The 57671-nt window shown below is 29.5% G+C and carries 56 protein-coding genes, 1 tRNA gene and 2 riboswitches (1 of these 59 cut by a window edge); of the genes, 10 read left to right on the top strand and 47 right to left on the bottom strand.

The genetic code is table 11. The features are described 5' to 3' along the window. The 3 genes in view from MTX53_RS11270 to MTX53_RS11280 are tightly spaced (at most 15 nt apart) and all read right to left on the bottom strand, a layout consistent with a single transcriptional unit that may run on beyond the window. Window positions 1-901 carry the 5' portion of a TolC family protein gene (locus MTX53_RS11270; protein ID WP_244833879.1) on the bottom strand. 335 nt of this gene lie to the left of the window's left edge, so the window shows 901 of its 1236 coding nt (coding positions 1-901); its start codon is at window positions 899-901; the stop codon falls past the left edge of the window. A 15-nt stretch (window positions 902-916) separates the two neighbouring features. Then, window positions 917-4102 (bottom strand): efflux RND transporter permease subunit, encoded by a 3186-nt coding sequence (locus MTX53_RS11275; RefSeq protein WP_244833880.1) that lies wholly within the window; start codon window positions 4100-4102, stop codon window positions 917-919. Window positions 4103-4105: 3 nt separating this feature from the next. Further along, the gene (locus MTX53_RS11280) at window positions 4106-5338 is read right to left on the bottom strand and encodes an efflux RND transporter periplasmic adaptor subunit (protein WP_244833881.1); all 1233 of its coding nucleotides are present in this window, start codon (window positions 5336-5338) and stop codon (window positions 4106-4108) included. A gap of 154 nt (window positions 5339-5492) precedes the next feature. Here MTX53_RS11280 and MTX53_RS11285 point away from each other — a divergent pair, with 154 nt between their 5' ends. Then, entirely contained in the window at window positions 5493-5960 is a 468-nt protein-coding gene (locus MTX53_RS11285) for a MarR family transcriptional regulator (RefSeq protein ID WP_244833882.1), read from the top strand. A gap of 59 nt (window positions 5961-6019) precedes the next feature. On the opposite strand, the gene MTX53_RS11290 is transcribed toward MTX53_RS11285, so the two are convergent. The 7 genes from MTX53_RS11290 to argF form a co-directional block, all read right to left on the bottom strand. Beyond that, window positions 6020-6286: a GIY-YIG nuclease family protein gene (locus MTX53_RS11290; RefSeq protein ID WP_244833883.1), complete on the bottom strand. Its 267-nt coding sequence runs from the start codon at window positions 6284-6286 to the stop codon at window positions 6020-6022. A 54-nt stretch (window positions 6287-6340) separates the two neighbouring features. Continuing rightward, complete coding sequence (locus tag MTX53_RS11295) at window positions 6341-7345, bottom strand: LacI family DNA-binding transcriptional regulator (protein WP_244833884.1); 1005 nt, start codon at window positions 7343-7345, stop codon at window positions 6341-6343. Between the two features lie 75 nt (window positions 7346-7420). Continuing rightward, window positions 7421-8941: a 4-alpha-glucanotransferase gene (gene malQ, locus MTX53_RS11300; protein ID WP_244833885.1), complete on the bottom strand. Its 1521-nt coding sequence runs from the start codon at window positions 8939-8941 to the stop codon at window positions 7421-7423. A 166-nt stretch (window positions 8942-9107) separates the two neighbouring features. Next, on the bottom strand, window positions 9108-9968 hold the full coding sequence (locus tag MTX53_RS11305) for a carbohydrate ABC transporter permease (protein WP_244833886.1): 861 nt from the start codon (window positions 9966-9968) through the stop codon (window positions 9108-9110). After that, window positions 9968-10834 carry a sugar ABC transporter permease gene (locus MTX53_RS11310; RefSeq protein WP_244833887.1) on the bottom strand — a complete coding sequence of 289 codons (867 nt, stop codon included), beginning with the start codon at window positions 10832-10834 and terminating at the stop codon, window positions 9968-9970. The genes MTX53_RS11305 and MTX53_RS11310 overlap by 1 nt, the downstream gene beginning before the upstream one ends. Before the next feature lie 170 nt (window positions 10835-11004). Beyond that, complete coding sequence (locus MTX53_RS11315; RefSeq protein ID WP_244835493.1) at window positions 11005-12318, bottom strand: ABC transporter substrate-binding protein; 1314 nt, start codon at window positions 12316-12318, stop codon at window positions 11005-11007. Between the two features lie 315 nt (window positions 12319-12633). Beyond that, window positions 12634-13629 (bottom strand): ornithine carbamoyltransferase, encoded by a 996-nt coding sequence (gene argF / locus MTX53_RS11320; protein WP_244833888.1) that lies wholly within the window; start codon window positions 13627-13629, stop codon window positions 12634-12636. 153 nt (window positions 13630-13782) lie between these two features. On the opposite strand from argF, the gene MTX53_RS11325 reads away from it, so the two are divergent. Beyond that, entirely contained in the window at window positions 13783-14760 is a 978-nt protein-coding gene (locus MTX53_RS11325) for a dipeptidase (RefSeq protein ID WP_244833889.1), read from the top strand. 80 nt (window positions 14761-14840) lie between these two features. Here MTX53_RS11325 and MTX53_RS11330 read toward each other — a convergent pair whose 3' ends face one another. From MTX53_RS11330 to MTX53_RS11375, 10 genes are all read right to left on the bottom strand, one after another. Next, window positions 14841-15443, bottom strand: a complete 603-nt coding sequence (locus MTX53_RS11330; RefSeq protein ID WP_244833890.1) for an AAC(3) family N-acetyltransferase — start codon at window positions 15441-15443, stop codon at window positions 14841-14843. A gap of 221 nt (window positions 15444-15664) precedes the next feature. Continuing rightward, on the bottom strand, window positions 15665-17491 hold the full coding sequence (locus MTX53_RS11335; protein ID WP_244833891.1) for an LTA synthase family protein: 1827 nt from the start codon (window positions 17489-17491) through the stop codon (window positions 15665-15667). A 102-nt stretch (window positions 17492-17593) separates the two neighbouring features. After that, a complete protein-coding gene (locus MTX53_RS11340; protein ID WP_244833892.1) occupies window positions 17594-18823 on the bottom strand; it encodes an Nramp family divalent metal transporter in 1230 nt (409 codons plus the stop codon). Window positions 18824-18848: 25 nt separating this feature from the next. Next, window positions 18849-19616, bottom strand: a complete 768-nt coding sequence (locus MTX53_RS11345) for a 5-oxoprolinase subunit PxpA (protein ID WP_244833893.1) — start codon at window positions 19614-19616, stop codon at window positions 18849-18851. A gap of 14 nt (window positions 19617-19630) precedes the next feature. Continuing rightward, window positions 19631-20413 (bottom strand): putative hydro-lyase, encoded by a 783-nt coding sequence (locus tag MTX53_RS11350; RefSeq protein WP_244833894.1) that lies wholly within the window; start codon window positions 20411-20413, stop codon window positions 19631-19633. A 22-nt stretch (window positions 20414-20435) separates the two neighbouring features. Beyond that, window positions 20436-21785 carry an acetyl-CoA carboxylase biotin carboxylase subunit gene (gene accC, locus MTX53_RS11355; RefSeq protein ID WP_244833895.1) on the bottom strand — a complete coding sequence of 450 codons (1350 nt, stop codon included), beginning with the start codon at window positions 21783-21785 and terminating at the stop codon, window positions 20436-20438. 11 nt (window positions 21786-21796) lie between these two features. Then, the gene (gene accB, locus MTX53_RS11360) at window positions 21797-22216 is read right to left on the bottom strand and encodes an acetyl-CoA carboxylase biotin carboxyl carrier protein (protein WP_244833896.1); all 420 of its coding nucleotides are present in this window, start codon (window positions 22214-22216) and stop codon (window positions 21797-21799) included. A 20-nt stretch (window positions 22217-22236) separates the two neighbouring features. Next, window positions 22237-23241 (bottom strand): biotin-dependent carboxyltransferase family protein, encoded by a 1005-nt coding sequence (locus tag MTX53_RS11365; protein WP_244833897.1) that lies wholly within the window; start codon window positions 23239-23241, stop codon window positions 22237-22239. A 3-nt stretch (window positions 23242-23244) separates the two neighbouring features. Next, window positions 23245-23973 (bottom strand): 5-oxoprolinase subunit PxpB, encoded by a 729-nt coding sequence (gene pxpB / locus MTX53_RS11370; protein WP_244833898.1) that lies wholly within the window; start codon window positions 23971-23973, stop codon window positions 23245-23247. Window positions 23974-24119: 146 nt separating this feature from the next. Further along, window positions 24120-25025, bottom strand: coding sequence for a cation diffusion facilitator family transporter (locus tag MTX53_RS11375; RefSeq protein WP_244833899.1), 906 nt, complete (start codon window positions 25023-25025; stop codon window positions 24120-24122). A 105-nt stretch (window positions 25026-25130) separates the two neighbouring features. Then, a riboswitch (NiCo riboswitch) is annotated at window positions 25131-25232 on the bottom strand. Window positions 25233-25370: 138 nt separating this feature from the next. Here MTX53_RS11375 and MTX53_RS11380 point away from each other — a divergent pair. Continuing rightward, window positions 25371-25447: transfer RNA gene (locus tag MTX53_RS11380), tRNA-Leu, on the top strand. Between the two features lie 72 nt (window positions 25448-25519). Here MTX53_RS11380 and MTX53_RS11385 read toward each other — a convergent pair. The 14 genes from MTX53_RS11385 to MTX53_RS11450 all read right to left on the bottom strand — a co-directional run bounded on the left by MTX53_RS11385 (window position 25520) and on the right by MTX53_RS11450 (window position 41505). Further along, complete coding sequence (locus MTX53_RS11385) at window positions 25520-26875, bottom strand: MATE family efflux transporter (RefSeq protein ID WP_244833900.1); 1356 nt, start codon at window positions 26873-26875, stop codon at window positions 25520-25522. A 16-nt stretch (window positions 26876-26891) separates the two neighbouring features. Then, entirely contained in the window at window positions 26892-28409 is a 1518-nt protein-coding gene (locus tag MTX53_RS11390; RefSeq protein ID WP_244833901.1) for an ABC transporter ATP-binding protein, read from the bottom strand. A 23-nt stretch (window positions 28410-28432) separates the two neighbouring features. Beyond that, complete coding sequence (locus MTX53_RS11395; RefSeq protein WP_244833902.1) at window positions 28433-29347, bottom strand: energy-coupling factor transporter transmembrane component T; 915 nt, start codon at window positions 29345-29347, stop codon at window positions 28433-28435. Continuing rightward, on the bottom strand, window positions 29347-31434 hold the full coding sequence (locus MTX53_RS11400; RefSeq protein WP_244833903.1) for an MptD family putative ECF transporter S component: 2088 nt from the start codon (window positions 31432-31434) through the stop codon (window positions 29347-29349). The genes MTX53_RS11395 and MTX53_RS11400 overlap by 1 nt, the downstream gene beginning before the upstream one ends. 16 nt (window positions 31435-31450) lie before the next feature. Continuing rightward, entirely contained in the window at window positions 31451-32968 is a 1518-nt protein-coding gene (locus MTX53_RS11405) for a PQQ-binding-like beta-propeller repeat protein (RefSeq protein ID WP_244833904.1), read from the bottom strand. 203 nt (window positions 32969-33171) lie between these two features. Continuing rightward, a riboswitch (cobalamin riboswitch) is annotated at window positions 33172-33350 on the bottom strand. Between the two features lie 222 nt (window positions 33351-33572). After that, entirely contained in the window at window positions 33573-34397 is an 825-nt protein-coding gene (locus MTX53_RS11410; RefSeq protein WP_244833905.1) for a DUF6544 family protein, read from the bottom strand. A 74-nt stretch (window positions 34398-34471) separates the two neighbouring features. Continuing rightward, a complete protein-coding gene (katG, locus tag MTX53_RS11415) occupies window positions 34472-36685 on the bottom strand; it encodes a catalase/peroxidase HPI (RefSeq protein WP_280527246.1) in 2214 nt (737 codons plus the stop codon). 175 nt (window positions 36686-36860) lie between these two features. After that, the gene (locus MTX53_RS11420; RefSeq protein ID WP_244833906.1) at window positions 36861-37124 is read right to left on the bottom strand and encodes an NUDIX hydrolase; all 264 of its coding nucleotides are present in this window, start codon (window positions 37122-37124) and stop codon (window positions 36861-36863) included. Between the two features lie 250 nt (window positions 37125-37374). Beyond that, window positions 37375-37734 (bottom strand): NifB/NifX family molybdenum-iron cluster-binding protein, encoded by a 360-nt coding sequence (locus MTX53_RS11425; protein WP_244833907.1) that lies wholly within the window; start codon window positions 37732-37734, stop codon window positions 37375-37377. 27 nt (window positions 37735-37761) lie between these two features. After that, entirely contained in the window at window positions 37762-38595 is an 834-nt protein-coding gene (locus tag MTX53_RS11430; RefSeq protein WP_244833908.1) for an Mrp/NBP35 family ATP-binding protein, read from the bottom strand. A gap of 38 nt (window positions 38596-38633) precedes the next feature. Next, the gene (locus tag MTX53_RS11435) at window positions 38634-39458 is read right to left on the bottom strand and encodes an MBL fold metallo-hydrolase (protein WP_244833909.1); all 825 of its coding nucleotides are present in this window, start codon (window positions 39456-39458) and stop codon (window positions 38634-38636) included. Between the two features lie 17 nt (window positions 39459-39475). After that, window positions 39476-40342 (bottom strand): ATP-binding protein, encoded by an 867-nt coding sequence (locus MTX53_RS11440; RefSeq protein ID WP_244833910.1) that lies wholly within the window; start codon window positions 40340-40342, stop codon window positions 39476-39478. After that, window positions 40320-41180 (bottom strand): ATP-binding protein, encoded by an 861-nt coding sequence (locus MTX53_RS11445; RefSeq protein WP_244833911.1) that lies wholly within the window; start codon window positions 41178-41180, stop codon window positions 40320-40322. The genes MTX53_RS11440 and MTX53_RS11445 overlap by 23 nt, the downstream gene beginning before the upstream one ends. A 1-nt stretch (window position 41181) precedes the next feature. Continuing rightward, window positions 41182-41505 (bottom strand): NifB/NifX family molybdenum-iron cluster-binding protein, encoded by a 324-nt coding sequence (locus MTX53_RS11450; protein ID WP_244833912.1) that lies wholly within the window; start codon window positions 41503-41505, stop codon window positions 41182-41184. A 105-nt stretch (window positions 41506-41610) separates the two neighbouring features. On the opposite strand from MTX53_RS11450, the gene MTX53_RS11455 reads away from it, so the two are divergent. Next, window positions 41611-42782, top strand: a protein-coding gene (locus tag MTX53_RS11455; RefSeq protein WP_244833913.1) for an IS3 family transposase whose coding sequence is annotated in 2 segments (ribosomal slippage) — window positions 41611-41851 and window positions 41851-42782 — 1173 coding nt in all. Because the reading frame shifts where the segments join, the coding sequence is not laid out codon by codon here. 121 nt (window positions 42783-42903) lie between these two features. Here the strand turns inward: MTX53_RS11455 and MTX53_RS11460 are convergent. The 10 genes from MTX53_RS11460 to MTX53_RS11505 all read right to left on the bottom strand — a co-directional run bounded on the left by MTX53_RS11460 (window position 42904) and on the right by MTX53_RS11505 (window position 50769). Next, window positions 42904-43278, bottom strand: coding sequence for a DUF134 domain-containing protein (locus MTX53_RS11460; protein WP_244833914.1), 375 nt, complete (start codon window positions 43276-43278; stop codon window positions 42904-42906). 30 nt (window positions 43279-43308) lie between these two features. Continuing rightward, window positions 43309-43470, bottom strand: coding sequence for a DUF5320 domain-containing protein (locus MTX53_RS11465; protein ID WP_244833915.1), 162 nt, complete (start codon window positions 43468-43470; stop codon window positions 43309-43311). Window positions 43471-43625: 155 nt separating this feature from the next. After that, window positions 43626-44699: a plasmid pRiA4b ORF-3 family protein gene (locus tag MTX53_RS11470; protein WP_244833916.1), complete on the bottom strand. Its 1074-nt coding sequence runs from the start codon at window positions 44697-44699 to the stop codon at window positions 43626-43628. A 365-nt stretch (window positions 44700-45064) separates the two neighbouring features. Continuing rightward, window positions 45065-45853: an SDR family NAD(P)-dependent oxidoreductase gene (locus MTX53_RS11475; RefSeq protein WP_244833917.1), complete on the bottom strand. Its 789-nt coding sequence runs from the start codon at window positions 45851-45853 to the stop codon at window positions 45065-45067. A gap of 278 nt (window positions 45854-46131) precedes the next feature. Continuing rightward, a complete protein-coding gene (locus tag MTX53_RS11480; protein ID WP_244833918.1) occupies window positions 46132-46668 on the bottom strand; it encodes a nitroreductase family protein in 537 nt (178 codons plus the stop codon). Window positions 46669-46746: 78 nt separating this feature from the next. Continuing rightward, window positions 46747-47337 carry a methyl-accepting chemotaxis protein gene (locus MTX53_RS11485; RefSeq protein ID WP_348521814.1) on the bottom strand — a complete coding sequence of 197 codons (591 nt, stop codon included), beginning with the start codon at window positions 47335-47337 and terminating at the stop codon, window positions 46747-46749. An 89-nt stretch (window positions 47338-47426) separates the two neighbouring features. Beyond that, the gene (locus MTX53_RS11490; RefSeq protein WP_348521815.1) at window positions 47427-48356 is read right to left on the bottom strand and encodes an IS3 family transposase; all 930 of its coding nucleotides are present in this window, start codon (window positions 48354-48356) and stop codon (window positions 47427-47429) included. Continuing rightward, a complete protein-coding gene (locus MTX53_RS11495) occupies window positions 48353-48652 on the bottom strand; it encodes a transposase (protein ID WP_244833332.1) in 300 nt (99 codons plus the stop codon). Before MTX53_RS11495 ends, MTX53_RS11490 begins: the two co-directional genes overlap by 4 nt. A 42-nt stretch (window positions 48653-48694) precedes the next feature. Next, window positions 48695-50167 carry a methyl-accepting chemotaxis protein gene (locus MTX53_RS11500; protein ID WP_244833919.1) on the bottom strand — a complete coding sequence of 491 codons (1473 nt, stop codon included), beginning with the start codon at window positions 50165-50167 and terminating at the stop codon, window positions 48695-48697. Between the two features lie 167 nt (window positions 50168-50334). After that, window positions 50335-50769 (bottom strand): HXXEE domain-containing protein, encoded by a 435-nt coding sequence (locus MTX53_RS11505; RefSeq protein ID WP_244833920.1) that lies wholly within the window; start codon window positions 50767-50769, stop codon window positions 50335-50337. 223 nt (window positions 50770-50992) lie between these two features. On the opposite strand from MTX53_RS11505, the gene MTX53_RS11510 reads away from it, so the two are divergent. Continuing rightward, on the top strand, window positions 50993-51247 hold the full coding sequence (locus tag MTX53_RS11510) for a hypothetical protein (RefSeq protein WP_244833921.1): 255 nt from the start codon (window positions 50993-50995) through the stop codon (window positions 51245-51247). Further along, entirely contained in the window at window positions 51244-51555 is a 312-nt protein-coding gene (locus MTX53_RS11515) for a hypothetical protein (protein ID WP_244833922.1), read from the top strand. The genes MTX53_RS11510 and MTX53_RS11515 overlap by 4 nt, the downstream gene beginning before the upstream one ends. Here MTX53_RS11515 and MTX53_RS11520 read toward each other — a convergent pair. The 3 genes from MTX53_RS11520 to MTX53_RS11530 all read right to left on the bottom strand — a co-directional run bounded on the left by MTX53_RS11520 (window position 51513) and on the right by MTX53_RS11530 (window position 54567). Continuing rightward, window positions 51513-52790: an MFS transporter gene (locus MTX53_RS11520; protein ID WP_244833923.1), complete on the bottom strand. Its 1278-nt coding sequence runs from the start codon at window positions 52788-52790 to the stop codon at window positions 51513-51515. The two genes, MTX53_RS11515 and MTX53_RS11520, sit on opposite strands and share 43 nt — an antisense overlap. Window positions 52791-52797: 7 nt before the next feature. Continuing rightward, window positions 52798-53001 carry a hypothetical protein gene (locus tag MTX53_RS11525; protein ID WP_244833924.1) on the bottom strand — a complete coding sequence of 68 codons (204 nt, stop codon included), beginning with the start codon at window positions 52999-53001 and terminating at the stop codon, window positions 52798-52800. A gap of 261 nt (window positions 53002-53262) precedes the next feature. Next, the gene (locus MTX53_RS11530; RefSeq protein ID WP_244833925.1) at window positions 53263-54567 is read right to left on the bottom strand and encodes a helix-turn-helix domain-containing protein; all 1305 of its coding nucleotides are present in this window, start codon (window positions 54565-54567) and stop codon (window positions 53263-53265) included. A 78-nt stretch (window positions 54568-54645) separates the two neighbouring features. Between MTX53_RS11530 and MTX53_RS13110 the strand changes: the two genes are divergently transcribed. The 4 genes from MTX53_RS13110 to MTX53_RS11545 all read left to right on the top strand — a co-directional run bounded on the left by MTX53_RS13110 (window position 54646) and on the right by MTX53_RS11545 (window position 57592). After that, window positions 54646-54726, top strand: a complete 81-nt coding sequence (locus MTX53_RS13110; protein WP_348521816.1) for a putative holin-like toxin — start codon at window positions 54646-54648, stop codon at window positions 54724-54726. A 203-nt stretch (window positions 54727-54929) separates the two neighbouring features. Beyond that, a complete protein-coding gene (locus tag MTX53_RS11535) occupies window positions 54930-55463 on the top strand; it encodes a DUF6431 domain-containing protein (RefSeq protein WP_244833335.1) in 534 nt (177 codons plus the stop codon). Window positions 55464-55544: 81 nt separating this feature from the next. Then, window positions 55545-56789 (top strand): DDE-type integrase/transposase/recombinase, encoded by a 1245-nt coding sequence (locus tag MTX53_RS11540; RefSeq protein WP_244833926.1) that lies wholly within the window; start codon window positions 55545-55547, stop codon window positions 56787-56789. Further along, complete coding sequence (locus MTX53_RS11545) at window positions 56789-57592, top strand: AAA family ATPase (protein ID WP_244833927.1); 804 nt, start codon at window positions 56789-56791, stop codon at window positions 57590-57592. Before MTX53_RS11540 ends, MTX53_RS11545 begins: the two co-directional genes overlap by 1 nt. The last annotated feature ends 79 nt before the right edge of the window (window positions 57593-57671 follow it).

Raw genomic sequence — 57671 nt, forward strand, 5'->3', positions numbered from 1 at the left:
CATAACCTGCAAGTGCATTGCCATATGCTTTATAATCAGTATCACTCTTTGCTTTTCCATCTTTATCAGTTTCAAATGTACCATCTTCTTTAAGTTTATACGTAGTATAATCTGCTTCAGATGGCTTATCAGGTTCTTCATTATTATCATCTGCATGATCATCGTTATATTCAACAAGTTTTTTCTTATAAAACATCATATAATCTATCTTTTCATCTAAATAATCATCTAAAGAACCTGTAATTACTAAAGGATTATATCTTATTGTATCTTCAGTAGAATACTCATTAAAATCTTTTCCTGTAATTATTGTAAGAATCTCTTTTTTTGCATTAATAAGTTCTTCTTTAGCTTTTTTTTGATTTTGAAGGTCTATAAGATTAACATTCGCACTGTCTACATCTGTTTGAATAATAAGACCAAGCTGTTTTCTTAATTTTGCATTTTCAAGATCTGTAGTTGTAACTTTAATATCTTGATTTATTTCATCTAGCTCTTTTTCTGCTAAAACAAGATCATTATACCTTGAAGTTACGTCTTTTCTTATTTTATCTTTCAAGAAATCAAGCTTCTGCTCAGACTCACCATACTCAATTCTAGCAAAATCGTCTACTGTATCTATAAAATCATCCAGGCTTTTGAAATCTTCATCATCTTCTAAATCTTTATAAAAATCCCTTTTATCTTTTAGCATATCAATTTCCTTTTGATTTGTTGATACTTCATAGCTGTTTTCTATAGCTGCATCAGCAGCTTCATCAACTGAAATTACAGGCTTATTTTGAACTTCATTTGCTGAAATTGAACTGCTTTTTTCAGCAGCATATACAGGATATGAATATCCACTTAAAGTTCCAAATGCTATATAAACTGCTATTAATCTCTTAATATTTCTATTCATAAAACAACCCTCTCTTTATTTATTAATATTTTTCTTATTTTTTCTATCTATAGATTTTGACTTTATGCTTCCAATCTTAGATTTTATTTTATCATTTGTAAATCTATTAAATTTGCTTTTTATCTTATTTATACATCTTCCAAATTTCTGATTGAATTTATTCTCAAGTTTATCAAATATCATATAAATACTTGGTATTAAAATTAATGTTACAAGTGTTGAAACTGAAAGTCCTCCAATTATTACAATTGCAAGTGGCTGCATTGTTTCTCCACCTTCACCAAATGCTAAAGCTGTAGGTATCATACCAAGTACAGTAGTTGCTGTTGTCATAAGTACCGGTCTTAATCGTTGAGATGCTCCATATGAAACAACTTCTTTAAGATCTTTATTTATATTTGTTTTTCTAAGCTGCTCTATATAATCTATCAAAACTATACCATTATTAACAACTATACCAACAAGAAGTATTGAGCCGAGCATACCTACTATACTTAATGTTACTCTTGTAAGTAAAAGTGCAGCTACAACTCCAACAAAACCAAATGGTATAGAGAACATTATTATAAATGGCTTACTGAATGATTCAAACTGCGCTACCATTACCATATAAACAAGTATTATTGCTATTATCATTGATAATACAAGTCCACTCATAGATTCATTCATCATCTGAGTAACTCCACCATCTGAAATCTTATAATTTCTTGGAAGCTCTACTTCTGCTGCCTTAGCTTTTGCAAGTTTTGATGCTTTGCTTGTATCTATTCCATCAACATCTGCTGTAATATCTACAACATAGTCTCCATCAAACTTCTGAATTGTCTTTAATCCATTTTCCATAGATATATCTGCAAATGCACTTATTGGAACTTCCTGACCAGTATTAGATAATACCTTCATATTTTTTATATCATCTATACTATCAATAGATTTATCTTGAACTTTAAGATTAACATCTATATCATAATCATTTATCTTAGCCTGCGTAACATTGCTTCCATTTATAGAAGTTCTAAGAAGCGTTGCAATAGTTGCTGTATTTATTCCATAATCACTCGCTTTTTTCTTATCAATTATAAATCGTGCTTCCTTATCTGTATCTGATACTGATGTTTCAACATTTTTTAAACCATCAACAGTTTCAAGTTTCTCTTTTATATCCTCAGATAACGATGTTAATACATCCATATCCTGTCCCTGGAACTGAAGTGTAATTCCAGATGATGTTGAACCAGGACTAGATTGCATAATACTGCTTGCCATACTTGTTGTAATTTTACAGTCTGGCACTTTATTCATTCTATCTTCAATTTCTTTTTGTATATCTTTTGTTGAGCGCTTTCTTTCTGCTTTAGGTACTAATTGAATATTTATTGAGGCATTTGAACCTGTCTTTATTCCTGATGTTTCATAAGTTGTAACTACTGTTTTTATTTCATCTATATCTGAAAGTTTTTCTTCAGCCATCATTATATATTCATCACTTGGCTTTAAAGCAAGTCCTTTAGGAAGTTTTATAGAAACACTTATCTGGCCTTCATCTGAGTTTGCCATAAAATCCATTCCTATAAATGTTGATCCAAATATAGAAGCTGCAAATAATGCTATACTTATAATTACTACAAGTTTTTTATGATTAAGTGAAACATCAAGTAGCTTTTTATATTTTTGTTTTACCTTATCAAATATAGGCGATGGTTTTTCCACAAGTTTGTTTTGGCTACCTTTTCCACTTAATTTATTGAATATACTTGGCACTAATGTTAATGAAACTATAAGCGAGATTGTGAGTGCAAATATAAGTGTTTTAGCTAACGAGCCAAACATAATTTCTGCTAAGCCTTCTGTAAATAATATAGGTAAAAATATAGCAACAGTTGTAAGAGTTGATGCTATTACTGCATTTGTAACTGTCCTTGTCCCTTCAATTGCACAATCTTCTATAAGCATATCTCCTTTAGATCTATACTTAAATATATTTTCAATTACAACAGTTGCATTATCAACAACCATTCCAATTGCAATAACCAGAGAACCCGTAGTTACCATATTAAGTGATTCATTAGAAAAATATAAAAGTGCAACTGCTCCAACTATTGATGTTGGAATTGCTACCGAAACAACAAGCGATGCTCTAACACTCTTTAAAAATGCAAAAATAACAATAAACGATATGATGGCACTTTCAATGAGGTTTTTAAATATACTTTTCATTGACTGATTTATAAAATCACTCGTATCATTTATTATCTTTATTGTATAATCAGGATTACTTTTATTTATTTCTTCAACCTTTTTCTTTACTTCTCTCATTACTTTAACTGTATTAGCATCACGCTGCTTACTTACATCCATAATAAGACTCTGCTGACCATTATATCTATATATACCTGTCTGATCTGCTTTTGTAAGTTCTACATTACATAACGAATCAAGGCTTACAGTTTTTCCCGATGCTGTAGGAATTTGAATATTCTTAACATCTTCTAAAGAATTTAACTCTTCCGTAGCTCTTAAAACTATCTTATTTTCCCCTTCTGTTATAGATCCATAAGGGTATGTCTTATTTGTTCCTGATAAAACTCCTGATATTTCTGATATGCTTACCCCATAACTATTAATTACTGAAGGATCTGCTGTTATATCTATCTGAGATTTATCACCACCGTTGCTTTCAGCTGATGTTACACCATCTATTGATTCCATCTGCTTTTGAACATTATCATCTGCAAAATTTGCTATTGCATCTCCAGTTTTATTATCTCCTGAAATTACTAGCTGCCCAACTGGCATATCATTCATATCAGCTTTCATTATAGATGATTTTTCAACATCATCAGGAAGCTGAGCTTGTACCATGTCAACTTTTGAACGTACATCGTTCATTACTTCATCAATATCTACTCCATATTCAAACTCAAGTCCTACCATTGAAAATCCTTCATATGAATATGACATTGTATCTTTTATCTTAGATATACCAGATAGCTGTTTTTCAAGCTTTTTACTTATCTGCTCATCTACATCTTCAGGTCCTGCACCATTCCACTGAGTTGTAACCATCAAAAATGGGAGATCCATATCTGGCATTAGATCAACAGCCATTTTACTATATCCAATGCCTCCAAAAAGTAGTAAAACTAAAAAGACCATTATTATTGTAAGAGGACGTTTAACAGATGTTCTTGTTAAATTCATATTTTAGTCCTCCTTTTCTACTGGATATAGATTACTTCCATCATTAATTAAGTTTAATCCTCCAATAACGACTGTATCATCGCCATCTACTCCGCTTGTTATCTCTATATCATTAGAAGTTTCAATTCCAGTATCAACTTCAGTCTTTACAGCTTTTTTATCATCATCAACAATATAAACGTATTTTTTATCACCATCTTCAATAATTGCTTTTTTAGGAATCTTTATTGTGTTCTCTGATTTTTCAACACTTACATCTACTGATACTGACATTCCTGCCTTAAATTTATGCTCCTTATTATCAATACTTATCTTTACTTCATAAAGTGCTGTTTTATCTCCTGTTACTATAGGAACATATTTTACATTTCCTGTAACCTTTTCTCCACCAATAGTTACTTCTACTTCTTTTACATCAGCTAATTTTTTAAGATCTTCTTCTGTTACATTAAGATCTATTTCAAGTTCATCAGGATTTGAAATCACAAATGCTGGCTGGCTCTGATTTGCCATTTCATGTTCATTAAATGTTTTCTTTGTAATTATTCCATCTACTGGAGATATAAGTGTAAGCTTGTCTAGATTGCTCTTTGCAGTTTCAAGTGCTGTTTCAGCTTGATTAAGCTGTTTTTGTGCAAGTTCTCTTGCCTCTGGAAGTGCTTTTTCTGAAACTGTATCATAAGATTTTTGAGCACTATTTAAATTTTGCTCTGCGCTATCTAGTCCAAGCTGACTTTTCTTATATGAATCTTCACTTATTACTCCTGCCTGATAAAGCTGTGTATTAATGTCCATCTGTCTTTTTGCTTCATCATAATTCATCTTAGCAATTTTTATTGCATTATCCACTTGATTTTCCTGTGAATCAAGAGCCGCTCCTGTCTGACTGTCATAACTTGCCTTTGAAAGTTCATATGCTGCCTGTGCCTGAGCTACACTATTTTCAATATCTTTTGATTTTATCTGCAATAATGTATCGCCTTTATGTACCTCTTGTCCAAGTTTTACAAATACTTTATCAATTGTACCTGGAATTTCTACAGTTACTGAAGTTTCAGACCCTTCTTTTGTTTTCCCTGTAAATGTATTTGTATTCTCTATATTATCATTAATAGCTTTTTGTACAGAAACTGCTATAGGTTTATCAGCTTCTGATGTTGTTTCTTTCGCGCATCCTATAAACGATTGTGAAACTAAAGTAACACAAACTAAAGTTAAAATTATAGTTTTTTTCATTACTTAAACTCCTTTTAAATTTATAAATAATTATTATTGTTTGACAATTTTATAAAACAAATTATAATTAATTATATATTCATAACTATTTTAAAGTCAATAATGAAATTGATAATAATTTTTAAATAAATTTTTTTAGAAAGGATACTATTTTATGAATAATAAAAAAATTGATGAAATATCGGAGCTTATTTTAAGCTATATTTATAATACTCACTCTAAAATCGCTAATACTGATACAGAAGTAACAAAATACTTTTCTTCCGTTGTAGAAAAATTTCAATTTCCTCATTCTCACGCAAGAGTATTAATTTTTCTTACAGAAAATGAGTCAGCTCCAATTTCTACAATTGCAAAGAATTTAAATATTTCAAAACCAAATATGACACCAATAATAAACAATCTTATTAAATATGATCTTGTTAAAAAAATACAAGATAAAAACGATAAAAGAATCACACGAATTGAACTTACTTCTTATGCTCATGAAATAATTAATGAATTTCGTAGTCACTATAAAGCTACAATAATTGAGATGCTAAAAAGACTATCTGATTCTGATATTATTTCTTTTTGTGATTCCATTAATAATATTAACAGAATAATATCAAAATTATATTAACTTTACCTTAATATTTCCTTAAACTTAAAAAACTGATATAACTTACATATTTTAATAAGTTATATCAGTTTAATTTTATTTGGGTTAATACTTTTAATTATTTTTTCTTTTTGCTCACGTTTAAGTCTTTTTATACTACATTCTCTTTTAAGAGCATCGCTCTTTTCTTCAAATTTCTCATAATAAACAAGCTCTACTGGTCTTCGTCCTCTTGTATACTTAGCACCTTTTCCACTTGAATGAGTATTTATTCTTTTCTTTAAATTATTAGTCCAGCCTGTATAATAAGTATTATCTGCACACTTAAGTATATATACATAATTCATATTTAACCTCCAGAAAAAAAAGGCCTCGCATATTAATGCTAAAGCCCTTTCTAATTACTTTTTAAACGAATCCCTATATACTATTTTAGATTTTACAATATAATGATTAATTTTCATATTTTTATTTTCCAAACGATCTATAAGAAGTTTTGTTGCATAATATCCAAGCTCAACACCATTAATATCTACTGACGAAACCTTCGGATTCCTATATTGCATAATAGGGCTATTATTAAATCCAATAATATTTATATTTCTATTATTTTCTTTAAACACATCAATAACTCCCATTGCAATTAAATCATCCTGAGCTACAATTGCTTCTGGTATATTACCACTTTTAAATATTTTTTCTGCAGCAGTTTTTCCATTCTCAATAGAAAAGTCTCTTTCTATAATAATGTCACTATCTTTTACTTTAATTCCATTTACTCTGCATGCTTCTAAAAAACCATTTATTCTATCTTTAGAAACATTCCATCTTTTCTGTGCTCCTATAAATTGTATTTTTTTATACCCTTTATTTATTAAATTTTGAGTTATTTTATAGGTAACTTCAAAATTATCATTATCAACCCAAAGCATCTTGTCTGACTCATCAGGTCTACCAATTATAACAAATGGAAAGCCCGTCTCATTTAGATAATCAATTATTTTATCATTACTTCTTGCTCTTAATATACATATTCCCGCTACAAGATTACTACTTATAAAATCTGCTATTGAATTAAGTTCACTTTCTTCATTATCAGAAAAAGCATATGTTACATAATATCTTTTCTTTTTCGCATAATTGCTCATTCCTTGCATAGCTTCTATAAAGAAAGAATTTGTTATAAGGTCCTCTGATTCATTTGGAAGAACTACTCCCAGAATCTTTGTCTTATTGCTTGCAAGACTTCGTGCTATTGCATTAGGTCTATAATTAAGCTTTCCTATTACTTCATTAACTCTTTCTTTTGTTTTTTCACTTATTCTTGAGCTATTCGATAAAACTCTAGATACAGTTGATGTGGAAACGTTTGCCTCTTTCGCTACATCTTTTATAGTAACACTCATTACTTTTACCTCTAAAATCTATATTATAATATAGCATACTACAAGACTAATGTCCTGTAGTATGCTAATCACTTTTTACTTATCTTCTTTTTTAGTAGCTTTAGTATTTTCATTAAGTCTTCCATACATTTCTGTCATTTTATATATTTTTTCAGCAAGCTTATCTGTAAATACTCCTTTTTCAGCTCTCCATCTCCAGTTACATCCAATTGTTGATGGAATATTTATTCTAGCTTCATCTCCAAGGTTTAAGAAGTCTTGAGCTAATGCAATTGATACATTTGCAATACTTGACCAAATACCTCTTAAGAATCCCCAATTATAGCCTTCTTCTTCTGTAAGGTTAAGATATTTTTTTGCATTTTCAACTTCTTTTTTAGAACCAGAATGCTCAATCCATCCTCTTACAGTATCATTATCATGAGTTCCTGTATAAGCTATAAAGTTTTTATCATAATTATGTGGAAGGAATACATTATCTGGACTTCCATCAAATGCGAACTCTAAAATCTTCATTCCTGGGAATCCTGTATCATTTCTAAGTTTTATAGTTGCTTCTGTTAAAGTTCCTAAATCTTCAGCAATAATGTTTACATCTCCAAGTTCTTTGTTTATTGCATTAAATATCTTTATTCCAGGTCCTTTAACCCATTCTCCTTTTTCTGCTGTAGGATCTCCGTATGGAATTGACCAGTATGATTCAAATCCCTTAAAGTGATCTATTCTTAATACATCATAAATCTTAAGGCTCTGTCTTATACGTTCAACCCACCATTCAAAGTTTGTTTTCTCCATATACTTCCAATCATATATAGGATTTCCCCATAATTGTCCTGTAGCAGAGAAAATATCAGGAGGACATCCTGCAACCTTTATTGGCTTTAATGTTTTCTTATTTATAAGGAATGCCTGTGGATTAGCCCATACATCAGCACTATCTTCTGATACATATATAGGCATATCTCCAATAATTTCAATTTCTAACCCATTAACATATTCTTTTAATTTATTCCATTGTTTGAAGAATTCAAACTGAAGAAATTTCCAGTACTTTATATCATCAGAAAGTTCATTATGATATCTTTTAACTGCTTCTTCTTTTCTAAGTTTTATATCTTCATCCCAGTTCTGCCAGCTTTGAAGATTAAACTTATTTTTTATAGCCATATAAAAAGCATAATTTTCAAGCCACTCTCCCTGATCTTTTTCAAATTTTTCAACTTCTCCATTATCATGCTTTTTAAAATTTTCATATGCTTTTCTTAAAACAGCAAGTTTATTTGTAAATATCTTGCTATAATCAATATCTTCAGCATTGTTTCCAAAATCTACTGAATCATAATCACTTTTTTCTAATAATCCATCTTTGTTTAATATATCAAAATCAATAAAATATGGATTACCAGCAAATGCTGAAAATGATTGATAAGGTGAATCTCCATAACTTGTTGGTCCTAAAGGTAGTATTTGCCAATATTTCTGTCCTGCTTTTTTTAGAAAGTCTGCAAATTTATATGCTTCCTCTCCAAATGTTCCAATTCCATACTTTCCAGGTAATGATGCTATATGCATTATCATTCCACTGCTTCTTTTCATTTATTTTCCCTCCTGATATGTTATGTATTTTTTTCTTTGGTAACGATACCTATTTTATCACATATTAAATATATCACTTTATGCATACTATATACAAGAAAAATTAAAGAGTCTGAATTAATTCTTTATTATTCAAAAATTTAACCAGCCTCTTTAATCTAAATCTCTACTTAATTGATCCTTGAACTATTCCAGCAATTATCTGCTTTTGAACAAAGAAGTAGAATATTATAATTGGAATTATTGCCATAACTAAAGCTGCCATTGCTAACTCCCATTGCTTTGAAAATGCTCCAAAGAAATTATTCATAGCAAGTGGTATTGTTGTTACCTTCCCATTTACTGTTAAGAAAGGTAATAAGAAATCATTCCATATCCATATACTATTTAAAACTGCAACTGTTACTGTTGTAGATTTTAAAAGTGGTAATACAACCTTAATAAATACCTGCCATTTTGAACATCCATCAATAATAGCTGCCTCTTCAACCTCTTCAGGGACACCTGTTATAAACCCATGATAAAGGAATACACTCATTGCGCATCCAAATCCAATATACATAAATATTAGACCATATCTTGTCCCAAGCATCTGAAATGGACCAAACTGAATTTTGCTCATCCACTGAACTAGAGGAATCATTACTGCCTGGAATGGTACTACCATTGCAGAAACAAACAAATAGAAAATTATTTTGCTCTTTCTATCCTTAGTTCTTGCAAGAACCCATGCAGCCATTGCAGAAAATAGTATTATAAGACTTACACTAAATACTGTAATTATTATTGAATTTACAAATGACGGAATAAAATCCATCTTAAGAGCTGCATCTTTGTAGTTGCTAAATTTCCACATAGAAGGAAGTCCTATAGTATCAGAGAATATTTCTCTTCTTGTTTTAAATGAATTTACAAGCATTAAATAGAATGGCACCATATATATAATTAAAAGTATCCAAGTTAATACTTCTACTAATTTTAACTTGCCACCATAACTATCAAGTGTTGTAAGCTTTTTTTTAGTCATTATAGATCTACCTCCTTCTTCTTGTTAAAGTAAACCTGAGTCATCGAAATTCCACATACTAATATAAAGAATATAATTGCTTTTGCTTGTCCAACTCCCATATTATTAAGTACAAAAGCTTCCTTATATATATTAAGAGCTAACATTTCTGTACTCTTAAGTGGTGTAAGTGAAAAGTTTAAATCAAACATCTTAAATGAATTTGATAAAGTTAAGAATAAACAAACTGTAATTCCTGGTCTTACCATTGGAATTGTTATATTTTTAAATGTCTGCCATCCATTTGCTCCATCTATATGAGCTGCTTCGATTAAATCATGTGGCACATTTTCAAGTGCTGAAACATATATAACCATTATATATCCAGCATACTGCCATGATGAAACAATAAGCATTGCAAACATTGCACGAGCTGATCCTTGAAGTAATGATATTGAAAGTACTGCATTTCCTATATTTTTTCCGAAAGATACAAATACTGAATTAAATAAGAACTGCCAGATAAATCCTAAAATTAATCCTCCAATTAAGTTTGGCATAAAAAATCCTGTTCTTAAGAAGTTTTTAGTTTTTAAATTTCTTGTAACTATATATGCAAGACCAAATCCAATAAAATTAATTGTTAAAACGCTTGCAAAAGTATATAAAATTGTAATAATTAAAGAATATAAAAATTGCTTATCCTTAAAAACTGCTGCATAATTGCTAAGTCCAACAATATTATAGTTATTACTTGCACCATTCCAATCTGTAAATGTGTAATAAATACCTATAAAAAACGGAATAAATACAACCATTATTAATGCAAAAACAGCTGGACCTGCAAACATCCAAAAGTCCTTATTATCTCTTGCTTTTTTTGTCATCTTTTTCTCCTTTCTAGATACCCTATATATTTATATTAGTGAAGTATTTGTCTATCACTTTAACTAACTAATATAGATATCAGAAACATTGAATATTTTTTAAATTGTAGTTGCCTTATTTAAAATAAGGCAACCATTTTTCTTTTTAATTAAATATTCTAGATTGTATTTTACTGTGCTTGTTTTGGTGATGCATCTTGTATTGATTGAAGTAATGTCTGTTTATCTGCTTCTCCCATATCACTTGCTGCAAATTTTGAGAATAAAGGTCCTAATTTATCCATACTGAATCCATCAGGTAAATTAGTAAATGCCCATTTTAAAGTTTTACCATCTTTATTATATTCAGTGATTGATTTATTAAGAGGATTCTTGCTTTCAACATCAAAGTTTTTAAATGCTGGTATCATATTCATCTCGTTAACTAATGATTCTTGACCAGTCTTACTTGTTACCATCCAGTCTAAGAATGCTTTTGCTTCTTTATTTACACTTGAATCTTTATTTACAACCCAATACATTGGAACACCAACTGGAATTGATGCACTTACTTTTCCATCATTACCAACTGCTAATGGAGCAAATCCCATATCAAATTTAGCATCTAATTTATCAAGATCTGAAGCAATCCAGTTACCTTGTTGAATAAATGCTGTCTTTCCAAGTGCAAAATTTGCAACCTGAGTACTATAATCTATAGTATCAAGAGCTTTTCCTCCACCATATTTACAAAGAAGTTCAACTAAGTTTGCCCAATCTTTGAATCCCTGATTATTAACTATATCAGCAGTTCCTGCTATATAATCTTTAGTAAACTTATCAGGATCACTTTGAGATGCTAAACCTAAATTAAATGTATGATTTCCAGTTACCCATGTCTCTTTTGTAGTATAAGAAACAACATTATCAAGTCCAAGATCAGCCTTCTTAGAATCTAATGTTTCAAAAGCTGATTTTAATTTATCAAATGTAGTAAGAGTACTTGGATCTATGCCTGCTTTTTCTAAAATTTCTTTATTGTATACTAAACCATATCCTTCTGTAGCTGCTGGCATACCATAAATTTTATTATCTATAGTTATTGTATCAAGAGTACCTTTAACTGCATTTTTAACCCATTCTTGATCAGTTAATTCATCAATTTTATCTTTCCATACATTATAATCTCCTGCACCTTGAATCATAAATAAATCAGGTTCAGTTCCCTTTTGGAATTCAGCTTTTAGTGCAGCACCATAATCTGCTCCACCTCCAACTGTTGTAATATCAATCTTTACACCAGTTTCTTTCTCATATTCTTTAGCTAATTTCTGCAAAGCATCGTTAATTTCAACTTTTAACTGAAATACTTTTACAGTCTTACCTGAATCACTATCAGCTGATGAATCTTTTCCTGCTGAATTAGTTTGAGATCCACATCCTGCTAATGTACCCATAGCTAGTGATGCTGCCATTAATAATGAAAATATTTTTTTCTTCTTTATCATCCTTATTCCCCCTAAAAATTATCAGCTTCAAAAACGTTTTCAGATAACGTTCTTATAACTGTTTCTCTTTTATACATAATAAACAGAATAAAACGTTTTCTGTTTATGTTTTTATTATAAACATCATAATAAAGTATTACAAGTTCTAAATTTTCAGATTATTCAAAACTATCTCTCATATGCTTTATTTTTCTTTTAATATCGCTATTTTTTATTTAATGCAAACGTTTGAATTATTTTTTTAAAATTAAGGCATTTAACAAATGTTCCTATTTTTAGGATTCACTTGTCATATGCCCTTTTAGTAAACTTTTATATACCAAGAGTTGATAAAATTATAGCTTTTATAGAATGCATACGATTTTCTGCTTCATCAAATACAACAGACTGTTTGCCTTCAAATACCTCATCTGTTACTTCAATTCCATTCATATTATATTTTTCACAAATTTCTTTTCCAATTTTAGTATCAAGATCATGATATGATGGAAGACAGTGCATAAATATTGCTTCTTTTGATGCATTATCCATAACTTCTTTAGTAACTCTATATGGTTTTAAAAGTTTTATTCTTTGATCCCATACTTCAGCTGGTTCTCCCATTGATACCCATATATCTGTATATATAACATCTGCATTTTTTGTTGCTTCTTTTACATCCTCACATAATGTTATACTTGAGCCATTTTCTTCTGCAATTTTTTTGCATTCTTTAACTAAATCATCAGAAGGGAAAAGTTCTTTTGGTGCACATGCTGTGAAATTCATTCCCATTTTAGCTGATGCAACCATAAGTGAATTACCCATATTGTATCTTGCATCACCCATATAAACAAAATTTACACCTTTAATTTTTCCAAGTTTTTCTTCTATTGTAAGAAGATCAGCTATCATCTGTGTTGGATGGAATTCATCAGTAAGTCCGTTCCATACTGGAACTTTTGCATATTTTGCAAGCTCTTCAACTGTACTTTGCTTAAATCCTCTATATTCTATACCATCAAACATTCTACCAAGTACTCTTGCTGTATCTTTTATGCTTTCTTTTTTGCCCATCTGTGAACCATTTGAATCAAGGTATGTAACTCCAAGACCTAGATCTCTTCCTGCAACTTCAAAAGAACATCTTGTTCTTGTCGATGTTTTTTCAAATAAAAGCACTATATTTTTCCCCTTTAACTTATCATGTGCTATACCTGCTCTTTTTAAATCTTTAAGATTTTTTGATAAATCAATAAGATATCTTATTTCATCAGGAGTAAAATCTAATAACTTTAAAAAATTTTTTCCTCTTAAATTTATTGCCATATTGCTCTCCTCCAATTTTAATATTATACATATATTATACATAATTTATGCATAATTATCTATTAAAAATCGTTTATTAATGATATTTTTTAATAATTGTATATAAAAATAAATATAAATATTACTATAATATTTTAAAAGGATGGTTATGTTATGAAAATTGCTGATATGCACTGTGACACTATTTCTAAAATTTATGAATCAAAACTAAATAACACTCCCTGCTCATTAAGAAAAAATAATTTTCATATAGATATTGAAAAATTAAAAAAATCAAATTATATTCTTCAAAATTTTGCAATGTTTGTAGACTTATCTAAAGTAGAAAATCCATTTGAATACTGCATTAATATGATTGACTGTCTTTATCAAGAAGTAAGCGAAAATATTAGCCTAATAAGCATAGTAAAATCCTATAGTAATATAGAAAAGAATTTAAAACTTAACAAAATTTCAGCACTTATTTCTTTAGAAGAAGGTGAAATCTGTAAAGGAAATATATCATTTTTAAGAATTTTATATAAACTTGGAGTAAGAATGATGACTCTTACATGGAATTATAAAAATGAACTTGCATATCCAAATTCTAAAATTATAAATAATAAACAAACTCCATTTATAGATACTGTTAACGGATTAACTAAGAAAGGTATTGAATTTCTATATGAAATTAACAAACTTGGCATTATACTTGACGTTTCACATCTAAGTGATGCTGGATTTTTTGATGTGGCAAAATATTCTTCAAAACCATTTGTAGCAAGTCATTCAAATTCTAGAAAAATATGTGCTCATCCAAGAAACCTTACTGATAAAATGATAAAAACCATATCAAGATGCGGAGGTGTTATCGGCATTAACTACTACCCACAATTCTTAAATAGTGAAAATGGTAATAACAGCTACGCATCATATATAGTAAACCATGCTCATCATATCGCAGATACAGGGGGAATAAATTCTGTATCTCTCGGATCTGACTTTGATGGGATATCAGGCAATCCTGAAATAAAAGACGCTTCTTATATGTACATTCTATTTGATCTTTTAAAAAAATCTGGTTTTAAGGAATCAGAAATAGATAAAATATTTTATAAAAATGTACTTCGTGTTTATAAAGAAGTCCTTTAATGTCTTTTAATAAGTGGAAGGGATAAATCTGAATTATCCTCTCCACTATTATTTTTATACTCTTGTTTTTTCTATATATTTTACTGCAAAATCAACTTATGCTGTGTACTTTCAAATTTATTTTTATAATTTGCTCTAGTTTCAGCTAAATGAAATGATGTATTTTTGTTGTAATAAACTCCTAAAAGAAGAACATATCCATCTAAATCATATAATTTTGAAAGTGGTGAACCTTCTCCAAAAATATTCCTTAAATCATGATTTTCTGTAAGATGCTGCGCATTTTTTCCTACAGCTGCAAAAGATCTTGCAGGATGATCAGAACGTTTTCTTCCTGGCCATTTTGCAAATAGTTCTGATACAACTCCCATTCCTATTGCAGGTGTAACATCCTTATCATATGCAGGCCAGTTTTCTCTTATAGCATCATAATACTTTTCTGGTACTTCCCAGTGAACACCTATTTCTGGATCTAAATTTTTCCATGTTTGTGATGGCATCATTACTGTTCCCTCTTCTCCAACAGTATCCAAAAGAGAACGTATAATAGTTTCAGCTCCTCCTATTACAAATCCAAAGCTTTTTAAAGACGTATGAACTAAAACATTCTGCCCTTTTTTTAAACCACATTTTTTTAATCCTTCAATTATATCTTCTTTTTTTAAAACATTAATATTTTCCATAAACTATCTCTCTTTCTTTCTCTAACTTTATCTTGATTTTAACTCATAATCTTAAAACTTTCTTCATTTAAAATTTTAAAACTAATACTATACTGCTATTTTGACAAAAAAATTAAAAAAGTATTATTATATTAAAATTTACTTTATTTAAAATATAAGATCTAATAAAAAAGGTGTAACACTTTATTTTGTGCTACACCTTTTTATTCATATATTATTTTTTAATATCCTTTAACCTTAAAATAATTATTTCTAAATATCTTTTCACTTATACTATAAGCATCATTTAAATGCTGTCTTTCTTCATCTGTCTTTGGATCTCCAGCTATCTTTCCTGTAAATACAATTGTAGAATCTCTATCTGTATTAACGAGTATTCTTCCCATACATGTCTTTTCTATATCCTGCCTATCATTTCCTAAAAGATATAATACTGTAGGCATTACATCAACGAGTCCTCCATTTTTCTCAATTACCTGACCTTCTGTCTTTGGATTATATACAATAAGAGGTATTTTCTCCTCATCAGCTTTCCATGGTCCATCTATACTCATTTCTTCAATTTGATTCTTATAACATCTATGAAGTATTGTATGATCTCCATAAATAACTATTGTAGTATTATCAAGGCTTCCATTTTCTTTTAAAGACTCAATAAATTTCCCAATCTGCTCATCTGTATATCGTATTGCCTGGCAGTATGATCCTGCTATAGTTGAATCAAAATCTTCTGGTAAATCTAAATATCTATACTGTTTTGGTATATCAAAATCACCATGACTACTTATTGTAACAAGAAAAGCATAGTATGGATTATTAAGCTTTTCAAGCTTTTCACTAACCTGTTTTAAATATGAACCATCTGATATTCCAAGTCCTATTTTTTCATCAATATTAAAATCATCAACTGTCCAAATGTTATTAACACCTAGTGCACCTCTATGAGATTCTGCCCAGTTCCATCCTCCTGCAGTTTCAGGATGAGTTGATATTGCCTCATATCCTTCTTTTGAGAGGACTTTAGCCATAGAATTTAATGTTACAGTAGGATAATCATAAAACGGTCTTCCATTAGAAGTAAGAATTGATGCATTCGCCATAAGATCTGCATCAGCACTAAATGAAGTCTTGTTTTGATGATATATATTATCAAAGTATAAACTATTATTTAATAATTTATTTAAATTTGGAGTTATCTCCTGACCATATACTTTCTCATTAATAACCCAGTTTTCAAGAGATTCAACCTGAATATATATAACATTATTATCTTTATATATTCCTTTAAATTCATTATCTTTAAGATCTTCTTTATTTTCTTCAAACCACTTATCTATATCCTCTATATCACTTTGTGATGCTTTTTCAGTATTAAGAACGGTTTTTTCATTTGTTGTTAAAGTTTCAAAAACATCATATACATGATAACCTATAGGGCTCATATTTGACATTTGCTGAAATGGAGCCCATGACTCCTTAAATAATATGTAATTGCTACTATCATTTTTATCAACAGTATTATGAGTAAAAGCTATTATAATTGTTGATAATATTAATATAACTGTTAATATTATTGGATGTATTTTGCAGCAACCATGTATACCAAATGATGAATTATTTTTTCTTCCCAAAATATATAATATTATAAATATAATAAAATCTATTATAAATACAATATCTATTAATCTAAAATTAATTATAGATTTTTCTACAGGATTAAAAATACGAAGTCCAAGTAAATGTTTAATCGATAAAAAACCTGCATTTGTTCTAAAATACCATATATCAAGCAATAAAATTATTGTAATAAGTATATCAATAATTATAAAACAGGTAATCTGTTTTTTATTTCTAAATAAAAAACATATAGATGCGAGCATTATAGCCATTAAAATATGTGCCCAATACGCAGGCATTGTAAAATATATGTTGTGTAAATCAAAATGACTTGCTCCATCAGTTCTCAGCATTGATAAAAATAGCCAGCTTTTTATCATTATTATAAGACTTAATAAAAATGGTATTAATATTTTTAATCTTTGTTTCATAAAATAGCACTCTCCTAATCTTTTTTCCATTCTTAATAATATACCAAATATAACAAATTAGGAAAGACTATTTATAAAATCTTTATTAAATTTTAATTATATCTAACCTAATAATTTCTGTACTGAAGAAATAAAACTTGTCATATTTCTAAAACATATTACTACTGTAACTAGAATTATAATGATTCCTAATATATTATTAATTAGCCCATTTTTATATTGACCAAGATTTTTGCTGTTTACACAATAAATAAGGAAAAGTGCCATTATTGGAAGTATTATCGCATTGGCTGCCTGAGCAACTAATATTAGCTGAGTTGGACTTGACTGACCAAGCACTGATAAAACAGTACCAAATACTAAAACTATTATCCACACAATTTTAAATTTGAAATTCTTCATATCTCTCTTCATTCCAAGTATTCCTTGAGTAGCAAATGCTGCTGATAAAGGTGCTGTAATTGCTGATGAAAATCCTGCTGATAAAAGTCCTATTCCTATACACCATTTAGCTCCTACACCAACTAATGGCTCTAATGCTACAGCCATATCTGCACCATTATTTATATTCATACCCTGACAGTTTGCAGCTGCTGCAATTATTATACACATAGAAACAATTCCACCAAGTCCTATAGAAATAACAGTATCAATTCGTGCATTTTTTATTTCACTTTTATCTTTCCATCTTTCTGCTGCACTTGAAGCATGAAGAAATAAATTATAAGGTACAACAGTTGTTCCTATTAATCCTACTACTGTCATCCAGTCGTTTGCACCAGCTTTTGGAGTAAATAATCCTTTTATAATTGCCATAAAATCAGGTTTTGAAGCAATAGCAGTTCCTATAAATGCAAAGCTCATAATAAGAACTAACGCTGTAAGCATCTTTTCAATTTTTTTATAGTTTCCAGACCATAATAAAAGAAATGCTAAAATTCCTAAAATAAAAGCTACTATATGTGCTGATAAATTTGGTATTACTGTTGTTATACCCATTATTCCACCAGTAAGGTTACCTGTTTCATATGCAATATTACCTACAAATATGGCAGCAATTACTATAACTGCTGCTATCACTCTAAGTATAGGATTTACTATCTTCTCTCTTATATTTTCCCCAAGTCCTTTTTGAGTAGCTATTCCAAGTCTTGCAGCCATTTCCTGAAATATAATTGTCGCAATTGTTGAAAAAAGTATTGCCCATAAAAGTGTATACCCACTGCTTGCCCCTGACTTTGAACACGTCGTCACCGTTCCTGGTCCTATAAATGCTGCTGCAACAAGTGCCCCCGGTCCAATATTTTTTAATTTTTCTATAAATTTGTTCATTACTGTTTCCCCCTTTTATTTATCTTTAAAACATATCAGATAAACTGCATATCTTTATGCCTTCATCTGTAAGTTCTTTTCTTATTCTCTTAACAAAATTAAGAGCATTTTGTCCATCTCCATGAACACAAATTGAATCTGCTTTTATTGAAATATCTTTTCCTGTGATTGATTTAACTTTTCCTTCTTTAATCATTCTTATAACTCTTTTTATAGCTTCATCCTCATCTGTGATCATTGCACCCGATTTTTTTCTTGATACAAGCGCTCCATTTTCTTCATAAGCTCTATCTGCAAATACTTCACTTGCAGCTTTAAGACCTGTATCCTCTGCTGCCTTTATAAGCATACTGTTAGATCTTCCAAGAAGTATTATATTTTTATCAAATTTATATATTGCTTCGCATATAGCTTTAGATAAATCATAATCTTCTGCTGCCATATTATAAAAAGCTCCATGAGGCTTTACATGAGATAAACGTACTTTTTCACTTTTACAAAATGAATAAAGAGCGCCTATCTGATACATAGTATAAGAAAATGCTTCTTCAGAAGTAATATCCATTTTTCTTCTTCCAAATCCCATTAAATCAGGGAAACCTGGATGAGCTCCTATTCCTATGTTACTTTCTTTAGCAAGTTTTATTGTGTTTTTCATTACAACTGGATCTGATGCATGGAAACCGCATGCAACATTTGCTGATGAAATAAGTGGTATTATATTATCATCTGATCCAAGAGAATATCTTCCAAAACTTTCACCAAGATCACTATTTAAATCTACTTTTATCATTATTAACCATACTCCTACTTTAAATCTATATTTTTAATATCTGTAATAAGCATATGACCTGGTGCATGTGTTATTACAAATTTAGGTTTTACATTCATAAGGACTGACTGCGGTGTAACACCACATGGCCAAAATACAGGTACTTCTCCAGGCTTTATTGTAACTTTATCCCCAAAATCAGGCTTATTTATATCCTTAATTCCTATAACAGAAGGATCTCCTATATGAATAGGTGCACCATGTACCCTCGGCATTGTATTCGACACAGTCACAGCTCTAACTATTTTGTTATATGGAATAGGTCTCATACTTACAGTCATCTTACCATTAAATATTCCAGCTGGAACAGTATCAATATTTGTAATATACATAGGTACATTACACCCCATAGTATTATGTCTCATTTCTATTCCAGATTCTATAAGTTCAGATTCAAATGAGAAACTACATCCTATTAAAAAGCTTACTAAATCATCTCTCCAAAACTTTTTTACATCTGTATATTCTCCCTTTAAAATACCATCTTCATATATACGATATTTAGGAAAATCCGTAGCTATATCACAATCTTTTGCAATATAATTCAATGTTCTTTTTCCTACATCTGTAACTTCAAGAATAGGACACGGCTTTGGATTTCTCTGTGTAAAAAGAAGAAAATCATAAGCTATATCTTTTGGCATAATAGCAAGATTAGCCTGAGCATATCCTGCACACATTCCTGATGTAGGTGTAGTTATCTCACCTCTTCTAATCATTTCTCTCACTTTACTTGGTTTTGCATGAACTAAATCCATAATTATTGCCCCCTTTTTTTAATTACTCCTTATAATTTAAAAGACTTTCAATAAATCCAGTATCTGCATCGCCCTTGCAAAAAACTGGGTTTTTAAATATAAGGTACTGAAAATCCATATTAGTTGAAATTCCACTAATAACTGTCTCTTCTAAAGCTGTTAGCATTTTTCTTATTGCAGATTCACGATCTTTGCCATGAACTATAATTTTAGCTATCATAGAATCATAATCTGGAGGAATTTTATATCCTGTATATAATGCTGTTTCAACTCTTACACCATTACCTCCTGGAAGATGAAGTGCTTTTATAGTTCCTGCACTTGGCATAAAATTTTTCTCAGGCATTTCTGCATTGATTCTACATTCAATTGCATGTCCAGTTATTTTAATATCTTTCTGTTTTACCGAAAGCTTTTCGTTCATTGAAACCCTTATCTGTTCTTCTATAAGATCAACACCTGTTACCATTTCTGTAACTGGATGCTCAACTTGTATTCTTGTATTCATTTCCATGAAATAAAAGTTTCTATTTTTATCCATTATAAATTCTATTGTACCTGCACTATAATAATTAACAGTTTTTGCAGCAAGGATAGCTACTTTTATCATTTTTTCACGAGTAACATCATCAACTGCTGGTGATGGAGATTCTTCAATCATTTTTTGATGATTTCTTTGAATAGAGCAATCTCTATCTCCTAACGCAATAACATTTCCAAATTTATCTCCCATAATCTGTACTTCTACATGTCTTGGATTTTCTACAAATCGTTCAAGATACATAGTATCATCTCCAAATGCACTCGCAGATTCATGTTGTGCATTAGAAAATTGGTACAAAAAATCATCCTTTGAATATGAAACTCTCATTCCTTTACCACCACCACCTGATGATGCTTTTATCATAATAGGGAATCCTATTTTTTCAGCTTTTTTAAGAGCTTCGTTACCATCGTAAACTGGTTCTTTTGTTCCCGGTACAACAGGGACTCCAGCTTGAAGCATTGTCTTTCTTGCGTTAGATTTATTTCCCATTTCATCTATTATTTTAGAAGAGGGTCCTATAAAATCTATTCCATATTCTTCGCATTTTTTTGCAAATTCACTATTTTCAGAAAGAAATCCAAATCCAGGATGAATTGCATCTGCTTTCATATTTATTGCAGCATTTATTATTCTGTCCATATTTAAATAACTATCTTTAGCTTCAGGCTCACCTATGCAAACTCTCTGATCTGCAAGTTTTACGTGAAGTGCATTTTTATCAGCTTTTGAATAAACAGCTACAGATCTTATACCCATATTCCTGCACGCTCTTATTATTCTTACTGCAATTTCACCACGGTTTGCAATTAATACTTTATTATACATTAAACACCCTCCTATATTCTTCTTATTTTAAATAGAGGCTGACCATATTCAACTTTCTGTTCATTACTTACAAGCACTGCTTCAATTTGAGCATCAAATTCAGCTTCAATCTCATTCATAAGCTTCATAGCTTCAATAATACATACAGTCTGTCCTTTTTTTATATTATCTCCAATATTAACAAATGCAGTTGTCTCTGGTGATGAAGATGAGTAAAAAGTTCCTACAATAGGAGAATGAATATATAAATCCTCATCATTATCTTCATTTTTTTGATCTTCTTTTTCATCTGTTTCTATATTATCTGATATCTTAACAGTTTCTTTTGGCTTTGACATCTTAATTTCATCAACGCCTTCTTTAAGTGACAATTCTGATAATCCTGTTTCTTTCATTAATTTACATAATTCTTTGATCTTTTCTATATCCATTTCTATTCCCCCTTAAACTTTTAACTAAATAATTTTTCTATTCTTTGAGATGCTACTCTTGGTTTTAATACTTCCTTACACGGAACATGAATCTCTTTTCTAAGTTTTTCATATTGTCTAAGCTGATTAATATAAATCTTTTGCGCCTCATCTACAGTTACTTTTTCAAAACGAACTCTATCTCCTTCTTTAGATTGAACAATTTTTGGTATATCTACACTTATAACTGTAGCTATCTTTGTATATCCCCCAACTGTCTGTCTATCTGCAAGTGCTATTATAGGTTTTCCATGTGCTGGAACCTGAATTGATCCAAACACCATTCCATCAGATATAATATCTGCCCTATTTCTATGTTCAATCTCTTTTCCATCAAGCCTACATCCCATTCTATCGAAATCTGATGTTACTTTATATTCCTCTGACAGAAAAGTTTTTATTCCATCGTTTGTAAAAAAATCATCTTGAGATCCCATCACAACTCTTAATGTAATTTCATTTGAACTGAAATCTTCTTTTTCTAAATGACGTGATAAAAAGTAAGGAATATATCTTTTCTTTACTCTAAACCATATATGATCGCCTTCACGAAGTTTTCTTCCTTTATATCCTCCTGCTGAACATTTTTCATATGTAGATCTGCTTCCCATAAATACAGGAATATCTAATCTGCTTGAAAAAGCTATATATCCATAGCTTCCTGTTTTTGAAGATCCAAATTTTAATACATCACCTTTATGTGCATAAATTGCCGTATACATCGATACTTCTTTATCATTAATTAAAGGAGTAAAATCTCCTCCTGTTATTGATATTATCGTATCTGATGTAAATTCAAGAGTAGGACCTATTAATGCAAATTCTAATACAGCTTCATTTTCAGGATTATCAATAAGCATATTTGCTAGTCTAAACGAACGTCTATCCATAACTCCTGATACAGGAAAACCTACATTCTGATAACCATTTCTACCAAGATCCTGTACCGTAGTAAAAAGACCTGCTTTTAAAATACGTACACCCATAACTTACATCTCTCCTTCTATACATTTGCATTCATATTTTCCTTTTTCGCAAAGTAATTCTATCTCTTTATACCTTTCTTCAGAAATAGGTATAAACCTAATATAATCTCCAGCCTTATATATAAATGGATTTTCTTTATTACTATCATAAGGCTTTACTGGAGTAAGACCTATTATATTCCATCCTCCTGGTGATTCTAAAGGATATATACCTGTTTGAACACCACCAATACCTACAGAACCTCTTTCAATTTTTAATCTTGGATTTTCAAGTCTTGGAGTATTAAGTCTCTTATCCATCCCACCAAGATATGCAAATCCCGGAAGAAATCCAAGCATATATATAAGATAATCTTTTTGTGAATGAATTTTTATTATTTCATCTTCTGTAAGATTCGTATGCTCGACAACTCTTTTCATGTCTGGTCCAAATTTTCCTCCATAACATACTGGTATCTCTACTATTCTCTTTTTTACATTTCCTGCTTCTACATTAATCTCTAATAATTTTTGAAGTTTTTCTTTAATTTCACTATATTTAGTCAAACGTGGATCATAATTTATTAAAGCGGCGCAAAAAGTAGGGATTACATCAGTTACTCCTTTTATAGGATTTTCATTAAGTGCCTGAACAAAGTTTCTAATTTTAAAATTTGTTTCATTACATATTTTATCATCAAACTGGACCATTATAGCTGAATCACCTTCAGCAAAAAATCTAATTTTCCCCATCAAATCATCTCCAAATACCTATTTAAAATTATATAAAAAAAGGCAGCCATTATATGACTGCTACTTCGCTACTAATATTAATTATTATATATTTCAATTGATTATTTGTCAATATAATAATTTTTTCTACAAATTTATATCAATATTTACTTTTTATATGGGTTTACGTGAACCATACAATGTTTTACATTTCCAAAATCATTTTCTATTATATGATGAACACTTTCTGCTATTTTATGTGTTTCAATCAAAGATTTATTACCGTCTGCTGCTATTTCAATATCTACGTATACTTTATTCCCAAATATTCTTGTCCTTATATCATCTATACGTAATACACCAGTTTGATTTAATATTACTTTTCTCATAGAATCTACAATTTTTTTATCACATGATTTATCAACAAGCTTATTTACTGAATCCTTAAAAATATCATATGATGCTTTTACTATAAATATACAAATAACAACACTCGCAACAGAATCTAAAATAGGGAATCCAATTCTCGATCCTAAAATTCCTATAAGTGCTCCAATAGATGAAAGTGCATCTGATCTATGATGCCATGCATCTGCCATAAGTGCACTTGAATTTATTTTTTTAGACGCATTCTTTGTATAACGATACATCCATTCTTTAACTATAATAGATATACTTGCAGCTATAAGTGCAAGTATGCCTGGTATTGCTATATCAATATAATTTCTATAAATTATTTTTTTAATACCTTGATATCCAATGCAAAGGCCTGTACCTAAAAGTACTGCTGCAAGAATTATAGATGCAATACACTCCATTCTTTCATGACCATATTGATGTTCATTATCAGACTTCTTATTAGCAATATTTACTCCAATAATTACAATAAAAGTACTAAATACATCAGATGCAGAATGAACTGCATCTGAAATCATAGCTCCAGATGATGCAAATATTCCAGCCAAAAGCTTAAATATTGATAATATTGTATTTACAACAATACTATTAAAGGACACTTTCATCGCAATTTCTTTTTCATATGCGCTTTTTCTTTTATTTTTTTCTTGTTCCATACCGGTTACCTCCATAATAACAATATATTGTGTAAGATAGCTCTGTGTCACATGCAATTTGTTCCTTTTTTAGATAAAAAAAATCTGTGGAACATAATAGTAAACTACTGTCCCACAGATATATATAACATAATCTGTTGCCATTTATTAACGGGCCCGGCTAACAATAGACTAAAATCTATTGTTTGCTTGCTCAGTTTGTACTGTAGATTTTAATGCAGTGCAAAGAGTATTTTATATCAATAATAATTCCTAAATTTCCTTTTGTCAACGTTTATTTTTAGTGGATATTCTGTTAAAAAATTGAATTTTAGTATTTTTAATAGTATAATGTATTTATATTTTGCAAGTGTGATGCAATTGGCAGACATCCCAGCATCAGAGGCTGGTTTTTATGGGTTCAAGTCCCATCACTCGCACCATTTTGTAACTATATATATAGTATGAAGTTAAACCATATTTGTTTAGCTTTTTTTATTTTATCTAAAATATATCTAAAGTTTTTTATAAATAGTCAAAATCATTGTAGTAAAACATGCTATTCCGCCTATAAAATTTGAAATAGGTTCTGCTAAAAAAACACCTACTATTCTAAGATTGCCTATCCTTGGCAGAATAAAAATCAAAGGAACTACTATTATTATCTTTCTAAAAATAGAAAAAAATATTGCCCTCCCTGATTTTCCAAGACTCGAAAATACAGTTTGTCCAGAAAATTGTAATGCCATCATACAAAAGCCAAAAAAATATATATGCATAGATGGTACTCCTGCTTTTAAAAGATCAACATCTGAATTAAAAATTGAAATAAGCTCTGATGGAAAAACAAATACAATTATCCACGCTATGAGTGTATATACTATCAAAGCAGATGACATATATTTTATACATTCTTTTACACGCTTATATTTTTTAGCTCCATAGTTATAACCCAGAATAGGTTGTGCACTATTTGTAAGACCGCATACAGGCATTGAAATAACTTCTCTTATAGAATTAATTACAGTCATTGCTCCAATATAAATATCGCCACCATAAATTTTAAGATTTATATTACATGACATTTGAACACAGCTATTTGTTACATTCATAATAAAACCTGCAAATCCAAGAAAAAGTATTCTTCTAATTCGTTTCAAACTGAGTCTCATTTTAGATATTTTTATCTTATATTCAGTACGTTTTCCTATTAAAAAAGAAAAAGTCCATACTGCTGATAAAAACTGTGCTATAACAGTTGCTATAGCCGCTCCTTCAACTCCAAGTTTGAATTTAAATATAAAAATAGGATCAAGAATTATATTTATAACAGCTCCTATTAAAACTGTAATCATTCCTACATTTCCAAACCCTTGAGCATTTATAAAACTATTAAGTCCGAGACTTATAGTTACAAAAATAGTTCCTATAAGATAATATGACATATATGAATCAGCATAGATATATGTATTTTCTCCTGCTCCTAAAAAATAAAGAAGCGGTCTTTTAAAAATAAATATAGAAATTGTAAGAAAAATTCCTATAAAAATAAGAAGAATGAAGCTATTTCCTAATATATATTCTGCTTCTTTTCTATTACCTTTTCCTCTTTCTATTGAGAAAAGTGGTGCTCCTCCCATACCTATAAAATTTGCAAATGCAATAACTATCGTTATGATTGGAAAACATATTCCGAGACCAATAAGAGACTCTGTTGCATTATTTGGGATTTTCCCTATAAAAATTCTATCAACTATGTTATAAAGCACATTAATAAGCTGTGCCAAAGTCATTGGCACAGCAAGTTTTATCATCTGATATATTATGTTTCCATTAGAAAAATCTTTACTTTTGATTGTTTTATTTATCATAATGTCATCCTTTATATTATACTGTTTTTTCTTCCTGTCTTATCTTAGATGTTTTTACATTCATAGATATTTTTCCATCTTCTATATAAATTAATCTATCTGTATATTTTACAGCAACTTCGTAATCATGTGTTATAAAAATTGTAGTAACACCTGAAAATGTAAGATTTCTGCATAATTTTAAAAGCTTTCTTATATGTTTTATATCCTGTCCGCTAGTTGGCTCATCAAGAAGAAGTATTTTAGGATTCATTGAAAGTATAGATGCTGCTGCACATCTAAGTCTCTGACCTCCTGAAACTGACTGTGGATGAAATTCTTTTAAATCTTCTATTTCTAATTCTAAAAGTTTATTTTCTGTTATTTCTTTTACTTTTTCTTTAGAATACTTTAAATTCCTAGGTCCAAATGAAACCTCATCATATATTGTATCACACGTAAGCATAAGCTCTGCATTTTGAAATAATATACTGCATGTTCCTGCAAGATTATATGCACTTGTCTTTTTTGTATTTTTTCCGCATATAATAATATCACCTTCACTAGGTTTATAAATTCCAGCCATATGATACATAAGAGTGCTTTTTCCACTTCCGTTATTTCCTAATATTCCTACGATTTCTCCCTCATATATATCAAGATCTATTCCTTTTAAAACCATATTGTTTTTTCTTTTTTTCTTCTTTTTCTCATAAGAATAATAAAGATTTTTAACTTCTATAACCTTCTTTTTATTTTCTAAACTTTGAGGTTTAGAATCCTTATATTTTTTAAATATTTTATGATAATCTATGTTATTTTTTATTGGAATTCTTAATCCTAGATTTTTAAAAACATCAAGTTTAGTCTCAATATTCTTAGCTTTTTCATCAAGAAATATTTTTCCTTTATCCATAACTATAACTCTGTCTGCCCATGAAATAACTTCATGAAGTCTATGCTCAACTAGAATTATTGTCATTCCTTCATCTCTTAAATTTTGTACAACTTTTAAAACTTCACGTGCACCCTTAGGATCAAGCTGACTTATTGGTTCATCTAGTACAAGAATTTCAGGCTTTAGTGAAAGGACAGAAGCAAGTGCTACTCTCTGCTTCTGTCCTCCTGATAATGCATTTGTTGGTGAGTCTATAAAGGCAAGCATATTTACTTTCTCAAGTGCCCACATAATACGTTCTTTTATTTCTTCTTCAGGAAAACATAAATTTTCAAGTCCAAATGCAACTTCATCTGATACAATAGTCTGAAATATCTGTTCATCAGGATTTTGAAATAAAAGTCCAACTTTTTCAGATAAAACTCGTATAGGATATTTTCTTGTATTCATATCTTTTATATAGACGTTTCCAGTAAACTCTCCTCTGCTTTCATGTGGAATAATACCATTTAAGCATTTTAAAAGAGTAGACTTCCCGCACCCCGTGCTACCACATAAAAGAATAAATTCACCTTTTTCTATCTGAAGATTAATATTTTCTAATTCAGCTTTTTCTCTACCATAATATTTATAAGAAACATTCTCAATTCTTATCATAAATTTTCTCCTCAATCGTAATTTTACAAATATTTACGAGTAAACCAGTACATAGGCAGCAAAAGATGAGTATAATAAATATTTTTATTAGAAAAATAGAGAAGAATTTTACAAATTATAATGATAATCATAAATATTATTACCAAAGCTAAAATTGCCTTATCCCAAAATGTGAATTCTAATTTTCTAATTTCCGTTCTCTTATCATATGCTCTAAATGCTCTTGAATCAGCACTTTTAGCCATATTTTCAGATTTTCTTATACAGTTTGCAAAAAGTGGTACAAGAATATGTACAACAGCATCATAAATCCCATATAGAAATATAACTCCTTTTAAAGTAAGTGGCTTATATTTTCTAAGTTTTTGTGAATTAAATGTAACTTTCGCTTCCGAAAATGTTATTGGAATAAATCTTATACATGTCATAACCATAAAAGATATAGTATATGGAAGTTTTAATTTATTAAGTCCTATAAGTATTCTTACAGGATCTTCAGTCCAAAATATCAAAAGTCCAAATGTCATAGGAATAACTAATCTAAGCGACTGAATCATTCCATAAACAAATCCTTCATAATAAATCGCAACTCCCTCATAAAGTCCTCCAATTAACGGAGCATTCTCACTTATTAACTTTGGAGCAATTATATAAAATAAAGCGTGTCTTGGATAAGCCTCATAAAATATAGCTTGAAGCCATATTATACCCCATATGCTGATAAAATTTAATAAAATAAGTGATTTTATTTTTGCATAAGAAATTCTAGAAATAATTATAAGTATCCAAATAGATACAAATAAAATAAATAACACCTGCCACCTATCAAGAAGCATTCCTATAACTGATAATGAACATAATATAACAAGCTTTGTTCTCACATCAAGTCTGCTAAAAAATGAGTTATTTCTTTCTGCCTGAGTAAATTCATTTTTCATTAGTCCATCACCTTCTTAAGCTTTTTAGATAAATATATTCCACCAATTGAACCTATTATTGAATAGATTATTGAGAATATCGCATTAATATTTATATACCATGATGGATAGAAAAGCCTATATAGATACATCCACATGTAATAAAAAGTATACGTTGAATAGCAATTTTGAAATCCAAATATAAGTCCTACTAAAACGAAAACTCCTGCCTTAGTTTCAAATTTTCTCTTTCCTCTCGTAAATCCTGCAGCATATAAAAGCACTTCTGCAATAACTGCATATGACATCATAAGAAGTATTGAAACTGGATTAAAGCTTCCAAATGCAACACCTTTTAAAATAAGTCTTACAACTGAAGATATAATTATGACACCACATTTAGGTATAAGACATACCATACATGTAACAAACATAGAATTAACTACATCCCATAAGATTCCCGTAATAAGATGTTCTACTGGCCCTAAAGGTCCTAATATTGCTCTTATTGAATCTGAAAATACAAAATCAGTTACATCAACTAATACAAATTTAACAGCAGAAAAAAGTGCAATAAACATTATCTCACTAGTTATAAAATTATTAAGCCACTTTTTCTGCTTTGAAGAAAAAACAATAACACATATTATAGAAAGTATAATTGAAACCGCTGCAATAATTTTTTGAAACTGTGACTCTTTATACACTTCAAGATCAAAATTTTTTATTAAGATATCAGTATCAGAGCCATATACTGATACCTTAAACTGAGCCTTATATGTACCTGGTTTTACAGAAAATCCATCTGCATAAACAGGAAGTTTTAAACTTAAACTATCAGAAGATTTAAGTACAACATTTGTTTCAGGAACAGAATCATTTTCTCCCTCCTGCCTGTCAAATTGATCTCCTCTAAAGTATTTTATTTCATTTCCATTATCATCTAATACAGAAAACTTAATATGAACAGGTAAATCAAATTCTCCTGCATTATTAATGTCTGCACACATATATCCTGCAGGCGCATCATATTTTTCATCTCTACCTATAAAACTTTGAAATGTATCGCTTATGCTTTGTTTTATTTTTATATTATTTTTAAGTTCCTTTTTTAAAGTTTCCTTCTCTTTATCACTTTGAACTGGATAAACACCATCATCTGATATGGATACATTATTTTTTATATCATCTAAATTTATGCAGTTTATATCCTTAAACGTACTATTAACATTATTTCCTAAAGAAGCTTCAGTTTCAAGCCTTCCTTGAACTGCACTTTCAGCACTCAGTATAAAATTTTTTTCATAATAACCCTCATATGCATGAATTTTAGTTTTTAAAACATTATCATTTTCATACTCAAATCCATCACTTTTTTCAGGTATTATTTTCATGCCATTTGGAATTTTTATTTTTAAATATCCGTAAGACTCTTTTGTTATAAGTGCTCTTAACGTTATTTTTATATTTGTTTTTTCATTTTCTATAATGTAACTATCTTTACTATTTCCTTCTGGAACATTTATATCAATGTGAATATTGTCACTCTCTTCATCTAATGAAACAAGTTCATCACTAGGTATTCTGTCTTTAAAAGAAGATAACTTTAAATTTTTAATTATAATTCTATCATCAGTTTTTACATAAAAAGTAATACTTTCAACATTAACTGCTTTTTCTCCAAAATACTTATAATATGAATCTAAAAAATTAAATCTTACATCTTTATCATTAACTCTTAATATTTTAGGCACAATAACTCTTGGAATTCCTTTTTTATCTATAAATGAAGACTTTTTTATTTCAGGCGCTATACTGTCTCCCATAAGATAATATATAACATTATTATCTGAATATTTTATACATGCATATGCACTTCCGTCTCCTTCCCATCTCCACTCTGCCTTAGATGGGAATTTTTCATCATCCATATTTACTTTATATATTCCATATCCTTTTTTAACATCTATAGTATCATCTTTAGCCTTTTCTCCTTCATCTGTGCTTATTAGATTTTCATAACCAAATACAGTTTTGTATGATAAAGAAAATATTGAAGAAAATACTATTAAAAATATTAAAAATAATGTAGTAATTTTTTTATTCACAAGCGTGCCCCTTTTGTTAACTCAATTTAAGAGTATATAAATTATGTGTTCCATGTTTTTCTGTATCTACTTTTGTTGGCCAAGTTGTTGCACATATAACTTTTCCATCACCAGAAATATTTACAGAATTATAAAGTATTGCTCCATCTGTATTAAAATATCCAACATATCCTTCAAGTGCATCTTTATTATCAGTATCTATCTCTTTTCCTTTTCCATCTTTAGAAATATCAAAAGCATAAATTCCACAATAGCTGTAATCATAATTATCTTGATTTTGACATGTACCTAAAACTAAATAATCACCTTTTGTCTTAATATTAGTAACAGTTCCACCTGTTCTAAACTTCCAATTAAGATTTCCATCAAGATCAAATACTTTAATTACTCCTACATCTGAATGTTCAGCAGGTAGTTTTCCTTTAGAATCACTTGAATCTTTAAGATATGTCTTATTTGGAGAAACTATAAGTTCATTTTTTCCAAATTCAACATTGTCATGTGAAACAGCTGTATATAAGTTTATATCATCATGTTTTTCAGGCTTAAACAAATCAAAATGATTGATTTCATTTCCATCTTTATCTAATACAAACGCTCTTCCATAACCTGCTACAGCAACAATTTTATCTCCTATAATCCCAACATTTACATTAGTAGTCTTAGTATACGCCATATCTGAATCATTTTTAACATCAAAATGCCATGCTTCTTTTCCAGTATTTATATCATATGCTCCTACAAATGCAGGACCAGTTTTATCGTCACCATAGCTGTAATTACCCATTATAATTTTTCCATCGAATACTGTCATTTCGCTCATACTCATTATTCCTGGGAAACCATGTGATTCTGTCTGCCATATTTTATTACCGTCTTTATCTATCTTAAGTAAAACTTCAGCTTTATCCTTATCTTTATCATTATCCCATGAAGAACTTGCGCATACATAAAGATTTCCATCATCACCTGTCATTTTTATACTTCCTGATATGCTAATCTTAGAATTTTCCTTCATGTACTTATCTGTAACAGGCTTAAGATCTTTCTGTACATTATATCTCCATAACTCTTTACCTGTATTTACATCAAGACATATAATATTTGCCTCTTTCTTCTCATTTTTATATGAGTATTTATCTGCAAGATAAAGCTTATCATCACTTATTATATAGCTTCCTACATTTCCATATGTTGAATTACTCCATACTTCCTTTTTAGACTCTATATCATACCATGTCATTTTTTCCTTTTCAACAATTAAAACATTCTTTCCATCCTTAGATACTATAGGCTGTGTATTTTCAAGACCAAAAGACCATTTTACATCTGTAACATCAGGTATTTGATCTTCCTTAACATTTGAAAGTTCTTTACTTTCAATAAGTTCAATATTTGTTTGTACATCTGTTACCTCTGTCTCTTTCGATAATGATGCATCAGCACTCTTTCCTTTTCCACATCCAGATAAGCATACTAATATACTAAGCGTAACTGATGCTGCAAGAATAAACTTTTTACTTTTAAATAACATTTAATTTCCTCCTTGATTTATAAATAAAAGACCTCTACAGATATCTGTAGAGGTTTTTTTATATTCAATAATATACACACTTTAATAATATAAATCTGCATAAAAATAAAGCGGATAAAATACATTTATCCTTATTAATGCGAAATTTTATAAATATATTAAAATAAAAATATCGTTAAATATGGTTAGCTTCCCTCCGAAGTTATCATACATATATTTTAGGCAGGTCTCCTGGCTTATGGGTCATCCTTCTGCCATCCTTCCCAAAGATAAATTCATCTTTAGTGGTTTTTATGGCTTTGTCACCATTTACAGTAGCGGGGGCTGTAATAGATTTTCACTATTTTCCTTAAATAAAAATACCTAAAATATCATATTCTTTTTATATGTCTAAGTATAACAATATAATTTACCATTATCAAGATACTGTTTTATCATAACTTATCACATTTTAATCATAAGATGAATATACTAATAGAAGATGCAGCTTTTATAATATATCTTTTTCTTTAAAATAACGGCATCTAAATTCCCCCTTAATTCTATTCAATAAAAGCCTTCGCTGCAAAACAGTGAAGGCTCTTTATAATTTTAATAATTAATTTTAAGTATATGAAATTTCCATTCCATTACTATCAAAATAAATCAAATTATCACTTTCAAAATTCCATACTGCTTGAAATTTTGTCGGTATATTGATTCCATTAATTATTTTATAATCATCTACAATTGCAGACCATTTTTCATAAGTGTTTGTATCACTGCAGAATCTTTTTTTAGCAACAAAACTAGTCATTTCATCCGATTTATTAAAATAGAAAACACCTGTAGTTTCTTTATCATTTTTTCTTATTGTCGCTTCTACACTATAATCATCAAGCTGTCTATACGTAATATTTTTTTGAAGTGCAAGGCTTGGGTGCATTAAACACTCCGATAAATATGTGGCATCTATGAAGTCATAAGATTCATTAAAAAGAGGTATATGCTTTGCAATTACACCTTTCATGGAACACCCTCCATCCTTACACAAATCAATTCCTTGAAATGGTATACCATACATTTTAGAATCAATTAATGCTATTCTTATAGGCTCTTTTATAAAATCATATACTACATAGTCAATTTTTATCTTAGGCTTACTTCTTGAAATTAAAAAATCAGCATCTTTAAAGTCAAACTTAACAGCATTTGCACTTTCTATACCTAAATATCCATTTTTTACAAAATACTTTTGCAAAGCTTCTGGAAGCACCTTTAAATCATTTTCTGTAATTTTATATTTTGGCATCTGATAACTTTGCTTAAAATTTTTAACATTGTTTAAATATTCTTTTTTTATTGGTGAATACGGAATTATCATATAAATAAAAATACATAAGATTATTGATAAGAGTCCAAATATAATTTTTTTTACCCCCTTTTTCATATATAGTCACCTCTACTTTAATTTTAATGTATTTTTACAAATATTCAACAATTTTACTATTTGTTAACATAACATTAATCCTTCTGAACATCAAAACGGTCTGCATTCATTACTTTATTCCATGCGCATACAAAATCTTGTATAAATTTTTCCTCATTTCCATTTGATGCATATACTTCAGCAACTGCACGAAGCTGTGCATTTGATCCAAATATAAGATCAACTCTTGTAGCTGTCCATTTTTTCTTTCCTGTTTCCCTATCAAAACCTATAAATCTTTCGCTGCATTCAGGTGACTTCTTCCACACAGTATCCATATCTAAAAGATTTACAAAGAAATCATTTGTAAGACATTCTTTCTTATTTGTAAATACTCCATCTTTTGACTCTTTATAATTAGTATTTAAAACACGCATGCCACCAATTAATACTGTCATCTCTTTAATTGTTAAGTTTAGTAGTTGTGCTTTATCAATTAACATTTCATCTGATAATTCTGCATACTTATCATATTTTACATAATTTCTAAATCCATCTGCCTTAGGCTCAAGATAACTAAATGATTCTATATCTGTCTGCTCCTTATTTGCATCAGTTCGCCCTTTAATAAATGGAACCGTGATTTTATAACCTGCATTTTTAGCAGCCTGTTCGATACCAACACATCCAGCTAATACAATTATATCAGCTAAAGAAATCTTTCTTCCTTTTGAATGTGAATTATTAAAATCAATTTGAATTTTTTCTAATATATCTAAAACTTTTTTAAGTTTTTCTGGTTCATTGCTCTTCCAATTTCTTTGTGGCTCTAATCGTATTCTTGCACCATTTGCTCCACCACGTTTATCCGAAATACGAAATGTTGATGCAGATTTCCAAGCTATTTTAACAAGTTCTGATATAGAAAGTCCTGAAGATAAAATTTTCTTCTTAATATCTGAAATATTCTTTTTATTAACCAATTTATAATTAGCTTTTGGTACTGGATCTTGCCAAATGAAAACTTCCTTTGGAACTTCTGGTCCTAGGTATCTTGATATTGGTCCCATATCTCTATGTGTTAATTTGAACCAAGCTTTAGCAAAATCATCAGCAAATTTTTTTGGATTTTTTAAATAATTTTCTGCTATCTTCCTATAGATAGGATCATAAATAAGTGATAAATCAGCAGTAGTCATCATAGGTCTATGCTTTTTTGATGGATCGTAGGCATCAACTACCATATCTTCTTCATCTACATTCTTAGCAAGCCACTGATATGCACCTGCAGGACTTTTAACTAATTCCCATTCATATTTGAATAATGTTTTTAAATAGCCCATTGTCCAATGTACAGGTTTAGCTTTCCATGCTCCTTCAAGTCCAGTACTTATAGTATCAGGACCTTTACCAGTTTTATAGCTGCTTTTCCACCCTAATCCCTGCTCTTCAATAGGTGCAGCTTCAGGTTCTTTACCTACATATGAAGCAGAAGCTGCGCCGTGGCATTTTCCAAAAGTATGTCCACCAGCTATAAGCGCAACAGTCTCTTCATCATTCATTGCCATACGCTGAAATGTTACTCTCACATCATCAGCTGATTTTACAGGATCAGGCACTCCATTTGGTCCTTCTGGATTTACATAAATTAACCCCATCTGTACAGCAGCAAGTGGATTTTCAAGTTTTTCTTTATCATCTTCTTCATTACGCTCATCAGCGAGCCACTCTTTTTCACTGCCCCAATAAATATCCTCCTGTGGTTCCCAAACGTCTGCTCTGCCACCACCAAAACCAATTGTCTTTAATCCCATAGATTCTAATGCACAATTACCTGTAAGTATCATAAGGTCTGCCCATGATATTTTGTTCCCATATTTCTTTTTAATAGGCCAAAGTAAACGACGTGCTTTATCTAAATTTACATTATCTGGCCAGCTATTAAGTGGTGGGAAACGCTGTAATCCTTGTCCTCCGCCTCCTCTTCCATCACCAACTCTATAAGTTCCAGCACTATGCCAAGCCATACGAATAAAAAGTGGTCCATAATGACCATAATCGGCAGGCCACCACTTTTTAGAATCTGTCATTAGCTTATATAAATCATTTTTTAATCCATAATAATCTAATTCTTTAAATTCTTCATCATAATTAAATCCCTTTGACATAGGATTGCTAAGTTCTGAATTTTGACGAAGAATATTAAGTTTAAGCTGATTTGGCCACCAGTCTTCATTAGTTGTTCCTTTGCCTTTAAAATCTTTTTCCATATTCATTCTTCCTGTTACTGGACATCTGCTTTCTAACATAATACTATCCCCTTTACCATATAATTTTTGTCTAAATTAAAACCTGCTTAATTTATTTTTACATATAAACTATGTAGCCTTTATTATAGAAATACTCATACAGTAAATTATATAAATATATAATTAGTACTATGATTAAATCTGAAAATAATATTTATATAAAAAAACAGTAAAATTACTTTAATAACTTTACTGCTTCTTTCATATATGAAACTAATTTGCTATCATCTAGTTTTAATATTTCTGATTTACTGACCCATTTATAGTCATCATGTTCTTCCAAATTTAGAACTATATTTAATGAACCTACAGTTCCTCCTGGAATATCCCATTTTCCTGCCTCAAAATTTTTTTTGCCTCTTTCAACAAGTGTTCTTCTAATTATAAGAATTTCTCCTTTTTTATTTTGAACTAAAGCATGTGCAATTAAATTATGCATAATATGTCCTCCATTTTTCATCAGCCTAATAGTTATTTTTTACATATTATATATCTTACCATAATTTTTATCAATATCACTTTCTTCATTAAAAGAATAATAATTAAAATTTGTAATACATTAATAATTTGATATATAAAAAATAGCCTATAATCATTAGTTTTATTTATGATTATAGGCTTTATAGTTAAAATGTTACTTTTAATATTTAATATAATTTTATCTTTAGAAATTAAACACTTATAATAATTTACTTTCCACATTCACCTTCATGCTGATGTTCATGACAGATAGATCCTGTAGATTTAAGTGCTCCTTTAAGATATTCATTTACAGCATCTTTTGCATTACCAGATGCTCCTAAAATAACTTCAATACCTTTTTCATTAAAGATATCTACAGCACCTTCTCCCATACCTCCTGATATGATAACATTAACTCCCATATCATTTAAAAAGTTTGGTAAAAATCCAGGTCTATGTCCTGGGTTAGGAATAGAATCACATTTTGTGATCTGTCCATTTTCAGTTTCAAAAATATTGAAATTTATACAATGTCCAAAATGTCCTGTTACTCTTTCATTTTCACTTGCTACTGCAATTTTAATCATTATTATTTTCCTCCATTTTTATTATTTTTATATTCTTTCTGCAAGTATTTTACCTACAGAATCAAAGCAATTTTGATTAATCTCTTCTATTATTCCTTTATCACATGCTTCAGATATTTTAGGATCAATAGGTACTTTTGCTAAAACTTTTAAATTATGCTTATCTGCTATTTCTTCAATATGGCTTTCTCCAAATATATTATAGTTTTTGCCATTATCAGGGCATGTAAAATATGACATATTTTCTATTAATCCAATAATAGGTATATTCATCATTTCAGCCATATTCACAGCTTTAGATACAATCATTGATACCAGTTCCTGTGGTGAAGTTACGACAATAATTCCATCAACAGGTATTGATTGAAATACTGTAAGTGGAACATCTCCTGTACCAGGTGGCATATCAATAAACATAAAATCTACATTACTCCAGACAACATCTGTCCAGAATTGCTTAACTGTACCAGCAATAATTGGTCCTCTCCAAACTACTGGATCGGTGTCATTTTCTAAAAGTAAATTAACAGACATTATATCAATACCGGTACTGCTTTGTACTGGGAAGAAGCATGATTCACTACCTGTAGCTTTTTCTTTTATTCCAAATGCTTTTGGTATAGAAGGTCCTGTAATATCTGCATCAAGAATAGCACAATGATATCCCATTCTATTCATTGTAACTGCAAGCATTGAAGTTACAAGAGACTTACCAACTCCTCCTTTACCACTAACAACACCTATTACTTTTTTGACACTGCTCATTTCATTTAAATTCTCTGAGAAATCAATTTTCTGTTCTTTTCTTTCTGCACAATCTTGTGAGCAGCTACTGCAATTTTGGTCGCAATTTTCACTCATTTTATTAATCTCCTTTGCTAATAAATAAGTATTACTTATTAAATTTTTAATTCACTTCCAGCAGATAAATAATCTATTTTCTCTCCCATAACATCTTTAAGTCTTTTATAAGATTCTATACCTGTACAATGGCATGTATAGTACTTTACATCTGTCTTAAGAAGATATTTACCTATTTCTTGTGTAGTTTCAATGCGTTCACTACTACCAAGAGAACGACTTGAAAGATGAAATCCTCCTATAACATAGTTAGGCTCTCGTTTTTTTAAATTATAAAAATGCTCCATTATATTAACAATCCCATTATGAGCACATCCTGTTACTAAAAGTGTTTTTCCATCTTCTTCTATTACAAGATTCTGTTCATGAGAAAATGTATCGTTCATTAATATTCCATTTTGTTTCATAAACAATGTACTATTTGATATTGGACCTGGTCTTTTTTGAACAACATTTGAAAACACTTCTATTCCATCACTAATAGAGAAATTTTCTCCTGTAAAAATAATTTGTTTATTCTGCTTAAGTTCTTCATCTAAACCAATAAATTCTAAATTTCCATTTTTGCGTAGTGCATAATGTTTTTCAAAGCCTTTTTCATTTATAAATACTTTAGCTTTATTATTATACTTAAAAAATGTCTTAAGGCCACCACCATGATCGTTATGTCCATGTGAAATAACAAGGTAATCAATATCAGAAATGTTAACATTCATCTTCTGTGCATTTTTAACAAATAAGTCACTTGCTCCAACATCAAACAGAATTTTATGTTTCTTAGTTTCTATATATAAACTAAGACCATGCTCACTTCCAAAATCTTCTGATATTGATGTATTTTCTACTAAAGTTTTAATAATCATAATTTTATATCACCACCCTATTTAAAAAGCAATTCAATTGTTTTATTATAAATTGATTTAACAGCTGTTCCTGACTTACAATCTATATCCACAATAGTCTGTCCTTTATTAACAGCTTTTACTGCATCGGAATCAAAAGGTACTCTTCCAACAAACGGTAAATTTTGTTTTTTACAAAACAGTTCAATCTTCTCTGAGTTTTTAATATTTGTATTGAATTTATTTACACATACTGCTATCTTTATGCCAAATTTTTCTGATGTTTTTATGATTCGTTCCATATCACTTATACCAGATATTGAAGGTTCAGCTACAATTAATACCATATTAGCACCGCTAAGTGATGCTATAACTGGACAGCCAATCCCAGGTGAACCATCAATAATAGCAATTTTGGTATCAATAGCTGCTGACTTCATTTGTTTTTTTACTTCAGTAACGAGCATTCCAGATGTGCCGCTTCCCATCTTAAGTTCTGCAGTCGAAAAAACTTTATCTTCATTAGAATATAGCATTAATTCTCCTGCTACAGCTGGTTTTAATGATATTGCTTTCACAGGACAGATAAGTTCACAGACTCCACATCCTTCACATGCAAAAGCATCTACTTCATAACCATTATTTTTTGCTGAAATTGCATCGAACCTGCAATTTTGTCTACACTTATCACATTTAATGCACTTGTCTAAATCTATTTCAGCCTTTGGGAGTCCATAATAGTCTGTCTTTTTAGGTTCTAAATTTTGGCCTGCTATAAGATGTAAATTAGGTGCATCGACATCACAATCTGCATATGCCTTAGCTTCAGAAAGTTTTACAAATGCACTTGCTATTGTAGTCTTTCCAGTACCACCTTTACCGCTAAGAATTAGAAGTTGTTTCATGCTGCACCTCCTTTTTAACTGTTTCTAGTAATGAAGAGAATACATTATTATATTTATTACTTTTTCTAACTGCAATCTCTGCATTTGAATTTATCTCTCCAAGTTCATTATCAAAAGGTATTTTGCTTAAAATTTTAATATTTTTTTCTAGGCAGAATTTTTCTGATGGGTTTTCTTCTTCTAAACATTTATTAAGAACTACTCCAAAAGGTTTATTAAATAATTTTACTAGTTTATAAACCATATTAAGATTATGAGCTCCAAATAGTGTTGGCTCTGCTACTAATATGCAATAATCTGCATCTTTAATACTTTCCATTACAGCACAAGCACTCCCTGGAGGGCAGTCAATAATTGTAAGATTATCACTTTTTAGTTCATCCTTAGTAAGCATCTTTTTTATAATAGGAATTCCAGAAGTTTCACCAGTATTAAGCATTCCCGTATATACTGTTACGTCATCAGAAACACCTTTTTGAATTTTTCCAATTATCTTTTCTTTTTCTATTATTGCCTTTTGTGGGCAAAGTATACTGCATCCACCACAAGAATGACAGACCTCTTCAAAAACAATCATCTTGTCTTTTATATAGGCAAGAGCATTGAATTTACAAAAATCAACGCACTTTCGGCATCCATCGCAAAGATCATTATTCACAGTGGCAATTTTAACTGATATTTGTTCATCTAAAATATCTTTAGGTTTAAAAAACAGATATCCATTAGGTTCTTCAACATCACAATCCATATAAACAGATTTATTTGCCACTGCTGCTAAATTAACTGATACCAATGTCTTTCCTGTGCCACCTTTACCACTAAGCACAGCTATATTCATACTATTTACCTCCGTGTCCATGAAATCCAGCATGTATTTCATTTAATAAAGGAAGATTTCCAGAAATATAATTTTCAATATTCTCCTTTATAGAGTCATTTATTGTTTTAAAAATTTTAATGTCAGCAGCTTTTAATACATCTGCTGCATTTTGTCCGCATCTAGGTGTCAATAATGCGTCCACCTTATTATCAGCTATTACTTGTGCAGCCTTAATTCCTGCACCACCAGTGCTTTCTGCTGCAATATTATCAATGAATACACTCTCTTTAGTCTGTGTATTATAAAAGAGAAAATATGGTGCACGTCCAAATGATATACACACATTTGATTGAATATCTTTTTCGTCTACAGGTATGTTGTGATAAAGTAAAGTTGTAACATGAGTACCTAATAAATTATAATTTTATTAGGAAAAGGGGAATAGATTATGGTACAACATTTTGAGGAAGAAGTAAAAAGAAAAATAGTAGCTCTTCATGTTGAAGGAAGAACAATTAAAAGTTTAGTTGATGAATATAAAGTATCAAAGGCTAGTATTTCAAATTGGGTTAAGCAATACCGCAGCGAATGCCAGACAAACCAGGATTTAAAAAGCGAATATGATTATCTTACTGAAAATAAGAAGCTTAAGAAACAGCTTCAGGAAATGCAGAAGGAAAATGATTTCTTAAAAAAAGCAGCGGCATTCTTTGCAAAGGAAATCGATTGATGGTTTATCGATTTATTGATGATAATAAACAGCACTTCGGTGTACGATGGCTGCTTAGACGATTTAGTATCTATCCTAATGCATATTATAACTACAAAAAAGCAAGAAAACAGGCTTATAATGATAAGAAGAAGTCTATATATTCTACAATAGAAGAAATCTATCATGAAAATAATGGTGTATTAGGCTATAGAAATATGAAAATATTCTTAGAACGTAAGCATATATATTTAAGCTGCCAGACTGTCCATAAATACATGAATACTGACTTGAAGATATATTCTATAGTTCGTAAAAAGAAGCCTTCTTACAGACATGGAAAAGCGTACAAGAAATTTCCTAATTTGTTGAATCAAGATTTCGTAGCTGCAAAAATTAATGAAAAATGGTGCACTGATTTCACATATATTACACTTGCTAATGGTCAAAAAAGATATAACTGTTCAATCGTAGATCTGCATGACCGCTCAGTTGTTGCATCACTTAATGGTAAAGAAATCACGTCTGATTTGGCTATAAAAACAGTAAAAAAGGCATTCGCCGCGCAGCATATTACTAATAATGGTAATATATTACTTCATAGTGATCAAGGTACTCAATTCACTTCAAAGGAGTTTGTTAATTTCTGCAAAGGTAACGGTATAACGCAAAGTATGAGTAAGGCTGGTTATCCCTATGATAATGCACCTATGGAACGATATTTCAACACTCTTAAGAATGAATTGATAAATCTAAAATATTATCATAATGATAAAGAGCTTAATTCAGATATCGATAACTTTGCATACGTCTGGTACAACCACTTACGTCCACATACATTTAATAATGGTCTAACGCCATTTGAAGCAAGATATAAAAAAATTAGGTCAAAGTGTTACAAAAACACTTGACCACAACAGTATTGCTATTTTCATAAATAATCCTCCATTCTATTTTCATACAAATAATTTTTTTACTTAATTAAGATCATATAAAATCGTAAGTTATTTTTTAAAGTAATAATCATTTATCCTAATCCTTATTTTCTATAAAACATTTCCCATGTCCATGTCTATATCTGTGACAAGCATTACCATAACCTTCTTTAAATTTATTACAGAGTCTATACTCACCACCCTCAATTAATAGAACTTTACCATTAACTAATAATTTTGCTAATTTTTTTCTAGCTTCAATATAGATACCCTGAATAGTAGTTCTTGAAACATTCATCTGCTTGGCACATTCTTCTTGTGTTAATCCCTCTAAATCAATAAGTCTTATCGTCTCATATTCATCAACCGTCATATTTATATTTTCTTTTTCGTCTGACGTAGAATCAAGAGGTCCAAATTTATTGCTTTCTGGCAAACAGCATACTTTTCTCCACTTAATTGGCCTTGGCATAATTATCACCTCAATTCTAATTAAAAGTAATCAGAGCGTCCTCTGATTACATCTACATCTAGATTTTAATCCTAATCTCATTCTGCGGCCTAAACCATATTTAACTTCGGTATTTGCTAAATTACAAAGTCCTAAACCTCTTCCACTTATTGCTCCTGCACCCACTTCGCTAGTTCCATTTCTTCTTGGCATATGATCTCCTCCTCATATAGTTATTGACATATGTCATTTACAGTTTCTATTGTATTCTTATTATTGGCATATGTCAATAATAAATTTTAAAATTATATAAATAAAAAGAAACTTAAAAGATGCTCCTTTAAGTTTCTTATCCCAATTTATTCTTATTAAAATCTTAATCTCCTATTTACCATCTCAATATCAAATTCCTTATATCCCTGAATCTCTGCCCATTGTTTCATATTATCATATTCTTCATTATTAGGATCGTTTATAATTTTTATAAATTCATCAAATCCAAATTCACCTCCCACATCTTCTGGTGGCGCAGCACCATTTCCATCTATGCAGCAAGCATAATTTTTATCATAATCAAATATTACATCTTCAACTCGAATAATATTTTCCCAGTTATTTCCATAATCATATCTGTAATTTATGTTTTTATATTTAGGTAAATACTCAGATATTTTTATTTGATTTTCCAAAATCATAGGAATATCAGTTTTATATTGAAGACTTTCCTCACTGCTAACAATATTAATAATAGGATTGTTGCCATCAAAAATCATAAAATCATGTAAGTGACAATTATTCCAGTTGAAAATATTCTGCAATGATTTGTGTAATTCTTCAAAAGTGAAATTCAAAGGGACAATAACATTACGCCATATATTAAATTTATTAAGTTTCATCTTTACTGATAATTTTAAAGCTTTGCACTTTATAATTGGAAGGTCAAATTCTTTACTTAATTCTTCATAAAATATTTCATTTGCGTGCTTATATTCACCAGAGCAATCAAAGAAAATAAATTTATTTGCTATTTTAGATACTAAAGACTGTGAAATACCATCTTCAGAATAACAATCATCAAAAAGATTTGCTGCTTCACATCCTTTATTCAATCTTGCTACTAAAGCTCTACTTTGTGTTTTTGAGAAACTAATTTGTCCTGCTTTTTTCAAATATTGATCAATAACAACATCATTAACTCCATCCCATAAAAGTATTTGACGAATTCCTAAAAGAATCGTATTTTGAATATTTTTAAAATCTTTTGCTTTTAAACCATAAAGAATTACGTTATATCGGCTTGCATCATTTACAAGTACAACTGTTTTTCTTCTATTTACTCTAACTATATTAGCATGCCATGAATATAAAGGATTTTCTGTCATCAAAAGAGATGGCTTAATTCCAAGCTCATCTTGTAATTTTTTTGTACAACTTATAATCAAAACATTTCACCTCACTTACTGTTTCTTTAGTTTTACATTTAACATCTATAATTATAACAATACTAACATTAAATATATATTTGTTGTCGTTAAAAAATTAAATATATTACAACTCATTTTAGCTATGCTACATGGCATTTACCAGTTATACCAATAATAATTATACTTCTATTTGTTTTTGGTGCATCTATTGCCGCAATTTATGTTCCATCAAAACGGATTCAGAATATGGCTATAACTGATACAATAAATGAATTATAAAATATAAATTTTAACTCGTACTCTTCCAGCTTTTTTGTGTAAAAATAGTCTAAAACTTTAGGTTCTACTTTGACCTAAGGTCTTAGACTTTAATTTTACTAATCCTATTTCTTTAAAATCATCTTTTTTGATAAATTTATCGCTTTTTTATAAAATACTTTTCTTGGCATAAACATTACCATTTTTCGTAGAAGACGTGCACCTTTGTCTGGAATTGAAACCACTTTTCCACATTCTAAATCATGCATAGCATCAGAAACAATATCATCTGGCTTCCTAAATCCAAATAATCCTTTCTTGTTTTTATTAACATGCATACCTGCACTCTCGTGAAAATGGGAATCAATAAATCCAGGGCATACTGCTTGGACTTTTACATTTGTTCCATCTAATTCCATATGTAGTCCCTCTGTTAAATTAAGTATATAAAGCTTAGTTGATGAGTAAAGAACATTGTGAGGAATAACAGCAAAAGCACCATCTGATGAAATATTTATAATAATTCCATTATTTTTTTCGAGCATATTTTTAAGAACAAAATGTGTAAGCCTTGTTACACATACAGTCTGAAGATACAGAAGCTTTTTAATATTATCCTCTGATGTATCTGCAAAAGTAGTTTTAAGTCCAAATCCTGCGTTATTTACAAGAACACTTATATCTTTTCCTTTTATGTTATCTAAAAGATAGTTAACTCCTTTATCATTAGATAATTCAGTAATGATTACCTGAACCTCTATTTTATATTTTTTCATAAGTTCCTTAGCATTTGAGCGTATTACAGATTCACGCCTTCCAGTTATAATTAAATTATATCCTTTAGATGCAAAATATTTTGCATAGCTAAGTCCAAGTCCACTTGTTGCTCCAGTTATTAATGCTATATTTTTCATTTAAATTACTCCTTTTATCTTATGATATTATTTATAAATTTGAATAGTTTTTGTGCCCTATTAAAAATTTATTTTCTTAACAACAATAAGTTTAATACTTGATTGAATATAAGTCAATGAATTATATTCAATCAGTGATTAAACTTCATGTATTTTGTTTATTTAAAGTGCTGTCATACACAAATAATTTTGCAATCTGATTTGAGAATAAAAAAAATATCCATTTAGATATCTATTCATCATTTGAAAACTTATATCCATAAATTATAGCAATATATTTACCATTTTTCATATCGCACAACATCTTCTAAACTTTTTCTAGGTCTTTGCTTTAAAGTTTCATCAGAATACCCTAGTGTTATAATTCCACACACATACTTATCTTCAGGAATATTTAAAATTGGTCTTATATCATCTTGTTCAAACCAACCTGTCCAACAAGTACCTAACCCTAGGTGTTCAGCTTCAAGAAGTATATGCTCAATTGAAATTGCTGTGTCTCTAATTATTTGTTTTAATTCAGGTTCAGGACTAGTTTCATTTAGAATAATCTTTTTATCTTTGGAAATACGACATCTTATATCTGCTACACAAACAATGAAAATAGGCGCTGACATCATCCATCTTTGATTATGATCAGCTTTAGAAAGTTTTTCTTTTGTATCAAGCGATTTTACTACTATAAATGTCCACGGCTGAGTATTACTTCCAGATGGTGCTAATCTGGCACTTTCCAATATGCAATTTAGCTTTTCCTTTTCAACTTCTCTATTTTGATATTTACGGATACTTCTTCTATTTTCAATTTCTTTCACTTTTCATCTCTCCTTATATATCTACTAAAGAAATTATAACATGACATTTATATTTTTTCGCTTCAAGCCGTATTTTCATTATTTAATTTTAAATTTATCAACACTCACTGTCATTTCTTTGCTCATTGATTCTAATAAAGTTAATGAAGAAGCCATTTTTTCTGTAAATTCATTCATCTCTTCTGTAGAAGATGATATTTCTTCCGACATTGCTGAATTTTTTTGAGCTATATCAGAAAATGATTCTATTTTTGATAATACAATATTTTTATTATCATTTAATGTATTAATTGATGTATTTGCATCATTAATTTTAGGTGTAATTTTATTTACTGCGCTTGATATTGTTCCAAAAACTTTTATTGCTTTATTTATAGTCTCTTTTTGATTTTTCAATTCTTCTTTTACATTAGCAGTTGTACCTATAACTATTGTTGTCTCTTCTGAAGTTTCCGATATAATTTTTGAAATACTAAGAGATGACTCTTTTGTCTGCTCTGCCAATTTTCTTATTTCCTCTGCAACTACAGAAAATCCTTTTCCAACTTCACCAGCTCTTGCTGCTTCTATAGCTGCATTTAAAGCTAATAAATTTGTCTGCTCTGAAATATTATTTATAAGTGTTACTATATCTTGTATTTTAACTATATTACAACCAACATTTTCAATTTTATTGTTTAAGTCGTTAAAAGACCGGAGGGCTCCCCGTTAAATGGACAATATTAAGTTAATACTCGTTAGTTCTTAATATTCTGTAATTATGCTGCTAATTTCATTAGATAGTAATCATGAGGAGGAATATATCCAATAGATGAATGTATTCTCTCATGATTATATCTATAAACAAAATCACCTACATCATTTTTTATGTGATCTAAATTCCAATATATCATTCCGGTAAGGCATTCATCTTGAAGATATCTATGATATGATTCTATGAATGCATTATAATTTGGACTGTGTACTGGAATTCTTTCATGAAGAACACCTTCATCAAGGCATCCTTTCTCAAAAACTCCACTAATAAATTGACTGCCGTTATCGGTACGAAGTACTACTGTTTTATTTTTATCATAGTTTAAGCCTCTGTTATATAGAGCTTCTAACATAACTTTTTTAGCAACAGAACCTGTAGCAGATAAGTCAATTGAATATGCCACTATTTCTCTATCAAAAACATCGATTATTGAAGTTATATAGGCTGTTTTCTTATTACCAGCAATAAATGCATATTTGATATCCATTTGCCATAATTGATTAGAAGCTGTAACTTTTCTGCTTTCGCAGGTACGTGACATTCTTCTTTTCTGTCTTTTATAGTAGTTTCCTAATAAATTTAAATTTTTCATTAGTCTTCTAACTTTCTTCTTATTAATTTTTAAATTGTACTTCTTTCTAAATCTTAACTCACCGGTAACTTTTTTATATCCATATTTTCGCGATGTTTTCTTACTTCTAATTTCTGTTATATACTTTTGAATAGTTATATCAGATATTTTGATATTATCGAATGTTAAACTGTATCCAGGGACCTTTCTACCTACGTTAGCGTAGCTTCTTTTAACAATATATTTCTGTTTTGAATAATATGTGGATCTAGAAATCCGTAATATTTTAAGTACTATTGTTACTTTATATCCAAGTTTAATCCATTTGTGGGCACTTAAAATTTTATATTCTAGTGTTATTTGTTTTTTTTTAGAAGATCTTCAAGAATAGCTATTTTTAGTTTTTGCTCCTCAATTTTTTCCTGAGCTTTTTTATATTCGCGCTTATAATTAGGTATCAATTTTGTATCTTTTGGTTCTTTTGGTTCTAGTGTTTGCCTATATCTACGGTAATTATTTACCCAATAGCTTAATTGTACAGCATTAATATCATATTTTTTAGCAATAAGTATATTGCTTCCAGACTCTAAAACTTCAGTAACAAATTTAACTCTTTCTTCCTCTGTAAATGTTCTTCTAAATTTAATTTTCTCCATATAAAAAGACCTCCTAATTATCATATTTATATATTAATTATTTTAATTAATATTGTCCAATCTAATTAGGGGGGCTATAAGAGACACATTTAAACTTTCAAATGAATTTATTACATCTTTCATATTTTTATTACTATCATCAGATATCTTATCTATATCATTATTATTATCATTAATTTCATGTATCAAATTCAACACTCCATCTAAATTAGAACTAAATTCTGTAAGTATTGAATTTATATCATTTAAATCAGATGCTTGCGATACATTTGATTCTGATACATTGTTTATGGCATTATGTATATTTTCACTTGATGTTTTGAGTTCCTTAGCAGAGACTGTAATTTTCTTTACATTATCATCCACATTTATAGAATTTGTCTTTATATCTTTAATTATAGAAAATATTGAATTTTTCATAATGTTAAGTGATTTGCCCATCTTACCTAGTTCATCTTTACGCTTTAATATTTCTTCTGATATATTTCTAGTTAAATCTCCACGAGAAATAGTTTCAAGCTGAACATCAAAATCTTTAATAGGTTTTGTTATAATCCTAGATATAATAGAAATTGATATAATTCCAAAAATTATAAATAGAATAGCCATTATTACAATACTTATTTTTAATGTATTTAATTCTTTTAGGATTTCAGAAGTTTCAATAGATATTGCTATTGACCATCCTGTGCTTTTTACTGGTGCATATGCAACATACTCTGATTTATTTTTATATTTGTATTGTCCAGTACCAGTTTCGCCTTTTAACATTTTCTTCTCTATATTAACTATAGATTGAAGACTAGGATCTTTTTCTAAATCTTTTATATAATTTTCCTTAGATAAAACTAAATCTTTATCAGTATGCGCTATTATGTCTCCTTCTTTATTAATCATAAAAGCTTTACCTGTATTACCTAAAGTTATACTCTTTGTTAAATTACTTAATTCATTTCCATCAGCTCCTGCCATAATAACTCCTACTACTTCTCCATTATATTTAACAGGTGCAGCATAAAGTACAATAATTCCGCCATCAGTTTTATTTATAATAGGATCAGATGTATTCTTTTTTCCTGCAAGCGCTTGTATAAATCCATCTTGTTCTGCTACATTAAAAGTGCTGCCATCTGTACTATACAAATTTCCTTCAGTATCAACAAAACTCATTCCTAAATGATTTGCTCGTTCATTTTCAGCAGATAATACTTCAAGTTTTTCTTTTATAGGAACATTTGGATCTTTTATTTTTTCATTATCTGCTACTAAAGTAAGAACCTCTAAATATGTATTCATAGAATTTTCTAAAGAATAAGATGCTTGTATAGCTGTAGATGGTAATGTGGTTTTTATTGTTTTGATTAAAGATTGTTTTGAAATATATAATGAGATTAAAGATATGCCTATGCAGATAATAACTAGTAATGTTATAAAACTTGCTATCAGCTCAGTCTTAATGCTTTTACTTCCTTTGCTTTTAGTATTTTTAGTCTTTTTAGATTTCATACTATTCATCTATTGATGCCTCCTATAGTATTACAGTATATTTAAATAATTATCTTTTGTTTAATAAATATATTATAACTCATGTTCATTTTACACATCAAAAATTTTAGTTAAAATCACGTTAAAATAACATATTCTGCTAAAAAAGACGAATTCAATTTATGAATCCGCCTTTTTTATCGACTAGCATCAAATTTATTTATACTTTTATGCAATATTTTCATATTTAAAAATCCAATAGTAACTCCAAGTATTGTCCAAATTATAATTTCACTGATAGAGTATTGTAATACGTTTTGGGCTAACTTTAAAATATAAAAACATGGAATAACTGTTATCCATGCTGTTATTTGTCCAGGCACATATAAATGATATGCAAGTGGCAACAATATAATATGTAATAAAATAAGATGCACGATATTAGAGATAAGAAAGCCATACCATAACCCATAAAATCCACTAAAAACTCCAACCATAGTAGCAACTATCCATAAAATAAGCTCTTCATAAACAGCAATTGCAACTACTTCTGTACTTTTTGCATTTCCAAAAGGTGTCATGTGTAGATTAATGTGCTGTTTTAGTCCTTTTTTACACCAATTTTTTGCCATAATGATTTCTTACATATCATGTATAATAAACAATAATGGAAATAACCAAACAATCCATTTTAATTCATTCATTTATTATTCCTCCTTTGATTTTCATTATACCTATCCGTTTTTAGGATACAATCATCAAGTATTAAAAGTTTATATAGATAAACATCAATAATCTACAGAATGTTGCTTATCTATATAATGTGTACTAAAATACTAAAAAGGAGGCATGTATATGAATCAAAATGACTTACGTGTTATAAAGACCAGAAAAAATATTGAAATATCATTTATATATTTACTAAGTAAAAAAGATTTCTGTAAAATTACAGTACAAGATATATTAGATAAAGCACTAATTAACCGTTCAACATTCTACAAACATTATAATGATAAATATAGGTTAGCTGAACTTCTTTGCAAAGAAGTGTTAGATTTATTAAAAACAGGTGTAAAAAACGGTTTGACTGTAACAAACCTGAAGATATGATTCTAATAATAAAGAATTTATATCAAATACTACTTACTAAAAAAGAACAGATATTAGCTCTTTTTACTATAGATACAAGTACTATTCATTTATATGATGATATGTATAATTTTTTAAAGAAAAGTTTTTATAAACAATATGAAATAAAGGAGCAAAATTTTCCTGACGTTTTAAAATATTTATCAGAAGTTTATGCATCAATTGTTATGACTTCAATTAAATGGTGTTTACAGAATAATGGATACGAAGAATTGGCTAAGCATCCTCAGATTTTTTTTAAATTAGCTAAGGTGTTTGATTTGCCATAATTTTTTGTCATTGAGACAGCTTTAAAGAATATCACAAGTCCAACACAAAACAGAATCGCGATCATTCCGACACCTATACTTATGTTGCCTGTAATCTGCGATACCACACTGACAATTGTTGTTCCTATAAATGATGCACCCTTACCACATATATCCATAAGTCCGAAATACTTACCTGAATGTTCCTCTGGAATAATCTTAATAAAATATGATCTTGAAAGAGCCTGAATACCGCCCTGAAACATTCCTACAAGTATTGCAAGAATCCAGAACTGAAACTGTGTCTCTAAGAAGATTGCAAATATTGCTATGCCAAGATATGCTAAGATGCACACGGCAATTAACTTCTCTGTACTGACTCTGTATGACAGATTACCGAATATAATTGCACATGGAAAGGCAACAATCTGAGTTACCAGCAACGCAAGAAGAAGTCCCGTACTATTAAGCCCTAGCGCTGAACCATACGCTGTCGCCATATCTATTATTGTATAAACGCCATCTATGTAAAAGAAAAATGCAAGTAGAAACATGAACGCATGCTTTTCCTTTCTTATATTCTTAAATGTATTGCCAAGTCTTTTAAAACTCTGTGTTATTGCATGTGGCTGTTTTTCTATATAATGTCTCTGTTCATATCTCTTAAGCAGCGGCACTGACATTCCAAGCCACCAAAGTGCTACTATAACAAATGCTATTCCCATGGCAACTTCCATGCTGATTCCAAGCTTACTTGAACCCAGTACAATCACAAGGCATGCTACAAATGGCACGCAACTTCCTATATATCCCCATGCAAACCCATTCGATGACACATAATCCATCCGCTTTTGATCTGTAACATCAATGAGCATTGAATCATAGAATATCAGACTTAAAGAAAAGCCTATTTTAGCCACTATAAATACTACCAAAAATACCATCCACTGAACCATAAGCCCAAGCAACAAGCATCCTATAGTTCCAAGAAGTATTGATCCCATAAATAACGGTTTTTTAAGCCCTTTAGTATCGGCAATTGTTCCACAGATTGGTCCAAAGACTGCAACTATTATTGTACATATTGAAGCTGCATATCCCCAATACGCAAGATAATCCACATCTGAAAGTCCTGCATTACTCGCAAGATAATTAAAATATATAGGAATTATTGTTGATACAAGCAATGTAAATGCTGAATTTCCAACATCGTACATTATCCATCTTTTTTCTTCTCCATTAAGCCTCATCTTCATGATTAAATCACCTTTCTCTTCTTTCGTGTATATCATACCCCTGCTTGTTAACCGTGCATGACCACAGTGGTTTATAATAAAATAATATATCTGGTCCATGAAGTCCTATATCATAAAGCTGTTTGTAACTATTAATTGTAGTCTTAATTTCATCTGGAAGCTTACCTAGTACTTTCTGTCCTAACCTATAGTGTGCATAAGTCGATGGCATTACTATCTCTCCAATCTTATAATGTTCCTGTTTTTCTGTATAAGAGTAATTATAGATGAATTATATAAAATCTAAATAAAAGATGTGTTAATAGAATGTAAAATATGAAGTCAATCCGCTGCGAGTGGGTTGAAATGTGTGGTGATAGTATAATATTGTAGACTTATTAAAATATAAATAAAAGAAAGATGTGTTTACAATGGCAAAAGAAAAAGCCCTAAGAGTTTTATCTCTCAAGGCTACTATTCATTCTTTCATTCCTCAAAATACATCTAAACGCTTAATATTTTTATACAACCATAATGTCATATCTTTATTGATACTCTTTAATTCTTCAAATTTATCTAATTCACTAAAATATGCATAACATATCATTTGATTTGATAATACAACATAAGGTAAAGCTTTCTTTTCTTCTATAGTAAGATTGCAAACATTATCATATCCTAATATTATATTTTCATAAATATCAAACCATTTTTCAACATTCTTTCCCTCATTAAAGATTTCAGATAAAATTGAAGTTGCTGCATAACATGGATCATAAATTCTAATATTTTTTTCAGATAATTCAAAATCAATAAATCCAGCTATCTTTTCATCATTAACAATTATGTTCCTTAGATTTGGATCACGATGAATTATCTGCTTTGGCAGCTTAGGATATATTTGCCCAAAAATAGTTTTATACTCATCATAAAATTTATATGGTATCTCTGAACTATTCTTAATTATAGGTATTGCCCATTCACTTACATTGTTATATATATTTGGAGAATTAAACGCTATTTTATTCTCATAATTTTTTATAACCTTATGCAACTGTGCTATTATTTCACCAATATATCTTGCTTTTTCTTTATACTGTTCATCATTAAAAATTTCCTTACTATTCATCATTGTGCCTTGCACAGGTTTCATCAAACAAAAATACAATTCATCTTCTATATAATAATCTGAATCATATTTGGTTTTTATTGGTAATGATGCTAATAAACCTGCTTCAACTAATAATCTTGAAACATTAATATGCTGCCTTAATCTTTCAATATTTGTTCCTGCCTTTATAATAAATCTCTTATTTATCTTCCAACAATTTGTTGCTCTTTCCTCATTTGAATAATATATATCTTCAATTATAACTGGTAAATCTATATTCCACTTTTCTAAAATAGATTTTAACTTTTTATGTGTTATCATAATGTGTTCCTCCTGCTTAAGATTCATTTTATATGGTTTTTTAGGTTTATGGAGATTTAAATATGTTGTTGGAGAACACCCAAATTCTTTTTTAAAAGCTTTATAAAATCCAGAATGAGTTTCAAAACCATATTCTGATTCTACTATTAACATTGGTCTTCCAATTCCTATTTCATAAATTAGATTCAATAGTTTTCTTTTCTGTATATATTGCATAACAGGAACTCCAACCACACTTTGAAAAATACGATAATAATAAAATACAGAAAAAGCTGCTCTTTTAGCTAACACCTCTGCATTTAAATTTTCTTTTAAGTTTTGTTCAATATAATCAATACTTTCTTGAATAATATCTATATTCTCCATTTTAATCCCCTCGTATCTAAGCCGACTACAACACTAAATATATAATAACACATTGGACTTCTTTGAACATTTCCTATTTTGCTATTTCAAGGAGGTATATTCTTAATATCACTATTAACATTAATAGTTTTACTTATAGAAAAAAGCTCCATACTATAGAATAGCATTTTATATGATGTTAAAAAATTTAAATATCTTCAAAATAAATAAAGAGCAAGCATTATTTGCATGACTAAATTTTAGTCAAAGTATTTAATGCTTGCCTTTTTTAGTATATTATTATTTTATATTATTCTTAGAAAGGAAAAAAGCAGAGCAACACCACCGACCAAAGTTTTGTTGCTCTGCTAACCATAAATTCTATGATAACTAATATTTATGATACAAAAATCATATCTAATTTAGATTCAAAAATCAAGTCATTAACGCAAAAATCCTATGATAAATTTATTAAAGACATAGATTTTCACAAACTTACTTGTTCCTGCGGAAGGTCCGGGCAGCTTGTAAAGCATGGTTATTACAAGAGAACTGTTAAAAACAGTGATGGCAAGATATCTATAACAATTCTTAGAGCAAAGTGTACATGTTGCAATAAAACTCATGCTATATTTCCAGAGTGTATTGTACCTTATTCTCAAATTCTTTTATGTGATCATATTTCAATTATTAATGCTTATAATTCCAAAGCTTCTTTTGAACCCATTATGATAGCTAATGAATTTATCGATGAAAGCAATATTTTTTATATAATAAAACAATATCTAGAGCATTGGAAGGAACGTATTACTTCATTTAAAATTTCATTAGATTTAAGTATTTCAAAGCAATGTTTAAAAAACTTTAAAAGACAATTTATGCAAATTAAATGCATCAATAATATTTTATTTTCGTAAAACCACATAACTTAGTTTTACTGTTAATTTATGTAGATATAAGCTTATATTGTAATAAAACAAAGGAGGCTTTTTCAAAATATGGACGAAAAAACTAGAAAAGAAATAGCACTTTTCAGGTACGGAATCTTGGCTCCTCTGATAAGTGGTACTTATGATGAAAATAAAAGTGTTAAACAATTTTTCCGAGATGCCGCAGGCAAAGTATATCAGACTCCAGATGGTGAAGATACTAAGGTAGCTGCTGCTACTCTTGAACGTTGGTATTACAATTACAAGAATAAGGGCTTTGAGGCACTCATACCTGTAAAACGATGCGACACTGGAAGAACACGTAAATTAGATTCTGATATTACAGAACAGATTAAATATTTAAAACAAGAATATCCAAGAATCCCAGCAACACTTATCTATCAAAAGCTTATTAACAATGGAACTATTGTTAAAGGAGATATTTCACTTTCAACAATTAATAGGTATGTTAATGTTCTTAAGCTTGAGAATAAATATTCTAAAAATAAAGATATGAAAAGATATGAGCGTGCTCATATAAATGAAGTATGGTGTGGTGACAGCAGCGTTGGACCTTATTTGAAGGTAGATGGTAAAAAGAAACGCGTTTACATAATAGCACTTATTGATGATGCTTCAAGATACATAACAGGAATAGATGTATTTTTTAATGATAATTTTGTAAATCTTATGTCTGTTTTAAAATCTGCTGTTACACGATTCGGGAAACCTAAAATCTTAAACTTTGATAATGGTGCTTCATATAAGAACAAGCAAATGGAACTTTTAGCAGCTAGAATAGGTACAACTATTAGTTATTGTGCACCCTATACCCCACAATCAAAAGCTAAAATTGAAAGGTGGTTTCGTACATTAAAAGATCAATGGATGTCCCAGCTTAATATGAATGATTTTAATAATTTAGATGAACTTAGGATAAGCCTTATTTCATATGTTAATAGCTATAATCAGCATATACATTCTTCTCTAGATGGACTATCTCCACAGGACAGGTTTTTCAAGGAATCTCACATGATTAAAAGGCTTACAGATGAACAAATTGAAACTTCCTTTTTACTTGAATATGAAAGAAGAGTATCAGCCGATAACGTAGTTATGATAGATGAAACAGAATATGAAGTTGATTATAGATACTCAAAACAAAGAATAACCCTAAGATATTCACCTGATTTAAGCAAAATTTATGTAGTTGATAAAAACACTTCTGAACTTACAGAAATAAAGCTTTTAAATAAGCATGATAATTCTGTTATAAAAAGGGAAAAAATAAAACTTACTGGAGGTCAAGAATAATGGATTATATAAGTAGATATGGAATGGATTTTAATCCGTTTATAAAAAATTCTAAGGAAATAGTAGTAGAAACTTCTGACTATAAAGAAGTTATTTGTAGACTTAATTATTTACTTAATAATAAAGGTTTCGGAATCCTGACCGGAGGTCCAGGGCGAGGTAAAACTACAATAATAAGAAACTGGTCTAATAGCCTTAATTCATCACTTTATAAAGTTATTTATAGTTCCCTTTCTACACTTACTGTTGCAGAATTTTATAAAAATATGGCTGCCCAGCTTGGACTAGAGCCAAGGTGCAGAAAAATTGATAATTTCAAAATTATCCAAAATGAAATAACTAGATATTCAGTTGAAAAACGTATAACTCCTGTAATAATTATTGATGAAGCTAATTATGTAAGTAATGGAATACTTAATGATTTAAAAATGCTTTTTAATTTTGACATGGATTCAAGAGATCGTGCAATAGTACTTCTTGTGGGGCTTCCTCAGTTAAATAATACCATGAGGCTAGTTGCTAATGAGCCTTTAAGACAACGTATAACAATGAATTATAATTTAGATAATCTCACAAAATCAGAAACTAAAGACTATATATTAGCAAAGCTTACTGGTGCTAAATGTAATACTGATATTTTTGATGATACCGCTCTTGAAGCAATTGCTAACGCTTCGAACGGAGTTCCTAGAATTGTTAATAAAATCTGTGATTCTAGCCTTATGATAGGCAATACAAAAAATATGAATACAATTGATAGTGACATAATAATGCTTGCTGTTAATGAAACTGAACTTGGATAAAAGTAAAATCTGCAAATATCAATAAGGTATTTGTGGATTTTTTTGTAATATTCAGAATATTTATCATCATAAACCGTAA

This window comes from Clostridium sp. BJN0001, from assembly GCF_022869825.1.
Taxonomy (GTDB): Bacteria; Bacillota; Clostridia; order Clostridiales; family Clostridiaceae; genus Clostridium.

Bases quoted from the DNA above. Each gene is read 5' to 3' on its own strand.
- MTX53_RS11275 (WP_244833880.1), bottom strand. From the start codon at position 4,102: ATGAATTTAACAAGAACATCTGTTAAACGTCCTCTTACAATAATAATG.
- MTX53_RS11280 (WP_244833881.1), bottom strand. From the start codon at position 5,338: ATGAAAAAAACTATAATTTTAACTTTAGTTTGTGTTACTTTAGTTTCA.
- MTX53_RS11285 (WP_244833882.1), top strand. From the start codon at position 5,493: ATGAATAATAAAAAAATTGATGAAATATCGGAGCTTATTTTAAGCTAT.
- MTX53_RS11290 (WP_244833883.1), bottom strand. From the start codon at position 6,286: ATGAATTATGTATATATACTTAAGTGTGCAGATAATACTTATTATACA.
- MTX53_RS11295 (WP_244833884.1), bottom strand. From the start codon at position 7,345: ATGAGTGTTACTATAAAAGATGTAGCGAAAGAGGCAAACGTTTCCACA.
- malQ (WP_244833885.1), bottom strand. From the start codon at position 8,941: ATGAAAAGAAGCAGTGGAATGATAATGCATATAGCATCATTACCTGGA.
- MTX53_RS11305 (WP_244833886.1), bottom strand. From the start codon at position 9,968: ATGACTAAAAAAAAGCTTACAACACTTGATAGTTATGGTGGCAAGTTA.
- MTX53_RS11310 (WP_244833887.1), bottom strand. From the start codon at position 10,834: ATGACAAAAAAAGCAAGAGATAATAAGGACTTTTGGATGTTTGCAGGT.
- argF (WP_244833888.1), bottom strand. From the start codon at position 13,629: ATGGCAATAAATTTAAGAGGAAAAAATTTTTTAAAGTTATTAGATTTT.
- MTX53_RS11325 (WP_244833889.1), top strand. From the start codon at position 13,783: ATGAAAATTGCTGATATGCACTGTGACACTATTTCTAAAATTTATGAA.
- MTX53_RS11330 (WP_244833890.1), bottom strand. From the start codon at position 15,443: ATGGAAAATATTAATGTTTTAAAAAAAGAAGATATAATTGAAGGATTA.
- MTX53_RS11335 (WP_244833891.1), bottom strand. From the start codon at position 17,491: ATGAAACAAAGATTAAAAATATTAATACCATTTTTATTAAGTCTTATA.
- MTX53_RS11340 (WP_244833892.1), bottom strand. From the start codon at position 18,823: ATGAACAAATTTATAGAAAAATTAAAAAATATTGGACCGGGGGCACTT.
- MTX53_RS11345 (WP_244833893.1), bottom strand. From the start codon at position 19,616: ATGATAAAAGTAGATTTAAATAGTGATCTTGGTGAAAGTTTTGGAAGA.
- MTX53_RS11350 (WP_244833894.1), bottom strand. From the start codon at position 20,413: ATGGATTTAGTTCATGCAAAACCAAGTAAAGTGAGAGAAATGATTAGA.
- accC (WP_244833895.1), bottom strand. From the start codon at position 21,785: ATGTATAATAAAGTATTAATTGCAAACCGTGGTGAAATTGCAGTAAGA.
- accB (WP_244833896.1), bottom strand. From the start codon at position 22,216: ATGGATATAGAAAAGATCAAAGAATTATGTAAATTAATGAAAGAAACA.
- MTX53_RS11365 (WP_244833897.1), bottom strand. From the start codon at position 23,241: ATGGGTGTACGTATTTTAAAAGCAGGTCTTTTTACTACGGTACAGGAT.
- pxpB (WP_244833898.1), bottom strand. From the start codon at position 23,973: ATGGGGAAAATTAGATTTTTTGCTGAAGGTGATTCAGCTATAATGGTC.
- MTX53_RS11375 (WP_244833899.1), bottom strand. From the start codon at position 25,025: ATGGAACAAGAAAAAAATAAAAGAAAAAGCGCATATGAAAAAGAAATT.
- MTX53_RS11385 (WP_244833900.1), bottom strand. From the start codon at position 26,875: ATGATAAATAAAACAATCAAAAGTAAAGATTTTTCTAATGGAAACATA.
- MTX53_RS11390 (WP_244833901.1), bottom strand. From the start codon at position 28,409: ATGATAAGAATTGAGAATGTTTCTTATAAATATTATGGTAGAGAAAAA.
- MTX53_RS11395 (WP_244833902.1), bottom strand. From the start codon at position 29,347: ATGAAAAATGAATTTACTCAGGCAGAAAGAAATAACTCATTTTTTAGC.
- MTX53_RS11405 (WP_244833904.1), bottom strand. From the start codon at position 32,968: ATGTTATTTAAAAGTAAAAAGTTTATTCTTGCAGCATCAGTTACGCTT.
- MTX53_RS11410 (WP_244833905.1), bottom strand. From the start codon at position 34,397: ATGAAAAAGGGGGTAAAAAAAATTATATTTGGACTCTTATCAATAATC.
- katG (WP_280527246.1), bottom strand. From the start codon at position 36,685: ATGTTAGAAAGCAGATGTCCAGTAACAGGAAGAATGAATATGGAAAAA.
- MTX53_RS11420 (WP_244833906.1), bottom strand. From the start codon at position 37,124: ATGCATAATTTAATTGCACATGCTTTAGTTCAAAATAAAAAAGGAGAA.
- MTX53_RS11425 (WP_244833907.1), bottom strand. From the start codon at position 37,734: ATGATTAAAATTGCAGTAGCAAGTGAAAATGAAAGAGTAACAGGACAT.
- MTX53_RS11430 (WP_244833908.1), bottom strand. From the start codon at position 38,595: ATGAGTGAAAATTGCGACCAAAATTGCAGTAGCTGCTCACAAGATTGT.
- MTX53_RS11435 (WP_244833909.1), bottom strand. From the start codon at position 39,458: ATGATTATTAAAACTTTAGTAGAAAATACATCAATATCAGAAGATTTT.
- MTX53_RS11440 (WP_244833910.1), bottom strand. From the start codon at position 40,342: ATGAAACAACTTCTAATTCTTAGCGGTAAAGGTGGTACTGGAAAGACT.
- MTX53_RS11445 (WP_244833911.1), bottom strand. From the start codon at position 41,180: ATGAATATAGCTGTGCTTAGTGGTAAAGGTGGCACAGGAAAGACATTG.
- MTX53_RS11460 (WP_244833914.1), bottom strand. From the start codon at position 43,278: ATGCCAAGGCCAATTAAGTGGAGAAAAGTATGCTGTTTGCCAGAAAGC.
- MTX53_RS11465 (WP_244833915.1), bottom strand. From the start codon at position 43,470: ATGCCAAGAAGAAATGGAACTAGCGAAGTGGGTGCAGGAGCAATAAGT.
- MTX53_RS11475 (WP_244833917.1), bottom strand. From the start codon at position 45,853: ATGAAAAATATAGCATTAATAACTGGAGCAACAAGTGGACTTGGACTT.
- MTX53_RS11495 (WP_244833332.1), bottom strand. From the start codon at position 48,652: ATGGAGAAAATTAAATTTAGAAGAACATTTACAGAGGAAGAAAGAGTT.
- MTX53_RS11500 (WP_244833919.1), bottom strand. From the start codon at position 50,167: ATGAATAGTATGAAATCTAAAAAGACTAAAAATACTAAAAGCAAAGGA.
- MTX53_RS11505 (WP_244833920.1), bottom strand. From the start codon at position 50,769: ATGGCAAAAAATTGGTGTAAAAAAGGACTAAAACAGCACATTAATCTA.
- MTX53_RS11510 (WP_244833921.1), top strand. From the start codon at position 50,993: ATGAATCAAAATGACTTACGTGTTATAAAGACCAGAAAAAATATTGAA.
- MTX53_RS11515 (WP_244833922.1), top strand. From the start codon at position 51,244: ATGATTCTAATAATAAAGAATTTATATCAAATACTACTTACTAAAAAA.
- MTX53_RS11520 (WP_244833923.1), bottom strand. From the start codon at position 52,790: ATGAAGATGAGGCTTAATGGAGAAGAAAAAAGATGGATAATGTACGAT.
- MTX53_RS11525 (WP_244833924.1), bottom strand. From the start codon at position 53,001: ATGCCATCGACTTATGCACACTATAGGTTAGGACAGAAAGTACTAGGT.
- MTX53_RS11530 (WP_244833925.1), bottom strand. From the start codon at position 54,567: ATGGAGAATATAGATATTATTCAAGAAAGTATTGATTATATTGAACAA.
- MTX53_RS11535 (WP_244833335.1), top strand. From the start codon at position 54,930: ATGATAACTAATATTTATGATACAAAAATCATATCTAATTTAGATTCA.
- MTX53_RS11540 (WP_244833926.1), top strand. From the start codon at position 55,545: ATGGACGAAAAAACTAGAAAAGAAATAGCACTTTTCAGGTACGGAATC.
- MTX53_RS11545 (WP_244833927.1), top strand. From the start codon at position 56,789: ATGGATTATATAAGTAGATATGGAATGGATTTTAATCCGTTTATAAAA.